Here is a 57671-nt window from a genome sequence, read left to right as displayed (position 1 = left end):
TCACCGACGGGATCGTGCCGCCGGTCGTCGCCGAGATCCACGACGTCGCCGAGGTCGCCTCCGACCGCCGGCTGATCCTGACGCTCGGGAGTTTCGAGATCGTCCGACCGGCGCGTCTCGCGACCCGACCGCCGACTTGGCGCGACTATCTCCTCGTCGACGCCTATTCGGCGCCGGCGCCGACCGCGGTCGGTCCGCGCAACGGCGCGGAGCAGTCCGCCTGGGACGAGGCCTTCGGCTCGGCCAAGGAGATCGGTATCCGCGAGGCCCGGGCGACCTTCACCGAGAACCTCGATCGGCTCGATCGTGACCTCGCCGGCATGCGCCGGTACCACGAGCTCGCCGCCCGTGGCGCGTTGAGCCTGCCGATCGTGACCACCGGCAGGACCAAGCTGAGGATCTCGAAGAACGGCCGGCGCGCCGACGTCGATGAGCGAGTCGTCGAGTTGAAGGTGACCCCGAGCTTCAAGGCGGCCTCGCCCGCCGCGTTCCGGTGAGGATCGACCGATGCCCGCCTGGACCGGCCCTCTCGACGTCTCGGACATCGTCGACCGCCCGATCGTCGGCCGCGATGACGTGACCCGTCTCTTGGTGCGCGCCGTCGCGCTCGAAGCCTCGGAGGTGATCTTCCAGACCGGGCGTCCGGTGTTGGCGCAGATCCACGGACGATTGCTCGCGCTCACCCGGCAATGGCTGCAGCCGGCGACGATCTCGCGCATCAGCGTCGATCTCACCGGCACGGACAGCATGATGTCGAAGCTCTATTCCGGGCGCGATGCCGATCGGGCGGTGCCGATCGAGGATCGCTCGGCGGTCGATGCGACCGGCGAGCCGCTGCGCCATCGCTTCCGCGTCAACCTGACGCCCAATCACTACGAGGGTGACATCGGCGTCCAACTGGTCTGCCGGCACATTCCGTTCATGCCGCCGACGGTCACCGAGATCGGCATAGAGCCGGGGATCGTCGCCGAGAGCACCCCGGCGCAAGGCGCGGTCGTCATCGCCGGGGAGACCGGATCGGGCAAGACCACCACCTTCGCCGCCCTGATCCGCCGCGTCCTCGAGGAGCCGACGCCGATCGTCGGCAACGTGCTGACCTTCGAGGCGCCGATCGAGTTCGTCTTCGAGGGGATCTCGAGCGCGACCTGCACGATCTCCCAGCACGAGATCGGCGTCCACCTCGGCTCCTTCGCCGACGGTGTGCGCGGCGCCATGCGCCGCAAGCCGGCGTTGATCGTCGTCGGCGAGGTCCGCGACAGGGAGACGATCGCGGCGATGGTCGAGGCCTCGAACACCGGCCATCCGATCTACACGACGACGCATGCCAACGACGTCGCCTCGATCATTCGCCGTCTGACGCTGAAGTTTCCCGCCGAAATGCAGTTCCAGGCCTTCCACGACGTGTTGAGCACGGTGCGCCTGCTGATCAGTCAGGTGCTGGTCCCTCGCGTCGGCGGTGGCCGGACCTGTCTCAGGGAATGGCAGGTGGTGACCGACCCGGTGCGCCGGGAGATCTCGGAGGCCGGCCCCGAGCATGCCACCGTCGTCACCCGCGACATCGTAGATCGCGACGTCGACGGTCGGTCGATGCGCTCCACCGTTCATCTCGCCCATGCCGCCGGCACCATCGATGCCGAGACCGCGCGCCGTGTCCTCTATCGCTATGGCTACCGCAATGACCCTCTCGCGGCGTGAACTCCTCACGGGGCTCCTCCCGTTCGTCGGCCTCGGCTCCTCGTCGAGCGCCGTCGCCGCGGCGATGCCGGCGCCGGCGGAAATGCCCTCCCGGCTCTGGCTGGTCCGTGAACACGACGGCACCGAGATCGTGACGGCGTTCCGCAATGGCGCCGGCTACGATCACGGTGCCATCCTCGAACTCTCCTGGCTCTGGCGGGACAACGAGGACGGTCGCGCCATCTGGATCGAGCCGCGCCTCTTCGACGCGCTCGCCGCCATTCAGACCGGGATCGGCCGCGCCAACGGCGCGCTTCTCCCTCTCGTGCTGACCAGCGGCTGTCGGTCGCCCGCCCACAATGGCGCAACGGAGGGCGCGGCGCGTCAGTCGACGCACATCGACGGGCTCGCCGGCGACATCCGGGTTTCCGGCGTCGAGCCGAAGATCGTCGCGCTGGCGGCCGCCATGTATGGCGCCGGCGGCGTCGGCCTCTATCCGAACCACGTCCACGTCGACGTCTGGCGTCGCCGCTTCTGGGTCGACCCGAAGATCGACGTCGGCGCCGCCTTGCCGGCGGCCCCCCGCCCCTCCTCCGGAAAAGGAAATCCGTCGTGACCGATCTTCAGTGGCGCTGGACCGCCCAACCCCTCCGTATCGCCGGGCTCCACGCGAGCGTTCTCGCCTTCGGCCCGCTTCTCGTGGTCACCGGCCTCTCGCGCTGGGCCTTCGTCGCACTCGCGCTCTACGTCGCCTTCCTCTGGTGGTGTCGGCGTGCCGGACGGACGCCGCTCGCGATGATCGCCAGCCTCGACACCCGCTGGGTCCGCCGTGGCCGCTGGCCCGCCTTCTGAGAGATGATGCCGATGCCTGTCCCCTCCCCTGCCCTCGCGCGGATCGCCGCCGTCGTCGCCGTGCTCGCCGCGCCGCTCCCCGCGTCGGCCGCCTCGACCTGCTCGGTCAAGGCGGCGGCCGACGCCGCCGTGCAGCGGCAGATCACCCTGATCGACGCCGCCAAGGTCAACCCGTCCGACTTCTTCGACGGGGCGAACTCCTGCATCGCCACAAACCTCCTGCAGCAGTTCGACCTCTCGAACCTCATTCCCGACCTGTCCGGGTTTCTGACCTCGGCGGCGCAGAACCTCATCACCCAGGCTCTGAACACGGCCAAGCAGCAGGTCTGCTCGATCCTCAACAGCCAGCTCCAGAACGTGATCAACCAGATCAACTCGAAACTCTATGCCTTCCGCTCGACGCTGAGCGCCGACCTCTCGAAGCTCCTGAACGGCAGCACCAGCACCATCATGCTGCCGAACGTCACCGGGATCGGCACCTACACCTTCAACGCCTCGTCCTCTTCGCTCGGGTCGGTTCTCGGCGTCGGCAGTAGCTCGACCACGACGACGACCACGACGGACACCTCGTCCGGGTCATCGGCGACGAGCTCCGGCACGACGTCGAACTACTCGACGATCTTCAACAACAACTGAGGTGCCAATGTCCCGCTCGTCGATCCTTCTCGCCGCCGCCCTGTTCGTCATGGCCGGTGATGCTTTCGCCGCTGGTCCCCTGCCGATCACCGGCACGTTCGTTCTCGCGCCCGATCCCCGGTCTCCGGCGCGACCGTTCTCCTGCGCGATCGCCACCAGGGTCGAGATCTCCGCCGACCGGATCGTCGAGCGCTGGCACGCCGCCGACTTCGGCCCCGACGCCTACATGCCCGAGGGCACCAACACCTGCCGCGTCACCGCATGGAAGAAGAAGGGCGATCGGATCGAGGGTCGCCATACGTGTTCCTGGACGGGCACGACGCCGTCACCGGCCGAGATGGGCGACGGCGACGATGCCGGCGGCGCCTCGACCTTCGTCATCCGCGTCCTTTCCGCCGACCGCATCGAATACGACGCGGCCGCGATCTTCGGGCGTTGTCCATGAAGAGCGTCTTGCCGATCAGGCTCCGCGCCATCGCCGGAGCACTTCTTCTCTTTCCGGTCGCATCATCGGCGAACGCCGGCACCTGCCTGTCGGTCGACCTGATGAACGCCTCGGGCTGGGTCGTGACCTCGCCCTACGGTGTCGATCGCACCGGACATTCCGGCGCCTCGGCCGGTTATCACCAGGGCCTCGACATGGTGAACGGCGAGGGTGCCGGCACGCCGATCTATTCCGGCTCCGGCGGCACCGTCCGTTATCGCACCTTCACCGGCGGCGCCGACGCCTCGGGTCTCGTCGCCGAGGTCACCGCGCCCTCGGGCGACACGATGTTCCGCTATCTCCACATGCGCAATCACGCGACGAACGGCGAGACGCGCGAGATCGCTGCCGGAACGCAGGTCGGCACGATGGGCTGTGCCGGCATGAAGTCCTGCAGTCCACACCTGCACCTCTATGCGATGCTGCGCGGCTCGGAACTGGCGGCGAGCGGCTACGCCGGCCGAACGTGGCACGACTTTGCCGGCAAACATGCGGCCCCCATGACCTCGGAGGCGATCCGCTCGGCGGCGCCGCGTGATTGGTACTACGTCAATCCCGAGACGTTCCTGTCGCGCCGCATTCCGATCGTCCACACCTACCCCGACATGCCGGGTGGCGTGCACACCACCACCCTCCCCCAATCCTGCACCGCCGATTCCTCCTCCGCCGTCGCCGTCAATCCGCAGAGCGCCGGCGAGACGCGTTCGCGGGAGAGCGCGGTCGCCGGTGATGCCACGATCGCCGGGACCGAGGACTACGCCTTCAAGTCGGCCGAGCAACCGATCCGCTCGCTCTGGATCAGCCTCGCCAAACAGTCGGCGACGTCTCTCGTCGCCGGCACCCTCGATCACCAATCGGCGCTGGATGCTTCGCTCGCCGAACTGGTCCTCGTCACCGCCCTCCCCTCTTCGGCCTCCGCCCCATGAAACGTGCCTCCCTTCTCCTCGCCGGAATGCTCGTCTGTCCGTCGTTGCCGGCGATCGCCCAGACCTCGCCGATCACCGCCGTCTGGTACGCCTCGCTCGTCCGGCTGCTGTCGGGATTGAGGGTCGATGCGTCGCAGGCGACGACCACGGCCGATCAGACGGCGACGGCCGTGAAATCGAGTGCGAGCGCCGCGGCTTCGACCGTCGCGGCGACCCGTCAGGGGCTCCTCGTCGCCAAGGCCCGGCACGACTATTCCTATGAGACTGGCACCGGCTATGCCGCCTGCACGGTGTCGCTCGGGCTGACCGATGAGCGGGATGCCGGCGCCTCCGCCGCCACGGTGATGGCGGCCTTCGGGACCGCCGACCGGTCCTGGCTGCAATCGGGTGGCGACGGCGCCGCCCGTCTCAGGGCCTCGCTCGATCTCAGGAAGACCCTCTATTGCTCCGAGGCGGAGCGGACGGCCGGTGTCTGTACGGGCACCGGCGGCTATGGCGCCGGCGATGCCGACGCGAGCCTCTGGCTCTATTCGCGCAACTACGGCGCCGAGGAGATCACGACCGCCGGCGACTTCCTCGACGTGGTCGCGCCGCTGCCGACCATCGAACCCGCGGCGTCGACCGCCGTCGACCAGACCCGGCTCGTCGAGAACCGCCGTGGTGGCGCCCTTCTGAGCGGTGCCCGCGCTGCCCTGATGACGGTGATCGCCGCCGGCACCGCCGGTGACGAGAGGGAGACCCACTGATGCTTCGCCGCGTTTCCGCCGTCGCCTTCGTGACCCTACTCGCTGGTACGACTTCCACCCTCGCTCAGTCCTGCGCCGGTGTCGAAGCCCGCGTCAACGTCCGCACCGGGCAATTGCAGGCCGCGGTCGAAGGCGTCATCGACACGACCGAGAGCGCGCTGATCGCCCAGGAACTCCTGCAACGCAACCAGCTCCTCTCTGCCTTCAAGGTGATCACCGCCCAGTCGGCGACGGCGAGCGATCAGGTCACGACCGCCCACAAACAGGCGGCGAGTGCCACCGCTTCGACCGCCGTCACCCAGGCGAACAATCTCGCCGTCGCCGCGGCGTCCCACCGCTACCAGTCGGTCGGCTACGATCCCTGCGGTTCGAATGCCAAGGCGGTGACCCTCTATCAGGCGATCGCCGCGGCGCCTGCCGCCCGCAAGACGATTGCGGCGAGCGTCGTCTCGCAGCCCGGAAAATACGGCGATCCCGCGTCCTGGACGGCTGCCGTTCGTTCGGGAACCGTCACCGATGGGACGTCGCTCTTCACGGGCGACACGGCGGCCGCCGCCGCCTTCATCAATGCCGTCGTCGGTCCCCCGGAGAAGCAGGACCCTACCCGACCGAGCGGAACCGCGAGAGGCGACGCCGATCGTCTCGGCAAGGCCGAGCGCGACGCGATGAAGTCGGTCGGCACGGTCGTGCTCTCCGACATCGCCGCCGACAACGCCACCGGTGGACCCGTCGAGCAGGCGAAGGCGCTCGGCAAACATTGGGTCGGCGACGACGGAGGCGAGACCTGGGCCGCCTCGATCGCCGGCGATCACCAGCGCGGCATCCTCCAGGACGCCGTCCGGATGGAAGCCGCCAACCTCTCGCTCCTCGCCCTGCAGGTGAAGAAAGGGGCCCGGACCGAGACGGCTGCGGCGACCCTTCTTCTCGCAATGATCAACGCCAAGGTCGGTGCTCGCCTGCCCTCGCCTGAAGCCGGAGGCCCGAAGTGACGAACTCTCCCCCGATGCCCCGTCTTCTGCAGGTGGGAGCTTTCGCCTTCGCGATCATCGCCGTGCCGTTGCCGGCGCATGCCTGGTGGTGTGGCGTCAACGACGCCATCTGGCGCGCCGGTCATCAGGCCGCCGAGACCGCGCTCGAGGCGCGCGTCACCCTGATGGGGACGGATCTGTCGGCTCAGCGCGCCATTACCCTCGAGATGCTGCTCTCGGCCGCCAAGGTGAACACCGCCCAGGGCGCGACCAACGGCGGCCGCGAGGCGACCATGGTGAAGTCGTCGCAGGAGGCGCTCGCCACCACTCTCGGCGAGCAGACGCGCCGCGAGGCGATCGTCGATGCTCGGGAGCAATATTCCTTCGAGACCGGCCAGGGCGTGAACACCTGTTCGTCGGTCAATCTCACGGCGACGGTCACCCAGTCGCTCTCCACCATCGGCGAGACCGGCCGCAAGCTCTATACCGACGTCGACGTCTCGCCCGGCAAGGCGACCTCGGTCGCTTCGGCGACGGCGACGAGGTTGGCGACGACTTCCCTCACCGATGCCGAGCCGCTGTTCGATCCCTCCGCCTCCGACGACGCCCGCAAGGCCGTCATCCAGCATCTCGCGGGCCTTCCCCTCCCCCTTCCGGACGCCTCGATGCCGCAGGCCTCGGCCGACCTCATGCTGATGCGCGCGCGTCGCGTCGAGGCCCTGCGCTCCCCTGCCCTCGTCTCGCTCAATGCCGTCCGGGCGATGTCGTCGTCCGCCGCCCACGAGACCGGCACCACCGATGTCGGCGCCTTCGTCGCCCTCGACCAGCTCATCGCGCAATATGGCGGCGGCGACGGCTTCGAGGCCTGGTCGGCGGGTTTGGCCGGTCAATCCGAACACGGTCTTCTCGTCGAACTGGCTCGGCTCCGTTCGATCTCCCTGACGTTGCGGCAGACGCAGACCGAGCAGCAGGCTCGCCTCGCCGCCCTCTTCGCGACCATGGTCGCCGTTCAGGCCGGAGGCGATCTCTGATGGACCGTCTCCGCCGTCTCGGCATCCTTTTCGTCCTCGCCGCCCTCCCCTCCCCCGCAGCGGCTCAGACGACCTCGAAACAGATCTTTACCCCGACCACCGACGATCTGGCGCTCGCCAATCTGAAGAAGCTGCTCGGCTGCACCGTCGATGCGCTCTGGAACTCGACGACCTGCAGTGAGACGCGGCCGCTGACGACGGCGCTGGCGTATTTCAACGTCGCTTGCCTGATCGTCGCGACGCTGGTCGCCTGCTACCTGCTCTATTCGATGGTCGCCGACACCGCCAACGACGGCCAGATCTTCGGCCGGTCGATCGAGACCCGCTACACGCTTCTCCGCGTCGGGCTCGGTGCCATCCTCGCCCTCCCCGTCTCGAGCGGCCTCTCGGTCGTCCAACTCCTCGTCATCCAGGTGGCGCTCTGGGGATCGGGTGGTGGCGACACGCTCTGGGCCAAGGTCGCTCCGACCATGCTCGCCGGTATGTATGGTTCGTCCGCTTCCGCCGCCCCCACCGGGACCTACGGCACCGACTATGCGCTGCGCGGCAAGATCGCCAAGGCTCTGCGCGCCCGCACCCTCGGCTACGTCTGCGCCAAACTGATGGACGACTACGCCAATCGTCTCTCCGGGGTGACCGGCACGGTCTCGGCGACCGGCCCGACGACGACCACCGGCGATTCCGTCTTCGCCACCGACACCATGACCGTCTACGGCTTCTCGTCCACGTCCTATTGGGGCATCGCCGAGCCCTGCGGCGTCGTTCAGTACCGCAACCTCGACATCGCCACGGTCGATGCCGATTCCTCCGGCGTGTCGGATCGGCTGATCGCCGCCGTGTCGCAGGCCGAGAACGCCGCCGTTCAGAATGCCATGTCGACGATCGATTCCACGGCTGCGGCCAACGCCGAGCGCATCGTCAATTCCGCGCGCGACGGCACCGCCATCCGCGAGAGCGTCAAGACGGCGGTCGAAAGCGCCACGGCGACCGTCTCGTCGGCGCTCGCCTCGGCTCTCCAGAGCAATGCCGCCGAGGTGCAGGCGGCCGAACGGGAATATCTCTCCAACGCCACCGACAACGGTTGGCTCGGCGCCATCCTCTGGCAACGGTCGATGGTCGCGACCTACGCCAAGCTCTCGACCATGACGGAGGCGGTCAACTTCGAGTACCGCGACCCGCCCGATCCCTCGACCAGCATCTCCTTCTTCAGTCGCTGGGGATCGGCCTACCAGGCCCTCGTCGACAAGATGCAGGACGTCTACCCCTACGCCCGCAGCTTCGACGCCTATTACGACAGCTTCGCGCAAGCCGCGCCGGTGCCGGTCGCCTCCGACGCGGCCGCCGCCGATCAGTCCTCGTCCTGGTCGGTCGCCGGCTGGGTCGCCTCCGCCTATCAGACGATCCTGCGGCAGCTCGCGACTGCGGAATCGAGCACATGGAAGGACCCGGTCGTCGAGATCCAGGCGACGGGCCATGTCTTCGCCAAGACGGCCGCCGGGTTCGGTCTCGCCAGTGCCGCGGGCAAGCTCGTCGAAACCGTGACGGGCGGTGTCGGCAGCGTCGTCGCCGGCGGCCTCTCCGCCCTCTCCTGGGCAGCCATGTGGTGCTTCATCGTTCCCGGCTTCCTGCTGTCGGGGGTCGGCCCCTTCCTGTTCGTGATCCAGTTTCTGTTCGCCGTGCTCAACTGGTTCCTGGTCATCGCCGAGGCCATGGTCGCCGTCCCCCTCTGGCTTCTCGACAAGTTCGCGCCGACGCGCTCGCCGGGTCTCTTCGCCGGGAACATGACCGGCTACATGTTCCTGCTCGGCATCCTGATCCGGCCGTTCCTGATCGTGATCGGCCTCCTCGTCTCGCTGCTCGTGCTCCGCGTCGGGCTCGACATCGCCAACCTGTTCTTCCGCGGGGCGCTGGCGGCGCTCTCGCCAGACGGCCCCGGCACCATCATCGTCGGGCTCGGCGGTCTCGTCGTCTACTCGGGGCTCCTCTTCACGCTCCTCACCTTCAGTTCGGCCTTCATCGGCCAGGTGCCGGAACTCGTCATGAGTTGGGTCGACACGCATCTCGTCCACCGACGTGACGGCGCGGCTCACGTCGCGTCCGGGTTCGGTGGTTGGCTGCCGACGCGGACGGCAGCCGTGACGGGCGCGACTGGGAGAGCAATCGAGGGGGCCGGATCCGAGATGTCGAAGCGGCGGCAGTTGCTGTCGCGGCAGAGAGGTGAGCGGCCTCCGCGGCAGGGAGGCAAACCATGACCGTCGGCGATCGCTCAGTCGTCCTGCTCGTCGGCGAGGCCTTCCACCAGTCGGAGGATCAGCGCTCGCTTGGCCGAGCTGGCGATGCGGTTGAAGGCTCGGTTGAGCTCCCACCCTTCACGGGTCTCGAGGAAGCGCCGAAGGGCTGCCTCCTCGTCATCGATTGCCGGGTCGAGGATGACGTATGCCTCCTCGTCGACGTCTGCGCAGAGCCATGCGATCGGGATCTCCAGCGCCCGGGCGAGGTTGATCAGTTTGCGCGCCGAGACCCGTGTTGTCGCGCGCTCGTAAAACGAGATGGCCCGCTCGGTATCGCCCGTGAGCGCCGCAAGGCCCCTCTGCGTGAGCCGGCGTGCTTGGCGATGGTGCCGGAGGCGGGCCGCGACGGCGCGGTCGGCGTCTGTGATGCGGTGCGGGGTGTCGGGCATGGGGCCGGGGGCTCGCGGCGGCGATGGTTCGAGACGAAGGTATCTGTGGGTGAAAGAGCGCTCTGGGCAAGGGATAGCAGTTTTGGTGGGCAATTGGGTGGGTGCGACAGTTCGACGGACCGTTCGGTTCGTGCGGAAGGCAATCCACATCTGGTGTTGTACGCGCGGGCCGTTAAGATTTTGTTTACCCTAATTTTCTTGCCAGAGGTCAAGAATCGGCATCTAAGTGCGATTAGATCTGCCGTTGGCGGTCGAAATCGCATTTTGACAAACTTGTTGAACCTGGGCGTGGTGGGAAACATGGCAATCGACGCCGTCGATCGGCTCATCATCGAACAAGCGGAAGAGCTGTCCGAACGGCTCAAACGACATCGCGTCGAGATGTTTCCCCCGACGGCTCAGAAGGGCCTACGGGAGTTCCAACTCGGCGAAGCCGCCAAGTTTCTCGGCGTGACCAGCGGCTACCTTCGTAATCTCTCGCTCGAAGGCAAGGGACCTCAGCCGCAGGTCACTCCCTCCGGGCGCCGTTCCTACACGGCGGCGCAGATCGAAGAAATGCGCCGGTTTCTCGAACAGAACGCACGGACTGGGACGCGCTACGTGCCTCATCGGCGGGCTGGAGAGCATCTTCAGATCATTGCCGTCGTCAATTTCAAAGGTGGGTCGGGAAAGACGACGACAGCGGCGCACCTTTCTCAGCATTTGGCGCTGACTGGTCACCGTGTCCTGGCAGTCGATCTCGATCCGCAGGCTTCGCTGTCGGCGATCCATGGTGTCCAACCCGAGTTCGACGTCGGTGAAAACGAAACGCTCTTCGGTGCCATTCGATACGACGACGAGCGGCGGCCTCTGCAGGAGATCATTCGGAAGACGAATTTCCCGAACCTGGATCTCGTGCCTGGAAATCTCGAGCTGATGGAGTTCGAGCACGATACGCCCAGGGTGCTCGCGCAAGGGCGGTCCGAAGAATATGGCCGGATTTTTTTCGCCCGACTGGATGATGCGTTGGTGTCGGTGGCCGATCAGTACGATGTGGTCGTCATCGATTGTCCGCCGCAGCTCGGGTTCCTGACGATGAGCGCGATTTGCGGGGCAACCGCGGTCCTCATCACGGTGCATCCGCAGATGCTCGACGTGATGTCGATGTGCCAGTTTCTGCAGATGATGGGGGAGGTGCTGAGCACTCTGAAAGAGGCCGGCGGGAACATGAATCTCGATTGGCTCCGTTACTTGATCACTCGCTATGACCCTCAGGATGGGCCTCAAACTCAGATGGTCGCCTTCATGCGATCTCTGTTCAAAAACCTCGTCCTGACCAATCCGATGGTCCGCAGCGTAGCGATCTCCGACGCCGCGATGACGAACCAGACACTCTACGAGGTCGATCGGAGCTCCTTCACCCGTAGCACCTACGATCGAGCGATGGAGGCGATGGAGGCGGTCAACGGCGAGATCGTCGATCTCATTCATGCGGCTTGGGGGCGAGGATGAGCGATCGGGCACGGTTTACCGCAGTAAACTCCGTGACGCGAAGGGTCTCATCCAGACGGGTGGGGCCGAGAGTTTACCGCGGTAAACTCTCGATGTGGACGTGGGAGGGGTGAGCCTTGGCACGCAAGAATATCTTGGCGGGGGTCATGGGCGACGCGAAGAAGGCGCTTTTGACCGACGAAGCGAGCGGTGTCGAGTCCCCCTCGCCTGCCGAAGGACACCTCCGCCACAAGGGAGCGCTCGGAGCCGTCACGCGAACGATCGATGCGTTGGCAGCAAAGGCCGCCGCCGCCAGCGAGATTGAGAAGAGGCTCGTCGAAGGGGAAGTGATCGTCGAACTCGATCCTTCGATCGTCGAGGCATCGTTCATTTCCGATCGCGTCCGTCAGGACGACGATGAGTTCTACGCCTTGTTGGAAGCAATCCGCACGCGTGGGCAAGACTCTCCGATTCTCGTCAGGCCTCACCCCGAGAAGGCGGGGATGTATCAAATCGCCTTTGGACACCGCCGCCTTCGCGTAGCCGCTCAGCTCGGACGCCCGGTGCGCGCGGTCGTCAAGGTGCTGAGTGATCGCGATCATGTCGTCGCCCAAGGACAGGAAAATGCGGCTCGGGCCGATCTGTCCTTCATCGAACGAGCGTTGTTTGCGCGGAGCATGGAGGTGCGAGGCTTCGATAGAGAAACGATCATGGCGGCACTCAATGCCGACAAGACGACCGTTTCGAAGATGTTGTCCCTCAGTGCGCGAATTCCCCCGACCGTCCTCGATACATTGAGAAACGCGCACGGTGTCGGCCGAGATCGGTGGCACGAGTTGGCCGCGCGGATGGATGATCTCTCGTTTCGGTCGGCGGCCGAGCAGTTGGTCAACGAAGACCGGTACGTGTCCGCGGATGGGGACGGGCGGTTTCAGCTGCTGGAGAAGTCGGCGGCTCCGGTCGCGACCAAAGCCGCGTCGACGGCGCCGGTTGTTCGCAACTGGCATCCGAATGGAGGTCCCAAAGCGAAAATTCGCACAGATTCGAGAGGATTCTCGTTGACGCTCCGGGCCGACAACGCCCGAGCCTTCGGCGATTTTCTCGAGCAGAATCTCGAACGCCTGTATCAGGAGTTCGAGAGCGCAAGCCACCTCAATTCCAACGGAGATTAACAGGCAAAAGAAAAAGGCCACCGAAACGTCGCCGTCGCGGAAGCCTCTCTCAAAGTCCTAGCAAGCTTGAGAATCGCACCTCCGCGAATCACCGTCAAGCGTTTTTCGCGCCGTTTCGGCGAGCAGGTTTTCTTTGCCCGAACGAAGGCAAAGACCCATGCAGCCCTATCAGTCCCGCACGCCATTCGGCGGGCGATCGCTGACGCTTGCCCATGTGGCAGCGCAGTCCAAGGCGGAGGCGCGAGCCCCCGAGAAGGTCGTCCACAAGTGGGAGGTCTTCCGTTCGATCTGTACCGCCAAAGCCAGGCTCGGGGTCTCCGAGCGGGCGCTGGCGGTGCTCGACGCGCTGCTGAGCTTCCACCCCGAGACGACGCTGTCGGGCGACAAACTCGTGGTGTGGCCGTCGAACCGGCAGTTGGCGCTCCGGGCCCACGGCATGGCGCCGGCGACCCTGCGCCGTCACATCGCCGGCCTGGTCGACGCCGGTCTCGTCGTGCGCCGCGACAGCCCCAACGGCAAGCGCTACGCCCGCAAAGGGGAGGGGGGCGAGATCGATCAGGCCTTCGGCTTCGATCTGACGCCGCTCGTCGCCCGCGCCGAAGAGATCGAGAGCCTGGCCGAGGACGTCCGCGCCGCCGATCGGGCGCTGCGGCTGGCGCGCGAGCGCATCACCATCTGCCGCCGCGACATCGCCAAGATGATCGCCACCGGTCTCGAGGAGGGTGTCGCGACGCGCCGAGAGGGCAGAGGGCCGGCCGACTGGAGCGAGGTCCACGCTCATTTCCGCTCGATCGTCGAGGGCATTCCGCGCAATGCCGGGCTCACCGAGCTCGAAGGGATCGCCGAGGATCTGTCGACGCTCGCCGACGATGTGTTCATGCTGTTGGAAATGCATGGAAAAGACGAAAATCCGAGCGCCGATGAGTCTCAAATTGAGCGCCACATACAGAATTCAAACCCACACCCCTCTACTGAACTTGAACCTCGCTTCCAAGAAGTGAGGGCGGCGAGGGCAGAGATCGAACCGCTTGCGCTCAGACCCGTGGAGGGCGCCTTCCCCTTGGGGATGGTGCTCCAGGCCTGTCCCGACATCGTCGACTATGCCCGAGACGGCATTTCCAACTGGCGTGACTTCCTTGCGACGGCGGCCGTGGTGCGGCCGATGTTGGGAATTTCGCCGAGCGCCTGGGAGGAGGCGAGGGGGATCCTCGGCGAGGTTCAGGCGGCGGTCGTCGTCGCGGCGATCCTGCAACGCCACGCGATGATCGCGTCGGCCGGCGGCTATCTGCGCAGTCTGACGCGCAAAGCGGAAGAGGGCGGCTTCAGCCTCGGCCCGATGCTGATGGCACTGATCGGCAGCAGGAAGCGCGAAAAGGCGAGGGCGTGAGGGCCGGGTGAGCTCCGATGGGAGGTTTCGATCGTCGGCCCGCCAGAGAATTCACGGTTCATCCGGTCAGGGAACTCGTGGTGTGGTTTGCTTGTTGCGGTTCTTCGCGTGGGATGCCTTGCCGATCTCGCGTCGCCGGACGAGTTTGGTCAGGCGAACGGTGATCTCCGGGTGATCGACCTCTTCGGGATCGAAGGGGCGGCCGTACCAGCGAGACAGCTCGGCATGGCGCTCGTGGGTCGGATCCCCCATGGCGGAGAGGAACTCTTCGAAACCGGGAAACCCGCCTACATCTTCCGGCGGTCCTCGTCGAGCGCCACCGACGAGACGGGGGTAACTCGTTCCTTCGACGAACGGCAGAACCTCCTCGATCTTGAGGTGAAACCGCCAATCGTCCCCGAAGTCGTAGGTGTAGGTGAACTCGATCACTCCTCGGTCGATCAAGGCTCCGATCCTGATGTTCTTGGCGTCCCGTGTGTCGTCACCCCACTCTCGGTCGGGGATGCCGTAGCGGCGGTCGCCGATCTCGAACAGGAAGAGATGACGATTGTCGAAGGGGACGACGGCCTGGATCGCGTCGTGCAGGCCACGCAGACTGACGGTCGAAGGAACCTCGATCGTTCGCCAGATCTGCGGCGTGACGTCGAGAAGCACGATCCGAATGCGCGCGATGTCATCGGCACGGGACACTGGCGTTCTCCATCGTCGTGGCGACGGCCGTTCACAGACCAGGATAGAGCTTGGGAAACCAGCGCTCCACCACGTCGATGGGAAATCCGAGCCGGACGGCCGCTCGGGGGCCGTCGGAGACCAAGAGGCCGCGAGCCAGAAGCTGCGTCAGAACGGTGCGGGACTGGCGTTCCTCGTAGCCGGTGATCAAGACGGCGCGCCCTCTGGGGAACTCGCCCATGACGACGGCTTCGCGGAGCAACGACCAGGAGCCTCGGTGAAGGGTCTTGGCGCGGATTTCCTCCTCGCACCAGATTTCCATCCGTCGCAGGAGACCGTCGAGATCCAGCAGGCCTTCCATGAAGGCGACCTGGTCGAGACTGGTCTCCAGGAAGAAGGCGCAGAATGCCTCGAGGCCCGCGAGGGTCAGATTGCCTCGTCCGTCGAGATCCCCTCGGCGGGGTTCGTCGGCTCCCATGAGCTTGGCCTTGTAGCGATCGACCTGTCGCGCCAGCCCGCGGGAAATCGACCAGAGCTCGGATCCGACGCCGAGTTCTCGGAAGTGCGCATGAGACAGAAGCCGGGTGACACGTCCATTGCCATCCAGGAACGGATGAACCCAGAGCAGCCGGTGATGCGAAGCGGCGACCGCGGTGATCCGTTGGATCTTCGACAGGCGGCCCGGGGCATAGGCATCGACGAGCCTTGCCAGAAAGGGTGCGATCTCGTCACCGCCGGGAGGGATGTGCCGGCCGACCTGAACATGGACGCGCCGAAACTCTCCCGGTACGACGGGTACGCGTTCACCGGTGTCGGGATTGTCCACCCACAGGAGATCATCGGGAAGCCGGTTGCAGAACTCCCGATGAACCCAGAGGATGAAGTCCGTCGATAGGGGAGGGGAGGGAGCTTCTCCTCGGTCGATGAGCCGCTGCACCTCGATGTGGGCGATCGCCTCGCGTTGCAGATCCCGCCGACCGGGCTCGGCCGAATAGTCACCACTCAGCGCCCGGTCGATGTCGACGGGATGGGTGTTGTGTCCTTCGATCAGGTTCGAATAGTAGCAGTTCATCGAGCGGACGAGGTCGCCGATGCTGGTGCGCAGGACCGGGTGGAGCCGACCGGCGAGACCGCTGGATTTGCCGACGAGTTCGGTCGCGAGGTCGGCCAGCACATGCCTGGCATCCTCGGGAACGAGGGGTTCGAAGAGATAGGTCGAAATCATTTTCTGCCGCTTTCGTTGCCGGAAAATCATCTTTGAAAAATGAAGCTTATGTCAACTACGAGCGCGACAATTGCCGGTATGTTTGCCGATCTGATCGAGCGAGGAAGAGGTGGTCTGGCGAACTGGGCTTGGGTCCAAAGGCGTGGAACGAAGGTGGTTCCACGCGAGATTCCGACTTCACCCCTTCCTTGCCGGGCCAGTTCCACCCGCAACGTCGAAACCGGCGAATTCGATCTAGATCCGCTACCGACGACATGGGCGAGGAGGGCGGCGGCGGGGCCTGGCCGCGCGATCTCCCGGCGGATCACCGGATGGTGGCGGTTGCCCACCCGTGACCCCGATCATCGGTTCTCGAGATCATACCATTTCCATTCATGACCGTGCTCTGTTAGCTCGGACGCTCGATCGTCGGCTCCGGCGGTCGCCACGTTTCACCAACACCCGAGGAAGCGATGTCGGCGGACGGAATTGAGGAGCGCCCCGGCGGCAGCGCCGACGTGGCGCGATTGGCGATCGCTCAGGCACTCGCCGGGGCCAATGCCGCCGTGTTCTATGCGACGGGCTCGATCGTCGGCGACGTCCTGGCGCCGAGCAAGGCGCTCTCCACCCTGCCGATCTCGGTTTTCGTCGTCGGCATGGCGGTCTGCACGCTACCGGCGGGCGCGATCGCCCGCCACCACGGCCGCCGCGCCGCCTTCCTCGTCGGAACCGGAGCGGGTGTGCTCGCCGGGCTCTTCGCCATGCTGGCGGTGCTCGAGGGCGCCTTCTGGCTCTATTGCCTGTCGGCCTTCCTCGGCGGCGGCTACGGCGCGGTCGTGCTGTCGTTCCGCTTCGCCGCCGCCGATTGCGCGCCACCGGCACGACGGGCCCGCGCCATGTCGTTGGTGATGGCCGGCGGGGTCTTCGCCGGGGTGATCGGGCCGCAGCTCGTCACCCACACGATGGACCTGTGGCCGCCCTATCTCTTCGCCGCCACCCATCTCGCCCAGGCGGGCGTCGCGGCGCTCTCGGCGCTGGTGCTCGCCGGTGTCCATATCCCGATGCCGAGCCGCGAGGAGATCGCCGGCGGCCGGCCACTCGGCGAGATCGCGCGTCAGCCGCGCTTCGTCATCGCCGTCGTCTGCGGCGTCGTCTCCTACATGGTCATGAACTTCCTGATGACCGCCGCGCCCCTGGCGATGCGGCTGTGCGGCCTGCCGCAGGAGACGGCCAATCTGGGTCTGCAATGGCACATCATCGCCATGTACGCGCCGGGCTTCGTCACCGGACGGCTGATCGGCCGCTTCGGCACGGTGCCGATCGTCGCCGTCGGCCTCGTCCTGATCGGGCTTGCGGCCGGCGCCGGGCTGATGGGCATCGAGGTCATGCATTTCTGGGGGATGCTGATCCTGCTCGGCATCGGTTGGAACTTCGGCTTCGTCGGCGCCTCGGCGCTGGTGCTCGAATGCCACCGCCCGGAGGAGCGGACGCGGGTCCAGTCGCTCAACGACTTTCTGGTCTTCGGCACCATGACCGTCGGCTCGCTGTCGTCGGGCACCCTGCTCGCGACCTCGGGCTGGACCATGGTGCTGATCACCTCCTTCGTGCCGCTGGCGCTCGCCGCCGTGGCGCTCGTCGTCCTGGGGCGGGCGCCTCGGGCGCAGGTGGGGTGACGGTCGGCGCCGAGGTGTCGAGCCGCGCGACGGGCACTTCGAGACGACGACCGCCCGCCCGAGGGTCGCTCGGGCGGGCGGCGAGGTACGGCAGCGCGGATCAGGCCGTCGCCAGCGCAGCCATCGGCACCGGGGCGGGGGCGCCGACGTCCGCGACCGGGCCACGGCCGGTCTTGGCCGCCGCGTCGAGGCCGAGCTGGAGGTCCTCGGTCGATAGGCCGAGGATCTCGGCCGGGGCGGCGCCGGTGTTGCGGCTACCCATGCGCACCAGCGCCCACAGGAAGCCGGCGAGCATCAGCACCCAGACGCCGAGCATCGCCTGCTGCGCCGCCACGTTGTCCGGGAAGGCCCACTGGTAGATCTTGTAGGTTTCGACCCAGCGGTTCTGCTCGAGGAAGGTCATGTGCCCCTTGTAGGCGAGCGTGAAGGGCAGATAGCCGACGGCAAAGCCGATCATGCCGACCCAGGTGTTGAGATAGCCGAGGCCGACGCGCATGTAGGAGCGGATCTCGCAGCCGATCAGCAGCACCGCTCCGAGGCCGATCAACAGGCCGCCGAAGACGTTGCCGAGGGTGAGCTGTTCCTTGAGGCCGCCCTCGAAGCCGGGCTTGGCGATGCCGGCGACCCACATCAGCCAGACGAAGCCGGCGACCAGAACCCACGAGGCGGTGACGCCGATGATCGGCAGATAGCCGCGCATCAGGGTGCGGGTGATGCGCGGCACGCCCATCGCCGCGAACTTGCCGTCGTTCCTGCGCATGGCGCCGGCGACTTCGAGGCTGACCAGGGCGCATTCGGTGCCGAAGCCGCTCTTCGACAGGCCGAAGCCCGCCACCACGCCGGCGATCAGCGTGATCACCGCATAGGCGAGGCCGACGTTGGCGAGCGACTTGCCGACCGAGGCGAGATTGCCCTTCTTGTCGAGGTGCTGCATCCACTCCGGATCGACCAGACCGCCCCACAGCGAGAAGCCGACGAAGGCGAGCACGAAGGTGAGGCTCAACCAGAAGATCGGCCGGCGGGTCGGACGATAGGCCGGATCGTAGCAGACGGTCTCGCCGGCGTCGCCGCGATTGGCCTCGCAATAGGAGCGCGTCTCCTGATGCTTGAAGTACTTGGCGAGCTCGAGCTTCTCCATGACGGGGAAGCCGAGCGCGCCGCCGATCGCCATGAAGAGCACGGTCACGAAGGAGTGGATGCTCATCAGGGGCATGCCGCCGAGGAGGTGGTTGAGGGTGCAACCACCGGCGAGCCGCGTGCCGTAGGAGAACAGCATGCCGCCGAAGAAGGCGACCCACAACACCCGCGCGGAGTACTTGACCCAGACCCGGCTCTCCTTCTCGAGCAGCGCGACGATCAGCCCGCCGAGGATCATGCCGAGGATCTGCCAGCCGACACCGGGCGCGAAGGCGCCGCCGGCGACCGGCTGACCGGCCGCGTTGGACAGGCCGTAGAGCTGGAAGTCGGGCAGGGCGAAGAGGTGATAGACGCCCACCTCCATCGATCGGAACATCGCGCCGAGATCGGTCGTCACCGTGATCGGCGTCAGCGTGCCGAGCTGGCCCGGCTTGGCGGAGTGGATCCACAGCGCCACCATGTAGACGATCTGCGCCACGCCGAAGGCGACGCCGGCCCAGAAGAAGGACCATTGCCGCGTCAACAAGTTTCTCATGTCACGTCCCCTGCTCGTCATTCGCGACGACACCCGCGGCGTCGTCCGTCGCAGGCAGAGGGGCAAGGCGCGTACCAGCGCGAAAAGTCCTTCGAAATCAGAGGGTGGCCGGGTGTGCCACGGGCCCGATCGGCCGCCTTCTGGCCGCTCCCGAGAGGGGCGTCGGCCAATTTCTGGCCGCCTCATACTGGGCTCACGATCTTCGGACCAGTCCGAGCATCGTGAGCATCACGGCCTGACCGGCCGACGCCGGTTCGGGGCTGCCTTCGCTGTCGAAGTTTCGAAAAGGTCGCAACTTCGACAGTTCGGTATCAGGGCTCGTCGGCGCTCGTCTCGGCGAGCTTGGCGCGCAGCGTCATGCGACTGATGTCGAGCACCTCGGCGGCGCGCGTCTTGTTGCCGCCGGCCCAGGCGACCACGGCGCGGGCATGCGCCGCTTCCGCCTCGGCGAGGCTCACCGGGGTGCCGTCGTCGCGGGTCAGCACCGTGTAGGAGGTGGTCGGCTCGACCGCGCCGGAGATCTCCGGCGGCAGCTGGCGCCGGCCGATCACCCCGTCGTCGGCGAGGATGGCGGCGCGCTCCATGACGTTGCGCAGTTCGCGGACGTTGCCGGGCCAGGCGTAGCGCTCGAGCAGGGCGTGGGTCTCGGCCCCGAGCGTCAGCCGATCGACATCCATCGCCGCCGCCACCCGCGACAGGAAGTGGCGGGCGAGCGGCAGGATGTCGGCGCGCCGCGCCCGGAGCGGCGGCACGTCGATCGCCGCGACGTTGAGCCGGTAATAGAGATCCTCGCGGAAGCGGCCGTCGCGCACCATCCGCGCGAGATCGCGATGGGTGGCGGCGACGAAGCGGACGTCGCTCGTCAGTTCCTTCTGCCCGCCGACCCGGCGGAAGGCGCCGGTCTCCAGCACCCGCAGCAGCTTGGGCTGCAACGCCGGCGAGAGGTCGCCGATCTCGTCGAGGAAGAGGACGCCGCCGTCGGCCAGTTCGATGAGGCCGCGCTTGGTCTGGCGGGCGTCGGTGAAGGCGCCGCGCTCGTGGCCGAAGAGCTCGGACTCGAGCAGGCCCTCCGGCAGCGCCGCGCAGTTGAGCGTCACCCACGGCCCCGAGGCCCGGTTCGACAGATCGTGGATCGACCGGGCGACGTACTCCTTGCCGGAGCCGGATTCGCCGCGGATCAGCACCGGCACGCGGCCGGCCGCCGCCACCCGACGGGTCATGTCGAGAAGCCCGGTGAAGGCCTCGCTGACGCCGACGACGTCGGCGGGCCGCGGCGCCGGTGCCTGGGCGCGGCGCCACGCCACCTCGTGCCGGAGCCGGCGCGTCTCGAGGGCGCGGCGCACCAATTCGGCGAGATCGTCGAGATCGAACGGCTTGGACAGCCAGTCGTAGGCGCCCGCCTGCAGGGCCGCGACGGCGGTGCGCACCTCCGGATAGGCGGTAGCTGGCCTTGCCCACCAGCGCCAACGCCTCGGCCGCAGTCGCGGCGGTGGCGACGGCATGGCCGCGATCGGTGAGGAACTCGCCGACGGTGAGGCGCAGCGTGGTGTCGTCCTCGACGATCAGGATCGGTTCGCTCATGCGGGGAAACCTGCGGCGGGCTCGGCCGAGGCGATCGGCCAGAAGAGGGTGAAGGTGGTGCCGACGCCTTCCTCGCTCGCCACCGCGATGCGGGCGCCGTGCTCGTCGACGATCTTGCGGACGATGGCGAGCCCCAGGCCGGAGCCGTCGGCGCGGGTGGTGAAGAAGGGCTCGAAGATGTGCGGCAGCACGTCGGGCGCGATGCCGCGACCGGTGTCGGCGACGTCGATACGGACGCGAGGTCCGTCGTCGGCGCCGGCGGTGATGGTCAGGCGCCCGCCCTCGGGCATGGCGCGCACCGCGTTGATCACCAGATTGAGCAGCAGTTGCTTCAACTGGTTGGGGTCGGCGTGGAGCCGCGGCAGGGTCTCGACCCCGTCGACGGCGATCGCCACGCCGTGGCTGCGCGCCTCCTTGGCGGTCCAGAACAGCACGTCCTCGAGCACGTCGGCGAGGGCGCAGGGTTCCGGCCGGCAGGTCGGCGGCGCGGCGAAGCCGTCGAAGGTGCGCAGGAAGCGGGCGAGCCGGTCGACCTCCGCCTCGAGGCGGGCGAGCACGACGCGGGCCGGCGGGGTGATGTCGCGGCGATGCTGCAAGGCCTGGGCGACCGCCTTCATGCCGGCGAGCGGGTTGCCGATCTCGTGGGCGAGGCCCATCGACAATTCGCCCAGCGTCGTCAGCTTGTCCATCTGGAACATCTGGTGGTCGAGTTCGCGCCGCTCGGCCTCGAGCCGACGTTCCTCGCCGACGTCGCGTAGCACCACGATGTAGCCGCCGTCGCCGTCGAGGGCGCGCACCGCCAGCGCGAACTGGCCGGCGCCCATGGTCATCGAGCGCCGCAACTCGCCGGTCTCGCCGGCCGCCCGCGCCGTCTCCGGCCAGCCGTGGCACCAGCGGACGATCGCCTCGCCGACCGGGTCGCCGTCGATGCCGAGGAGCTTCAGCGCCGCCGGGTTGGCGAGCGTCACCCGCCCGGCCTCGTCGATCGCCAGGATGCCGTCGGCGCTGTTCTCGATCACCGCGGCGAGGAAGGCGCGATCGTGATCGAGATCGCGGGTGCGGGCGCGGACGTCGTCCTCGAGCCGGTCGCGCTGGGCGGCGAGCGAGGCGACCATCGCCTGCAACTGCTCGGCCATGCGGTTGAACTGGGCGCCGAGCGCGGCGATCTCGTCGCGCCCGCCGATCTCGACCCGCCGAGTGAGATCGCCGCCGGCCAGCGCCTGCGCCTGTCGAGTCAGCCGGTCGAGCGGCCCGAGCAGATGGCGCGACAGGGCATAGCCGCCGGCGGCGGTGACGAGCAGCGCCGCGACCAGCACGGCATAGAGGCCGTGGAGATCGGCGACGGCGAAGAACAGGTCGCGCTCGGGCACGTCCATGGCGATCAGCCACTGGCCGTCACGGCCGGGCCCCGAGCCGCCGCCGCGCGGCGTCGCCACCGTGGCATGGGTGACGAGGCGGCCGGCGACCGAGCGGGTGCCCGACGCGCTCGCCAGGATGCTGGCGACGGTCGCCCGGTCCCAGCGCTCCGCCAGCCGATCGATCGGCAACATGTGGAAGGCGCTGCGCTCCTCGTCGGCACCGGCGGGCGCATCGCTCGAGCGGGCGAGGTAGGAGCCGGCGCGGTCGATCAGATAGGCGGTTCCGGCGCGCGCCGCCGCCATCTCCTGGAGCTGTTCGAGCAGCACCGCGGCATGGAGATTGGCGACCAGCAACCCGGCGACGCCGCCGTCGCGATCGGCGATCGGGGTGGCGAGGCGCACCACCGGATGTTCGGGCTGTTCGACCTTGCCGTATTCGATGTTGAGATCCATCGGCGAGACGTAGATCTCGCCAGGTGCGTATTTCAGCGCGTCGTGGAAGTAGTAGCGCTCGGATTTGTCCTGTAACTGATCGTGCGGTATGGAGAAGACGCTGTCACCGCGGCGCTTCACCCGCATCATCTCGCGCCCATCGAGGCCGATGAAGCGGATGTAGTAGAAGTGCGGGTAGTAGCGGGCGAGGACGGTGTAGTCCTTCTCCAATTGCAGGACGGCCTGCTCGATCTCGCCGGCGTCGCCGCGGCGGCGCGCCTCGACCAATTCGCCGAGCGAGCGCGAGGCGCCGAGATTGAGGAGCTCGGAGGCGAACTGATCGAAGAAGCGACCGACGCCGGAGGTGCGCACCGCCACCTCCTGCTCGAGATTGCGCAGCGTCTCCTGTTTCAGCGCCGACTGCGATCGCGTGATGCCGATGAGACCGGCGATCCCGGTGGGGATCACCGCCACCAGGAGGAAGACGACGTAGATGCGCCGCGACAGGCCGGCGAAGCGCGGCCGAACCGGAGCGGGAGCGTCCGAGGCGGGAGACGTCATGCCTCATGCTAGGCCGGTCGGCGCCCCCTCCGCAACCGATCCGGGCGCATTGCCAATCACGGGTCGGCGCGCCGACGCGCGACATCGGCGGCATGCGAGAAGATCAGCAGGCTGCGGCCGGCGCGGTGGCGCTCGACGGCGTCCATGACGGCGCGCGCCGTCGCCGCGTCGAGGCCCTCGGTCGGCTCGTCGAGGACGAGGACGCGGGCCTCGGCGCGCAAGAGCAGGCGGGCGAGCGCCAGCCGGCGGATCTCGCCGCCGGAGAGTTTCGCCCCGCCGGGGCCGACGAAGGTGGAAAGACCGGCCGGCATCGCCGCGATCGTCGCCGCGAGCCCGGCGTCGGCGAGGGCGGCGGCGAGGTCGGCATCGCTCGCGCCGGGCGCGACCGCCCTGAGGTTCTCGGCGATCGAGGCGGCAAAGAGATGCGGGCGCTGCGGCATCACCGCGACGACGCGGCGCAGATCCGCGAGGGCGAGATCGGCGAGGGCGACGCCGCCGAGGCGGATCTCGCCTTCGTCGGGATCGCGCGCCCGCACCAGGAGGTCGGCGAGCGTCGACTTGCCCCAACCGCTCGGCCGCGAGATCACCTCGACCGCGCCCTGCGGCAGGTGGAGATCGACCCCGGCCAGCACCGGCGCCGATCGCCCGGGGCGGCGGACGACAAGCGCCCGGGCGTCGAGATCGAAGCGTTCGGGCAAGGGTCGCGGCCTCGGCGGATCGGCGACCGGCGGCGGACGGTCGGCGAGCGCGAAGAGCCGGCGCAGGGCGGCGAGCATGCCGGGCAGCGCGGCGGCGGCGACCGCCACCGGCGTCGTCGCCTCGAAGGCGGCGGCGACGACCAGCAGCAGGGCGGTGAGATCGGGCCCGGCGAGATCGCCACGCCCGAGCGCCACCGCCGCCAGCACGACGAAGAGCCCGAGGGCGGCGTCGCGGGCGAGGCCCTGGCCGACCCGCCCGAGCGTGTCGGCGCGCGCCACCCGGCGTTCGTCGGCGAGACGGGCGTCGAGCCGCGCGACGAGGTCGGCGGCGCGGCGGCGTTCGTCGCCGGTGAGGAGCAGGGTGGCGAGCCCGTCGAGATGGTCGGAGACGCCGCGCCGGAGGACGGTCGCGGCCGCGGTCTCGCGGCGGCCGGCATCGGCGGCGGCGCGGGCGGCGAGGAAGGGCAGGGCGAGGCCGCCGAGGCCGAGGAGGGCCGCGACCGCGATCCCCGGCGCCGCCCCGGCCCACAGCGCCACCGCGACCACCACCCCGACGGCGACGATCGCGGCGACGCCGAGCGGCACGACGAGGCGCAGGAAGACGAGTTCGAGCCGGTCGACGTCGAGCTTCAGCCGGCCGGCGACCTCGGCCGAGCGCAGCTCGTCGAGCCCGGCCGGGGCGATCGCCGCGAGGCGGCGGAAGAGTTCGGTGCGGGTGAGGGCGAGGAGGCGGAAGGTCGCCTCGTGGCCGAGCACCCGGTCGGCCCAGCGCCCGCCGGTGCGCAGGATGGCGGAGAAGCGGATGATCGCCGAGGGGGTGAAGTAGTTCATCGTGGCGTGGGCGAGCCCGGCCGCCGCCATGGCGGTGACGAACCAGCCGGCGGTCGCCATCAGCGCCAGATCGGCGAGGGTGGTGATCAACGACACGGCGAAGGCGAGGGCGAGCCAGGGCGCCGCACCGCGCCACAGGCGGACGAGGCGGAGGAGATCACCCATCGTGCGCCTCCTCTCCCGTCATGGCGTCGGCGCGAAGCCGCGGCAGGATCTCCGCCGGTGGCCCGCTCGCCACGACGCGGCCGCCCTCGAGCACCACGACCCGGTCGACGGTCGCGAGCGTGTCGAGCCGGTGGGCGATGGTGAGGGCGGTGCGGCCGCGCGCCAGATCGGCGATCGCCGCGACGAGCCGTCGCTCGGTCTCGGCGTCGAGATGGGCGGTCGGTTCGTCGAAGAGGACGAGCGGGCCGGGCGCATAGGCGGCGCGCGCCAGGGCGAGGCGCTGCGCCTCGCCGCCGGAGACGTCGCGGCCACGCTCGCCGAGGGCCGTCTCGGCGCCGGCCGGCAGGCGCTCGACGAAGTCGGCCCCGGCGACGGCCAGCGCCCGGGCGACGTCCCGGGCGCGATCGCCGGAAGGCGGCGGGCGGCCCATCGCGACGGCGTCGGCGATGCTGCCCTCGAAGAAGGCCGGGGTCTGCGGCAGATGGACGAGGCCCGCGCGCCAGGTGCGCCGGTCGATCGCCGCGAGCGGCCGGCCGTCGACGAGAATGCGGCCGGCGGTCGGCTCGAGGAAGCCGGCGAGGAGGGCGAAGACGGTGCTCTTGCCCGCCCCTGAGCGCCCGACCAGGGCGACATGCTCGCCGGCGGCGACGTCGAGATCGAAGCCCTCGAGCGCGACGCGGCCGTCGGAATGGACGACGCGGACGCCCTCGAAGCGCAGCGCCAGCGGGCCGGACGGCGCCGGCTCGCTGCCGTCGGCGGCGCGGTCGCCGGCATCGGCGAGGAGATCGGCGATGGCGTCGAGGGCGGCGTGGGCCTCGATCCGGGCGTGGCGGCGCACGCCGATATCGCGCAGCGGCGCGAAGAACTCCGGGGCGAGCATCAGCACCAGGAAGCCGGTGGCGAAGTCGAGGCTGCCCCACATCAGGCGGAAGCCGACGGCGATCGCCACCCCGGCGATGGCGCCGGTGGCGACGAATTCCAGCACCAGCGCCGAGAGGAAGGCGAGGCGCAGCACCGCCATGGTCTCGCGGCCATAGGCGGTGGCGCTCGCCGCGACCGCCGCGATCGCCCGGTCGGCGGTGCCGGCGAGGCGGGTCTCGGGTAGGCCGCGGATCTGGTCGAGGAGATGGCCGCCGAGGCGGGCGAGGCTCGCCCAGGCGCGGCCGCTCGCCTCCTCGGCGCCGCGCCCGGCGAGGACGGCGAGCCAGACCAGCAGCGGCAGGGCGATGAAGAGCAGCACGGCGGCGAGCCGATCGGCGAGCGCCACGACGGCGAGCACGGCGAGCGGCACCACGACGGCGCGGGTCGCCGCCGGTTGCCACGACCGCCACAGCGGCGCGACGCCGTCGACCGCCTCGGTGAGCGTGGCGACGACCGTGCCGGGGTAGCGGTCGGCGAGGCGGACCGGGCCGAGGTCGCGGAGGCGGTCGAGGAGCCGCGCCAGGAGGTGGCGCCGCACCCGGGCGGCGGCCTCGAAGCCGAGGTGGTCGAAGGTCCAGGTCGCGCCGGCGCGGAGGCAGGCGAGGCCGGCGAGGAGACCCAGCGGCGCGGCGAGGTCGCCGACGGTGGCGCCGTGGAAGATGACGGCGTCGACGAGATGGGCGATCGCCGCGGCGAAGGCGACCGTGGCGAGGCCGGCGACGGCGGCGGCGACGCTCACCCCCGCCGCGCGCCACCCGACGACCGGGGCGAGCGAGACGAGGAGCGCCGCTCGCGCGGACGGGATCGTCGGGGCGGGTGCGGTCAAGGCGGTGTCTCGGAAGCGAGGAGACCGGAGCGGATCACGGGGCGCACGATCCGCTCCGGCGCAGGAGCCTCGGCCGCCCTTGCCGGCGGCCGAGGCGCGAACGCGTGTCAGTCGGTCGAGCCGTCGCGGTCGAGCCCATCCTGGAACTCGTACCACATCACGTTGATGACCCCGATCGCCGCGGCAGCGGTGACCCCGAGGATCCAGGCGAAGTACCACATGAGCCGTTCTCCTCGGTCAGTAGGCCGAATGGGCGCGGGTTTCGATCTCGGCGGCGGTCACCCGCCCCCACATCTGGGCGTAGCACCACACGGTGTAGCCGAGCACGATCGGCAGGAAGATCACCACGGCCCAGAACATCACCGTCAGGGTGAGGTGGCTGGAGGCGGCGTCCCACACCGTCAGGCTCGAGCGCGGATCGAGGCTCGACGGCATGACGAAGGGGAACATCGAGATCCCCGCCGTGCCGATGATGCCGACCATGCCGAGGGCGCTGGTGACGAAGGCGAGGCCGGGGCGGGCGGCACGGGCGAGGAGCGCCGTGGCGAGCGGACCGACGAGCCCGAGGGCGGGCACGAGGACGGCGATCGGCAGTCGCGCGTAGACGTCGAGCCAGGCGCCGGGGGCGCGGACCACCTCCTTGGCGAGCGGATTGGGCAGCGCCCCGTGCGACGGCTCGGCGACGATGCGATAGCCGTCGATGCCGAGCCACAGCCACACCCCGGCGAGCGCGAAGGCGAGGGTGACGATGGGCGCCGCCACCACGACGAAGCTCCGCGCCCGCGCCGCCACCGCGCCGGAGGCTCGCAGTTGCAGCCAGGTGCCGCCGTGGACGGTGAGCATCGCCAGACTGATGACGCCGGCGAGCAGCGCGAAGGGGTTGAGCAACGGCAGCAGCGCGGTCAAGAGCGAGCCCTGGTAGTGGGCCCGCAACAGCTCGTCGAGCCGGAACGGCACCCCCTGGAGCAGATTGCCGAAGGCGACGCCGAAGATCAGCGCCGGGATGGTGCCGCCGGCGAACAGACCCCAGTCCCAGGCGCTGCGCCACCTCGGGTCGGCGATCTTCGAGCGGTAGTCGAAGCCGACCGGGCGGAAGAACAGGGCGAAGAGCACCAGCAGCATCGCCATGTAGAAGCCCGAGAAGGCGGCGGCATAGACCGCCGGCCAAGCGGCGAAGATGGCGCCGCCGGCGGTGATGAACCACACCTGGTTGCCGTCCCAGTGCGGGCCGACGGTGTTGATGGCGATGCGCCGTTCGACGTCGGTCTTGCCGACGAAGGGGAGCAGGGTGCCCACCCCCATGTCCATGCCGTCGGTGATGGCGAAGCCGATCAGCAGCGCGCCGACGAGCACCCACCAGACGAGTTTCAGGGTTTCGTAGTCGAGCATGGCTCTCTCCTCGGGGTCATTCAGCCGGGGCGGCGAGGGCGCCGCGCTCGAAGTGGTAGCGGCCGGTGCCGAGCGAGCTCGGGCCGAGGCGGGCGAACTTCACCATCAGGTACACCTCGATGACCAACAGCAGCGTGTAGAAGGTCAGGAAGCCGACCAACGAGAAGATCAGATCGCCGACGGTCAGGCTCGAGGTGGCCAGGAAGGTCGGCAGCACCTCGCCGATCGCCCAGGGCTGGCGGCCGAACTCGGCGACGAACCAACCGAGTTCGCAGGCGAGCCACGGCGCCGGCAGCATCGCCACGGCGAGGCGCAGGAACCAACGGTTCTGCTCCAGCCGCTTGGTGGCGTTGAGCCAGAAGCCGGCGGCGAAGGTGAAGAGCATCAGGAAGCCGAGCGCCACCATGATGCGGAACGACCAGAACAGCGGCCACACCGTCGGGATGGTCGAGGCCGCCGCCGCCTTGATCTCGGCCTCGCCGGCCTTGGTCGGATCCTCGACGAACTGCTTGAGCAGCAGGCCGAAGCCGATGTCGCGGGCATGGGCGTCGAAAGTGGCGCGGGTCTCGGGCGACTTGTCGCCGGCGCGGATCTTCTGCAGGGCGCCGTAGGCGATCTGGCCGGAGCGGATCCGCGCCTCGTGGTTCTTCTCGAGGTCGTCGAGGCCGACGACGGGTTTGTCGAGCGAGCGGGTGGCGATGAGGCCGAGCGCCCAGGGGAGCTTGATCGCCGACGTCGTCTCGCGCGCCTCCTGATCGGGCAGGCCGAAGAGTGTGAAGGAGGCGGGCGCGATTTCCGTCTTCCACTCCGCCTCGATGGCGGCGAGCTTGACCTTCTGGACGTCGCCGAGCTCGTAGCCGCTCTCGTCGCCGAGCACGATCACCGACAGCGAGGCGGCGAGGCCGAAGCCGACGGCGACCGCGAAGGAGCGTCGGGCGAAGGCGAGGTCGCGGCCTTTCAGGATGTACCAGGACGAGATCGCCATGACGAAGACCGAGGCGGTGACGTAGCCGGCGGCGACGGTGTGGACGAACTTCACCTGGGCGACCGGATTGAGGAAGACCTCGGCGAAGGAGGTCATCTCCATGCGCATGGTCTCCGGCGAGAACACCGAGCCGATCGGGTTCTGCATCCAGCCGTTGGCGACCAGGATCCACAGCGCCGACAGATTGGAGCCGAGCGCGGTGAAGAAGGTCACGGCGAGGTGCTTGCGCTTCGACAGCTTGTCCCAGCCGAGGAAGAACAGGCCGATGAAGGTGCTCTCCAGGAAGAAGGCCATCAGGCCCTCGATGGCGAGCGGCGCGCCGAACACGTCACCGACGTAATGGGAGTAATAGGACCAGTTGGTGCCGAACTCGAACTCCATGGTGAGGCCGGTGGTGACACCGAGGGCGAAGTTGATGCCGAACAACTTGCCCCAGAACTTGGTCATGTCCTTGTAGATCTCCTTGCCCGTCATGACGTAGACGGTCTCCATGATGACCAGGAGCCAGGAGATGCCGAGGGTGAGCGGCACGAAGAGGAAATGGTAGAGCGCCGTCGCGGCGAACTGCCAGCGCGACAGTTCCACGAATGTCGGATCGATCATGACGGTCGACGTCCTTTGTCGGGAGCGGGGCCGACCGAAGCCGACTGAACGACAACGGCACCCCTCAAACATCGATAACGAATACAAGAATAAACATATATTATCGATAAAGGAATTGAAACCTTGGTCGAAACGCCCCGGCGCGGGACCGCCCATGCGCCGCGCCAATCCGGTCAAATAATTGTTTTAAAAGAGAAAAATACCAGAGACGGTACTCGCTCGCCGCCCGCCGAGACCGAACGCCGCACCTCGCCCGCCGAGACGACGGCGGCCGGCGAGGGTGTCGCCGGCCGCCGGTCGCTCCAGGATCGCGCCGCCTCAGCGGAAGGCGCGCAGGTAGTAGCCTTCGAAGAAGCGCTTCAGCCAATGGAAGACCTTCATCTTCGGGCCGACGAAGTTGAAGCGCGGATTGCGGAACACCAGCATGCCGGCGTCGAGCGTGTCGACGATGCAGATCAGCTCCGGGCGGAAGTCGGTCACGGGTTCGCGGCCGGCGAGGACGGCGGCGAGATTGGCGGAGGCCGCCGCGGCCTGGAGGTCGGCCTGATGGGCCTGCTTCGGCATCCAGTCGGGTCCGGGGAAGGAGCCGGAATCGCCGACCACCCAGGTGTTCGGCCGGCCCTCGACCCGGCATTTGGTGTCGGCGACGATCATGCCGCCGGGCGACAACGGCAGATCGGAGTTCCCCAGGAACGCCGGACCGGTCAGCCCGGGCATGAACAGGATCAGATCGGCGTCGATCTCGCCGCCCTCGGTGACGACCTTCTTCTCCTCGATCCGCACCATCTTGTGGCCGAGGTGGGTGAGGATGTCGCGCTTCTTCATCTCGGCGAGGAGGCCGTCGACCGCCTTCGGCCCCAGGCGGGCGCCGGGGCGCTCGGCGGGATTGAAGAAGACCAACGAGAACTTCTCGCGCCGGCCCTGCTGCCTGAGCAGGGTGTCGATGATGAACAGGAATTCGAACATCGGCCCGCCGCGCATGGCGCCCTGCTCGGCCGGGTTGGTGGCGAAGCCGATGGCGATGGTGCCGCCGTCGAGGGCGTCGAGGCGGCGCTCGATCTCCTCGCCGACGGCGATGCCCTCGCAAGGGATCAGGGCGTGCTCGATCCCCGGCAGCTTGCGGATGAAGCGGCCGCCGGTGGCGACGATCAGGTGATCGTTGCGGAACTCGCCGGCATCGGTCGACACGAGCCGACCGCCCTCGGCGATCCCGGTGACCGAGGCCTGGACGAAGTCGACGCGCGTTTCGGCGAAGAAGTGATCGAGCGGGATCTTCAGATCCGCTCCCTTGCGCAAATGGGTCGGGATCCAGATCGTGCTCGGCAGATAGTGCAGCTCGCGACGCGGCGAGATCATGGTGATCTTCGCCGTCACGCCCTTGCGGCGCAGCTGGCGGGCGGCGGTGAGGGCGGCGAAGCCCGACCCCAGAATGGCGATGGTGGTCACGCGACCCCTCCTCTGAAACGTTGACCGGCGGTCCATCGTCTGAACGCGGGCAGGTGACGATCGCGGGACGCCTCCATCAGCCGCATGAAGAGCGCGACGAGATCGGGCCGCTCGGCGACCGCCGGCAGCAGGCGGTCGACGTAGAGACCGACGTTGTCGATCTCCGCCTCGACCGCGATGTCGCAGGCGCAGGCGACCGAAGCCGGAACCTCGGCGCGGATCTCCGGTGAGCCGAGATGGCGGTTTTCCGGCACGGCGCGGCCGTCGGTCCGCAACACGGCGGCGAGCGCCGCGGCGTGTCGCCCCTCCGCCTCGACGATGTGGGCGAAGGGCATGGCGTCGGGGAAGCGGTCGAGCACCGCCGCATAGAAGGCGAGGGCGCGATATTCGTCGTCGAGCGCCTCGACCACGGCGACGTGCTCGGCGTTGGTCAAGGGGCGCGACGCGCCGATCGTCGGCAGGGCGCAGGTTCCGTGACCCTGGCCACGCCCCCGGCCGTGCCGACTCGGGCCGCGCCCGCAGCCGTGACCGTCTGTGACGGAGTTCGATGTGACGTACATGGTGATCCTCCAGGAACCGATGGCCTCGGGGTGGGGTGGTGCCGCGAAATCATCACTCGCCGCGTTCGAACGCCGACGAGACCCGATCGAGCGAGGCTTCGCCGGCGGTTCCGACCGAACCGGCTTGCGGCCATCGAATGACGGCTTCAGAATAGCCCTATAAGTTTTATGTGCAATATATGTTTGGGTGAGCCGATGCGTATGAATGCCGCAACCAACGGCGCCTTCCGCATTCTGATGATCTGCCGCACCAATCGCCTGGTGGCGATGCAGGAGATGGTCGAACGCCTGGGCCTGGCCGAGGCGCTGGTGCTGAAGTCGTGCTTCACCCTGATGCAGGCCGGGTTTCTCGAAGGCAAGCGCGGTCGCGGCGGCGGCTATCGGCTGGCGCGCGATCCGGCGACGATCCGTCTGACCGAGGTGGTCGACGCCTTCGAGCCCGAAGAAAACCTCTTTCCCTGTCGACTGAGGACCGATCGGGAATGCCGGATCGTCGGTCTGTGCAAGCTGCGACGGGCCTGCGAACGCGCCTACGGCGTCTTCCGCGCCGAACTCGATCGCCTGACGGTCGCCGATCTCGCGCTCGACGATTCGCCGCCGACCGCCACGCTCAGCGCCGCGCCTCCGCCTCGCGACAGCCGCTCGGCGGCGTCGGCCTGAGGTCGAGGACGTCGAGCAGATCGTCTCCGTTGTCGGAGATGTCGGCGAGCGTCATCTCGTCGAGCACCGACAGGAAGGCTTCGGTCGACTTGATGAGCGCCGGCCGCAGGCGACAGCGCGCGGTCAGCGGGCAGGCGCCCGCGTCGTCGTCGAAACACTCGGCGATGGCGAAGCCGTCCTCGGTGCGGCGGATGACCTCGCCGAGCGAGATCGTCGCGGCCGGCCGAACCAGACGAAAGCCGCCGCCGTTGCCGCGCACCGTCTCCAGAAAGCCCCACAGCCCCAACTGGTGCACGCATTTGACGAGGTGCGCCTTGGAAATCGAGAAGGCGTCGGCGACGTCCTGAATGGTGGTCAGCGCCGGGTGGCGCGCCGCGGCGATCATGAGGATGCGGAGCGTGAAGTTAGAATAGCTGGTCAGCCGCATCGCGCGATTCGTTCCGAAGTCCTTCGCCGGCGATCACCCGGGATCGAACCATGGGCGAGGACGAATAGGTCATATCAGCATCGGTGATTTCGCGGAAGGCATGCGACAGAAAGTGCACGAGAGCCCGACCCCGAACTGGGTGAGGAATCGCGCGGTTCGTTAGACCGGCGATGCCCACCTTCGTCAGGGATTCGAACCGGTGACTACCGACCCAAAGCGGGGACTTGGCTAGCGCAGGTGGACGCACGTTCGCATTTTGCTACCGACCTTGAGACCAACTCCGCAAAGAGGCGACCTCATTGGGCGGGACGCACTGTAGCCTGCCGGACGTAGCGCGGTAGGCTGGGGCATTCCGCCGCGACCTCTAATCCAATCAGGGCAACGACCGCGTCCAGAAATTCAGGTGGCACACGCATCCGTCCCTTGCATAAGGCATTGATCATCGCTTCGGCATGTGCGGCCCCGCCGAGGGCCGTAGCCCCCAAAAGCAACTGCGCAGTGCATCCTTGGGCCACATTCGGAAAATGTTGCCGGCACATGCGCCGCGCCTTCCTCTCGTCGAGGACGGCTATCCCGCCGCGCTGAACGGCAATGGCGATCGTTGCGGCTTCGCCGTCATCGAGCGTATCACCATAGGTACTGTCGATTAGCGACTCGTAGATTGACAGCGCAGTGCCTTCTAGCGTCATGCGCTCTACAAGCCCGGCTACAACCAATTCATCGAGTTTTTCGCCATCGTTGTGGCCGAACCGTGAGCCTATAGCGAGTTCGTAATAAGCATTGTCCGGCACGATAATACGAGGCTGGGTCAGCGCAATAATACGTCGCGCGTAACCGCTCGCATTGAGGCCGATCACTACACTTGCATCGACTATCAACGCTTGATTCGGATCAGCGGGAAATGCGGACAAGCTCATCAGCTTCGCTCTCCTCACGCTCCGCGCCGTCTAGTACCTCCCTTATGCCGTATAGATCGAGCTGGAGCATCCGCGCGAGCTGCCCCTCGCTGTAGAGCCCCTTCTTCCACGCTTCGCGCGCGAGAAGGGCGAGGCGCGGAGGCACTAGACCCCTAGACAGGCCCCTATATGACGGGCGTTCTGGCAGCTGGCCGAGCACCTGAGCCACATCCTTGTCGCTGATGCCGCCATTCGAGACGAACCAATCCCAGGTTCCCCGCCGTGCAAGGTCCAACTCTTCGAGGCGTCGAACTATCGCCTCGCGCGACACCCCTGATGCATGGGCAAGAAGAATGACGTGACGGCGGGTCAAGTGCGACTGTCCTGCCGTAATTTCAGCGAAGCGTTGTCTAACCTCGCGCCCGGGCGTTAGAAAGCAGCGCTGGAAAATGTTCGCGTAACGCTCTTCGCGCGATACAAAAAGCTCGTCTTCGGTCAACACCTCTGGCTGTCGCCGCGTCGATATGAAATGCGCCAATTCATGCGCGCCGCTTTGGGTTACGCGTTCGTGCGGATGGCTGGCGTTGAGCAAAATGCACGCACCCGTCCGCTCGTCATAGGCGAACAGGCCTGAGATCTTGCTGGGTAGTTGCCGGACATAAACGCGTACCCCCAGTTGGAGGTCGAGGATGGATATGATGTCCGTGACGGGGCCGGGACCAAGACCGATCCAGTCGCGCAGTTCCTGTGCGTGCTGTTCTGCCTGGGTATAGAGTTCGCCGGGGAGGATCGGACGCTCCGGAGGATAGCGGCGCTCGCGCGCGATGCCGAGTGCGTCTTCCAGTTCGACTTCCGCCCGCACAAGGTCATTCAGAAGTCGGGTGGCCTGTTCGACTTCGGCATCCTCGCTTTCCCGCAACTTGCGAAAGCGTGGTGCCATGTCGAGATGGACAGCCTCCCGACGCAAGATAGAGTTGGCTGACGTCCCGTAAGCGGCCGCAAGCTGCTGTAATTCGTTCATCTGGATGCGCCGCTTGCCTTGCTCGATCGCTACGATCGTCGTGCGGGCCGCTCCAATCAGGTTGGCGGCTGCGGCCTGCGTGATCTTGCGGCCTTCACGCGCAAAACGTAGCCGCTCACCAATCTCCGCGTCCGACAGTCGCTCGCATGGTCCCATCATGCTCATGCCCGCGTCCATTGCCTCAGGAAGGAACGCGCTCCCTTATCCTGCAAAAAGTCATTCCACTCAGCGGCATGCCGTTCGATCACGCTCATCAACTCCCTCTCCACGTCGGCAACCGGCATAGCCAGCGCCGGACCGACGAGCAAGGCATGGCGACGCAGCGCAGACCGCTGAGTTGGCAGAACAAGATCGGCCATGTGGTCGAGATGCTGCGTGCCAGCTATCGCGTATTCCCGCAGAGCGCGCCGGCCACGCATGGTGAAACCGGGCTGCACCGAATCCTCTAACGTCGCAGCGCACAGATCACCGCAGACATACTCGCTGTCATCGTCCGTCAGACCGGCCGCATGGATACTCATCCGACGGAGCATGCACGCGGCGCAGACGCCGCACTGCATCAAATGGCCATTAAGCGAGCAATGCCGGGCGCTTTGCCAACACGAGCGCGTCTCGCGCCAGTCGTCGCATCCCGGTAGCGCGGCATAGGCCTTCAGTGTTTCGCCCTTCGTGAACCAGATGCGTGGAAAGACGAAGCGAACCGGCCGTTTCAGCAGCTCGGCGAGGAACCGCTCCATGCGCTTCGTAAAAAGGGGATGACTGCGAAAATCAGGATAAGCTTGTACTGAAGAAACGACCAGAGCTGGTCCGAATATACCTTGACCGCTTTCAGGTAGAACTATCTCCGAGGCCTCGGCGAGATAGGCGGCTATCCCGCTGATGAGCGCGAACTTGAACCCACGGCTGCGGGCACTAGTTTCTCCAGCAGCCTTCACATTGTAGGGCACAGTCGCGAATGGCAGAGGGGCGCCACGCGACGGGCGCCCACCGGCCTTGGGACCGACCCTTACGCGCACGAGCTTGCGACCCGACTGAGCGACCAACCCAGCAACGGCACGCGAATCCATGCCGTCACTGTAGGCCATAACGGAGTCAGTCTTGATGTTGAAGTGAAAACAGTCCTGCGGCGGACAGGGCGTCTCGCCCGCCCTCTGTATGAATTCGAAGTCCCAGTCGTCACCAGTCAGAAAGCTGACTGCGTCCTTTAGGGCGCTATATACGGCGGAATCCAGCCACCGCTTGGGCTCCAGCACCGGAATGCGGACCGTAAACGCCCGGCCCCAGCCCAACTTAGGGCGAGCGAAGGTCCGATCGGCGTATTCCACAGACGCCGCCACAACCATCGCATCATAGATAACCGGTTCCCACAGAGCAAAAGCATAAGACTCAAGTGCGGTCGTCGAAAACTCAAAGTGCTTCGCCATGTCGAAGGACGAGCGGCCACGTCGCGCTTGTCCCGAATAAATAGCGTCTATCGCACGTACCGGCACTCTAGCTTCATAAGCGGTTACGCTCATAGCGGCGGCCCCTCATCAAGCCCGGTATGGCGGGGAACTTCGACAGAGCGGCTGGACGGCAGTCGGCCATGGGCAAGCAGTTCGCGAGCGATGGCATGGCAGTCGAGTTTGGCAGAAACTTCGTCGAGCCGAGCGCGTACCGTACGGCTCGTTCTGGCGTCAGTTTCGCGTTGATAGTGTTCGTCGATGCCTCTATTCGTGGAGTGCCTGATCTCTCCGATCGCGGCGGCGACCGCCGCCTCGGTGCCGGCCTCCCCGCCGATGCCTGCAGCTTCGACGGCGCAGTCGATCAGAGTATTGGTCGCGGCAGACCGCGGCGAGCGTGCCCTAAGCGCCTCCAACTGATCGATGCGCATTTCCTCGAACAGCATGTCGCCGTTCAAGATCTCCCGGACAGCGGCAATCGGGGCTCCGAGAATGTCCTTCTTCAAGGCGTGCGCCATAGCTTCGCAGACCTCGTCGATAGAATGGGCAAGATTCGCCGTCCGCCAGGCGGTCAGCTTCCAGTGCGGGCGCATAGGCAGGCTGCGGTGAGGACCATCACTCATGGCGACCTCCAATGTCAGAATGAATCACATAAAAATGCGACAATGTCAATTCAACCCAGCGCAGCGGAGAGGAACAGTCACATCGTGGCCGGCCCACTGTTCAACTGCATTGGTTATGGCGTTCCCCCAGAATGGCTGAAGATATCCAGCTCAAGTGGGTCTGCTCTCTGAACAAATAAGACCTCCTCAGAGTGTTCGTTGACATCCAAGAACGAAGGAAAAAGCGTCAGTATTGAGCAGGGAATGTGCAAGATGATACACAAAGCAACCCAGATTATTTATTATTCTACTAAATCAGTAGGAAATTATACATATCGGCGCTTCAAAGCGAAGGTCTAAACCGACTGTTTGGAAGACGGAGCAGACAGAAAGATCTATTGCCTGTACCCGCGACAATCGGCACACTCATTCCTTGCTGCATCGCTCTGGTGTCAACCTAGTCGATATGGTCGACTTCATTATCGCCGCCCGCCGTCGCAACCAGCCCATCTAGAACGAGGATAGCGTGTGACTCTGATCGTCCAGCCTACCGCTATGTTGCCGCAATGCCTGGGGTCGGTTTGGATGGTAGCCGACGCCGATGCTCTCGCCGAAGTCTGCGCGCAAATCCTTATAGGTCGCGCACTCCACGCCGCGCGGATCCTTGCAGGGGTCCACCCGGCCGGCACACCTCCGATCGTGAGTGCGGCATTGAAGGAAAAGCTTCGGCTGGAACTTCACCCCCAAACCGATCCAAAGATCTGGCATCGTGACGGCCTGCTGTTCGAGATCATCAGCTGGGTAGCTGCTCGCCTAACCTCGACCGTCAACGACGCCATTTCAGATCCACATCTGAAAGCAACGAATCAGGGCACTGACTGCGTGAGGGTGACGATTGATCCGGTAGCCCGCGCTATAACGCGCGCGACCGTCTATGAATATAAGTGTACAACCAACTGGCGACAGCTATTCTCTCAGGATGTACTCGCAGCCTTTCAAGAGTACGTATCGGGTGCGCGCGACAATCAGCTCGCTCAGACGGCGACCACGCTTCTGATTGGTCTTGGCTTCACCCCAGAAGAACGTGCCGCCGCTTATGACGAGCTGATCCGGGCACGGCCGCTTGCCTTTCAGGCTTCACTGACGGTAGCCCCAAGTGGATTCTCTGCTGCCCAGCGACTTGCGCTCTTCGCGGGCTATGACGCGATCGATGGTGATGTCGCGATACGGGGTGGCAATACCATGCCGCTTGACGACGTGCGCGGTTGGTTCGCGGCCTTCTCAGCCCAGGTTTGGGCAAAGATCGAGGTCTTAGATGTTCGACGCTGAAACCGCCGCGCTGATCCGATCAGCTCCGCCGTTGAAGGACGTTGATCCGCAACTCCTTCCCCAAGAGCTCACCGGCATTTACGCAGAGCTCGCCGGACTGCGCCTCCGCGCTGCCCGGCTTGCTGATGCGCCCGATTATCTTGCACAGATCGAACGCTTGACGCGCATTGCTGCGGTCTACGAAGCTCAGGTCGACGATACGCTCGATGGAATGGCTCGCCGAGCCGCAGCCTTTGTCGCCGGTACCGCTTATCAGATCCTCGGCCGGGTCATGCCCACACCGACCGATCGCACGGCATTCATGAGTGCTGCGGCGATCCATCCGAGAATCGCAGCACCGCTGCTGTTTCTCATCGCCGAACAAAGCCCGGACGCCCGCGAAGCGGCGCGCGGCCTCGCCGGCGGTCGCCTAGAAGACGTTCATCGAGGGGCCCTGCTCGAGAGTATCCAGGATTTGGCTCAAGAGCGGTTCACGGCAATCCTTGAGCGTGCGGAACGCTTGGCACGTCTGCAACCTTCGCCCGGCGATGACCTTACCGAACAAGCGATACAGGGCCTTTATGGTCTCTGCTGGGCCGGTCTCATCCATTTAGTCGCCCGCCTTCTTGCCCAAGTTCCGCCGGTTCTTGCCTATCCTTTATTGGACACGCCGCAGGCGTTGTTCGATCGCGTCACACAGTTGGCCGTTGCCAATATAGCAGTGCCCGGCCCAGGTGCTCACCTCGTCTCGGCATACGCTGGTCCGCGGCATCTTGCGCGATTACTGCGCCACGTGGCGGATGGCCTGGAAGGCGCTGGAATTGCCAACCTCCCGGTGCCGACAGGCGCGGTCGAGCCTGCTTGGCGGCGTTGGCTTCGCCATCGCGCGCAGGCCAAGCCAACGCTTTGGCCCAATCATCGCGAGGCCGTTGCGACCGGATTTCTCGACGCTGGCACTTCGGGCGTGTTGGTCCTCCCTACGGGTGCTGGTAAAACCACCCTCTCCGAGTTGAAGATCGCTGCTACACTCAGCGTGGGTAGGAAGGTGATTTTTCTAGTACCTACCTTGGCTCTGGTCGATCAGCTCCGCGACGATCTCTTGGAGAGCTTCCCAAAGAGCCTCGCCGACTACGAGATTTCCACCGATGGCGATCTCGTTGCCTTCATCTCGGGACCTGAACTCGGCGCCATCGAGGTGATGACGCCTGAGCGCCTGCTCGCGGTGTTCAGCTTTGCCGATGCCGATGTTGCTGACCTTGGTTTGATCGTCTTCGATGAATGTCACCTCCTTAGTCCGGCAGGCGGCGGGGCGCGCAGCGTCGATGCGATGCTGTGCCTCCTTCACGCACTTCAACGCGCCCCGGACGCCGACTATCTGTTGCTATCCGCTATGCTACAGAACGCGGCCGACGTAGCCGAGTGGATCGGTCAGCTTACCGGTCGCCCGTGCATCAGCTTCCTCGACCCGTGGAAGCCAAGCCGCCAAGCCCGTGGCGTCGTCACCTATGCAGATAATCAGCTCAGCTGGGCAAATCAGGTCGTTCGTGCCGCAAATTTCGCCGAGCGCAATGGTCAGCCCAGCGACCGGCCGCCGCTTGATCTGGTCCCTTTTGCTCTGTTCGGCCTTCACAATACCTGGGCGCGCAACGCGCCTGCGGATCGCCGAATTGTACGTCTTTCCGACGGCAGCGTGCGCTTGAACTATGGCGTCGGTGGAGCGACCCCCAACTCCAACGAAGTCGGCGGGTCCTTTGCCGCGAGCGCAGCGCGTGCAGGGTTGAAAACGATCGTGTTCGTCAACCAGGCGGATCATGCGCCAAGCACCGCGCGCAGGATCCGGGCAGGCCTCCCGCCTGTCGGCGCGCTCACCGAATTTGAAAACGACCTCTGGACCGACATCATCGCCGAACTCGGCGGGCCTCAGCATTCGCTGTTGGATCCGACCGCGCCCGCGCTTCCGCACAATGGCGACATGATCGCAATCGAGCGGCGCATGGCTGAATCGCTGTTTCGCCGACGGGACGGGGCAAGCATTATCGTTGCCACGCCTACGCTCGCCCAGGGGATGAACCTGCCAGCTGAGGTCGCCATCTTAGCCGGGACCATGCGCCATGACGAGGATGGCCGCGAACCGCTCAAGAGCCATGAGATCCTCAATGCTGCCGGCCGCGCCGGTCGCGCGGGTCATCTCGCCAACGGTACCGTCCTGCTTATACCCGAGCCGCCGGTCGCCTTTGCCGCGAACGGCATTCCGGCCGGCGCTGCGTTCGACATGCTCGCAAAGGTGCTGCCCGCCAACGACCAATGCGTTACGATCGACGATCCGCTGACCGCCTTGCTCGACCGCATCCAGCTCGGCGACGTTGACGGCCCAGATGTTCATTACTTCTTGAGCCGCTTACGGGCTGGAGAGGGCGAAGAGCAGGATACCAATCGCCCAATTCAGATGATGAGCCGCTCTTTCGCGGCCTTCCAGGCGCGCAAGGAGGGCAATGAGGCGGCGTTTGATGCCAAGATTGCGTTGCTGAAGGCAGCGCTGGAAGCCGATGCCCTGGCGGCCGAAGTGGTGACGGTAAAGGTCGCCGCTTTCAGTGGCATGCAGATCGAGCCACTGGCCGCGCTGACCGCGCGCATCGCTGCAGAAATCGACGGACTCCCGACCTCGGTCATCGAGTGGTGCGATTGGCTGATCGACTTTGTGATTGCCGATCGGCAAAACTACGCGCTGTTGTTCGGCAGCGACGTAGAAACCGTCAAGGCAGTGACGCGCGGTAGGAAAACCGGAGGCGATAGCACCGACGCGGAGATGGCATTGCTCAAGCCAGCTCTACGCGCTTGGTTGAGTGGTGCTCCGTTTGCTACAATCGAAGCGGCGCTCGGGGTCTTGCCTGCTAGGATCGGAACCTGCAAGAGGTCGAGAGACTTCGTTCTGAAGCTCATGAACCGCCGCTTTTACATGATCGCTAGCGCACTCACTGTCCTTGTACAACATGCCCTAGAGGAGGCCGGAAAGGTATCCGCAAATCCCGCCGTTTTGGAAATCTTGCCGATCGCCATCCGCAAAGGCCTCGATTCACCGGAAAAAGTTGCCTTCGCTCATCGTACTTCGCTGATCCGCTCGCGTGTCGTCATTCATCGTTCCTATGCTGATCAGTTTCCCGGTCGGCAGGCCCAAATGGGCGCCGATTTTCAGACGGTTCTCCGTTCGATCGATGCCCACCTTGCATTTGGCAGGTTGCAGCAGCTGTTTCCTCCTGGAGGTGCAGGATGATGCTGTTCTACGCATCGATCTACATTCGTTTATAGGTCTTGATAAACAAGGTAATAATTATCAACGAAAGTACTCGTGCTGACCGTCGTCGTTCCGTAATCGTCAGCGCAGTCTGTATGACTGCGTGTTATGCAGCTTTGGCAATCGTCAACTCGACGTGCATGCCGGCGGCTGCGAGCATGTTGACGAGCGTGTCGAGGGCGAAGCGATCGATTTTGCCCCGTACGAGATCGGAGACCCGCGGCTGTGTCACGCCGAACAACTTCGCGGCTTCCGACTGACTGAGGCCGCTCTCGTCCAGATGACGGCGCAGTTCCATCATCAGAGCCGAGCGCAACTTCATGTTTTCGGCTTCCTGGGGCGTATCGGCGATCGCATCCCAGACGCTTTCGAAACGCTTGCCGGTCATCGGTCGATCTCCTTCGAGAGTTCTCGATATCGCGCGGTGGCGAGAGCGATGTCGGTACGAGACGTCTTCTGGGTCTTCTTCTGGAAGCAGTGGAGGACCCAGACGGCATCGGCGAACTTGGCGACGTAGACGACCCGCCAAGCGCCGGACGCATCGCGGATCCTGATTTCTCGGACGCCCGGTCCGATCGACGTCATCGGCTTCCAGTCGTCCGGATCGAGCCCGTGTTGGACGCGGTCGAGCTGATGGCCGGCTTCTCGTCGGGCTTCGAGCGGAAACTCGCGCAGATCGTCGAGGGAGGATCCGAGGAACTCGACGGGCTTCGGGTCTTTGCTCATGGCATCTTATACAAAAATTTGTATGACCTGGCAAGGCCGTTCTCACCCGACCGCCCAGGCGCGGAACCGTCCGCGTCCGGTGATCTCGCGCAGGCCCAGCTCGGCCACCATGCCTGCGGCGGCGCGCGGCGTCACGCCGAGGGCGTCGGCGATGGTTTCGGTGGTGACCAGCGGTGCGGCGATCACCAACTCGACCAGTTGCGGCAGACGCGAACTCGTGCGGCGCCGGCCGACGCGGCGCAGCAGGGCGTCGCGGGCGGTCAGGCGCCGGTCGTGATCCTTGAGCCCGCGAGTGGCGCCGAGCGCCAGACCGTCGAGCACCGCCTGCAGGCGGACGAGCGGATCGTGACTGCGTCGGCGTTCCGGCGGCACGGCCCGCAGTCCCGACGACACGTCGACCAGATGCGATCGCACCTTGCCGCGGGCACGAAGCAGGTCGGCGGCGAGCAGCCGGCCGAGACCGTCTTCTTCGGGGAGGGGATCGTAGAACTCCCAGGCGACGAGGGCGCGGGCGGCGGTGAGGGTCGGCGGCCAGTCGCGGGTCGCCTCGATCTCGGCGACCCACCGAGCGAGGCGCGCGTTGCGATCGGGGCGCGCCGGCCGAACCAATCCCGTCGGCTCGTCGGAGGAGGGGAGGGTGGCGCGAGCGAGCAGTCGGTCGGTGCGGGCGAGGAGGGCGTCGACCTCGCCCAGGGTCGTGGCCCACGCGTCGTCGCCCTCGCTCTCAGCCCCGTCGGCGAGGGGAGGGGGCTCCGCCTCGGCCGACTTCGGTGCGCCGCGGCCGACGAGAGCGAGCAGACCGGCGACGTCGAGAGTTGCCCCGGGAGGGAGGGTGGCCAGGCGACGGGCGCGGCGCAGGTGGGCGTGTGCCCGGGTCAGTTCGGGCGAGGGGGCGCGAGCGTCGAGGCCGGCGTCGTGGAGAACCAGATCCTCGAGCTGGACGAGCACGCCGTCGAGGAGGAGGCTCGACACGGCTTCGGCGAAACGATTCCGCGCGCACCAGCCGTCGCGGATCGGGCTCCGCGCGATGCGTTCGTCGAGACGGGCGAGCGCGTCTTCGGCAATGGCTACCGATGTCGCTTTTAACTTCCGATTTCAAACGCCGAAACGTCATACGTCCGTTGGGCTTGGGCGGTAGAAGGGGCACGAATTTTCGCCAACGATTTCACTGGCGGCGCGATTTGCCCGATCGATTGCAAACCCGAACGACCCCTTCTGCGGCTTCGCCGCCGTCGGAGGAGGCGTGGCTCACCGCGCGCCGCGTCGCGCGCGAACTCGACCGGATCCTCGATGCGGCGGGTTCGCATCGTGCGGCGGTCGAACGGGCCGCGGCCGAGCTGGGCCTCTCGACCCGACAGATCTACAATCTGTTGGCGCGCTATCGCGTCGACCGGCGGGTGTCGTCGTTGTTGCCGCGCCGGAGCGGTGCGCGGAAGAAGCAACTCGACCCGGACGTCGAGGTCATCATCGCGACGACCCTGCGGACGCAGTGGCTGACGCTGGAGGCGCCGCCTCTCGCGCCCGTCGTGGCCGAGATCCGCGCCCGCTGCGAGGAAGCGGGCTTGGCCGCGCCGTCCTATCTCGCCGTCGCCCGCCGGATTCCGGTGCTGTTCGGTCCGGAAGAAATCGCCCAGAAGCGGTCGGCCGACCCGAAACATCTGCTGCGGCTCAAACCGAGACCGGGATACATCCGTGCGGCGAAGCCGCTCGAGGTCTGTCAGATCGATCACACGCCGACCGACATCCATTTCGTCGAGGTGGTGGAGGGCGAAGGCGTCTTCGCCGGCCGGGCGTATCTGACCCTCGTCGCCGACGTGGCGACGCGCTGCATCCTGGGCTTCTGCCTGACCCTCGAGAAGCCGTCGGCGCTGTCGGTCGCGCTGTGCCTCGCCCAGGCGATGTGCCCGAAGGAGGCCTGGTTGGCGGCGCGCGGCATCGACCAACCCTGGCCGATGTTCGGGCGCCCGCGACAGCTCGTGACCGACTCGGCGAAGGAGTTCAAGGGGCATGCGTTCCAGCGCGGTTGCGAGGACTACGGCATCCGGGTTCGTTTCCGCGATCGTGGTCGCGTCCATCACGGCGGGGTGGTCGAGCGGCTGCTCGGTAAGCTCAACGGCGTTCTTGCGATGCATCCGGGATCGGCGGGCCGATCTGTGGCGGACCGCGACGGCTATCCGGCGCAGCAGCGCGCACGCCTGAGCTTCGCCGACCTCGAGCGCTGCGTCGCACTGGCCGCGATCGATCACAATCTGCAGCAGAACGAGAAGACGCTGCGGGTGCCGGCGACGGAATGGGCGGGCAGCAGCCTCGATCTGCCGTGTTTCGAGGACGATCCGGCGCGGGTCCTGCTCGCCTTCCTGCCCGGGGTGGAACGACGCCTGTCGCCGCAGGGCGTCGGCATGTTTGCGCTGGACTACTATTCGCCGTGGCTGGGTCGCCTGGTGCCTCTGCGGGACCGGTTGGGCCGGCTCGAGGTGCGATACGACCCCCGCGACATCAGCCGCATCTATGTCCGGGATCCGGAGACGCGGGAGTTTCGCCCCGTCGCCCGGCGTGATGGCCGGCTCGCGCCGATGACGCTGTGGGAACACCGCGACGAACGAGCGCGTCGCCGTGCCGCCAACGCGCGATCGGAGACGGAGAAGGTGGCGTTGCAGCGTCGGATCGCCGAGATCGTCGGTGGATCGAAGCCGGCGAAGGCCGTGCTGCGCGACGCCGTGCGCCGGACCCACGCGGCGGAGGCCGGCAAACCCCACGAGGCCCTGCGCCCGTCGGAGCCCGACGCCCCGGCCGCGTCCCCGGTCCGTGAGAGGCGCCGGCTGCCGGTCGAGGATTGGTGAGATGGCCGACCATCTGCTCGATCACGTTCGCCCCTGGCTCGACCGTAGCCCGGAGGACCGGATCGCCTACATCCGGGCTCCGCGTTGGATCGGACATCACGGTGCCGGGCGGGCGCTCGAACGGCTGAACGAATTGCTCCTGCGACCGCCGGCGCTGCGCACCCGCGGTCTGATGCTGGTGGGGCCCTACGCCAACGGCAAGACGATGATCGCCGAGCGGTTCGCCGTGGCGCATTTGAGATCCGCCGAGGCACAGCGGGTGTGGGTGGTCCAGACGCGCGAGGGCGCCGGGCTCGCCCATTTCTACGCCGGCATCCTCGGCGCATTGCACGCGCCGACGGGAAGCGGCCGGGACGTCGGCCGCAAGGCCGAGCAGGTCGATCGGCTGCTCGACGGCCTCAAACCCAGAGTCCTGATCTTCGACGAGTTCCACAACGCGCTGCGCGGCCGCTCGCGCGACGTGGAAGCGGTCCTGGGGTTCCTACGCCGGATCGGCCGCGAGTTCGACATATCGCCGGTTCTGATCGGCGAGGTCGCGGTCTACGACTTCATCAACGCGACCGACGAAATGGCGAGCCGGTTCGAACTCATCGCGGTGCCGCGCTGGCGCTACGATGAGGAGTACCTCACGCTCCTCGACAGTCTCGAAGGCGCCCTGCCGTTGGCGCGCCGGTCCGATCTCGCCGAGGAAGGCACGGCGCGTGAGATCTTCCGGCTTTCGGAGGGCCTGATCGGTGAAATCGTGACGATCGTCACGGCGGCGGCGGTCGCGGCGGTGCGATCCGGCGCCGAGCGGATCACCCGGACCTCGATCGACGCGCTGGACTACGTCCCGGTGTCGCGACGCCGCACGGCGCCCCAACGGGACGGTCTTCTGTGAGCGGCGCGGCCGGCTTCGCCATCGAGGTCCGCGAACGATACCGGGATGTCGTCGCGGATCGGTGGCCGGTCGTCGCCGACCCCGAGCCCGACGAATTGCCGTCGAGCTGGCTTCATCGTCTGGCGATCGCCAACGGCATCGCGCCACGGGCTTTCGCCGACGTGCTCGGGCTGGGCGACGGGATGTGGTCGCCCCGTCTCGACGGGCATCTCCCCGACGCGCTCGCGGCGCGGCTCGGTGCTCGCACGGGTGTGGCGCGTGGGACGATCTCGGCGCTGGCGACGACGGACGGCGCGCCGGCGTCGCTCCTGTTGCCTTTGCGCGCGGCCGCCCGCCGAAACAGGTCGACCTGGATCCAGTATTGCACCTCGTGTTTTGCCGAGGATAGGGCACCGTATTTTCGGCGGTCGTGGCGGTTGGCGTCGCGGATCTCCTGTTTCAGGCATGGTTGCGGCCTGCGTGATCGCTGCCCCGCCTGCCGCGGCGCCTTGGCTCCCTTCGCTCAGACGGATCTGATCCCACAACATGTCTGCGCGCACTGCGGCTTCGATCTGCGCGACGCCGCGAGGGTGCCGGTGGCGGTGGCGGCGCGGCGATTGGAACGTTCGATCGACGACGTCTGGAAGGTGAGGGCACCCGAGGAGTCGTCGCGGACCGAGGTGCTGGTCGCACGCCTCCTCCACCTGCCCGTCGTCGCCGGCGGCGGCTCCAGCCGGCTGCTCACCAATCTGTCGGCATCGGCGCGCATCCGTTGCTTCGAGCGACTGGCGCAGAGAGCTGGTGAGGAGCCGATCGCTCGGTTCGTGGATTTTCGCGGCGAGGGTCGGAGACCGTCGCCGAGCTCGCAGGCGCATCCACGTGGCGCCGAGCTCGTGGATCTGGTGGCGGCCTATGCTCGAGTCGCCGCCGGCGGGTCGCGTTTGAAGGAGGGTCACGGTGATCGCGATGCGGTCACAGGACGCTCCACGCCCGAAACCTTCCGCGGCCCGTCGTCTCACGCAGGTCGAGCTCCGCCACCAGATTGAGTGCGGCGCGGGGCGTGACGGCGAGCGCCTCGGCGATCATGCCGGCCGAGACCAGCGGCCTCGAGATCACCAAGTCGACCAGCTCCGGCAGCCGGGACGTGGAGCGGCGACCGGCGAGCTTGCGCATCAGCAGCGTGCGGGCGGTGAGCCAGCGGTTGTGCTGCTTCATCCCCTCCTCTGCGGCGGCGGTGATGGCGTCGAGCTCGGCGACGAGACGCACAGACGCGTCGCGATGCCGGCGCCGTTCGCGCGGCACCGCCTTGGCGCCCTCGGCGAGGCAGGGCAGATGGGCGCGCGCTTTGCCGCGCTCCCGCAGAAGGGCGGCGGCGAGCAGGCGGCCGAGGCCGGGCGCGCGTTGCAACGGCTCGATCGCCCCCCATGCCGTGTGGGCGATCGCGGCGGCGAGGGTCGGCGGCAGATCGCGGGTTCGATCGACGACCCTGCGCCACTCGGCCAGACGCGCCTCTTCGTCCCAGTCGAGGTCGTAGACGAGCGAGTCACGATCTCGGCGCGGCGGCGGCGGGCGCGACGCCTCACCGGCGAGGGCGCGGTTCGAGCGGGCGATCGCCGCATCGACCGCGGCGAAGGCGTCGGCCAGGGTCCGGTCGCCGCCGCTCGCGTCGACCCCCTCGGCATCCGGCGCGTCCTCATCGCCCTCGTCCTCGAAGGCGAGGCCCGTTTCATGCCCGGCCTCTCGGGGAAGCCCCTCGTCTCCGGCGTTCCGTCCGCGTAAAATCGCGAGCCCGGTGTCCGACAGTGCCCAACCGGGATCGGCGCCGGCGATGCGGCGGCGCTCCCTCAGCACGGCGTGCGCCCGGGTGAGTTCGTGGGTGGGGGCGCGCGCATCGAGACGGGCGTCGTGCAGCACCAGGTCTTCGAGGGCGACGAGCTCGCCGTCGAGCCAGAGCGCGGCGGCGGCGTCGCCGAAATGGGTCCTGGCGATCCAGCCGTCGCGGATCGGGCTGGTTCGCAATCGCTCGTCGAGCCGTGCCAGCGCGTCTTCGGCGCTTGCCAGCGGCCGCGCCAGCAGAGCCCAAGGGAGCGGATCGGGAAGGCCGGGGCGCGGAGAGGTCATCGGGAGGCCTGCGAGGGGAGGGGAGGATGGTTTGTGACGGCTGCCGCGAACTTTTCGAGTTCCCAGACAGAAATCCCTGTCTGGATAGAGGGATGGCGGCGGCCGACTGAAATCGAAGAGCGAAAATCGCGTGCTGGTTTTTCTCTAAGCGTTGCAAATTGAAATCGTTGAGTGAAAGCGACAGCGACGGCGCAAGACGGGCCCAGGGGAAGGCATCGAGGCGGGTGGGGAGCGATCGCATCATGTTGACCAACATGGTGAACGATCAGTTAACGGAAGTGAAGGAGGACTTTACTTCCGGCACTCGGGCATGCGTCGGCGGGTGTGTCTAGCCATCGATAAGTACCTCCTATCGATTCCAGATCCGCTTTCCGCTACGTCACTCAGCGGCGAGTTTGCCGTCGGTGAAGCTCTCTATGCCGGCCATCGCTTCGAACTCACTCAGGTATTCCGGGTGGTGTTGGGTGAGCCAGCGCACGACCCGTGAATTGGCGAGAAGCTTTTTCACATAGCCGATCGCCAAGATCAGCTGAAGGTTGTCCGCTCCATAACTTTCCTCGACAGATTTTACTTGCATCTGGAGATTGAATAGCTCTCGTTCCATGCGCGCGAGCTGGTCGGAGGTGATCGATGCACCATCGTCCTTCTTCTTCCGCAGTGTCACGCGCAGTTTGTCGGGCGTTGCGGCCAGAAGTACGCGCGCAAAGACGGCAGTGAAGTTGTTCTGTCCGACCATGATCTCTGCTGCCTCGATCTGCCGGATCGGCGCCATCTGTCGGAGCAGAGAGAACACGCCAATGGGGCAGGGACTGTCCTTCAGGATGTCGATGGCATCCCGGCATATCCCGTTCAACATGCGAACCCGGCTCTGAATCGATTTCGGATCGAGCCCGAGCGCTTCGGCGATCTGCGCCTCTGGAACACCCCGTTCGATCGCCCGCAGGATCATGCCGTGCTCCTGAACGGCGGACAGGCGATTGACCCGCTTGTTGTAGGTGTAGGTCTCGTCGTCGGTCGAGACGATGCACTCGACCTCGCTCACGCCGATGTCCTTCAGGGCTTCGATCCGAAGGTGGCCGTCGAGCAGGAAATAGCGATCGGGATGTTTGGGGTCTCGGGCGACGACGGGAGCTTCGACCAAGCCGACCGCTTTGATGGAACTGAGAATCTGCGTGTACTTGGAGCTTTCCTTCAGACCTGGGCGGAAGGTCTTCAGTGGGACCAGCTGGGCTATGGCAACGGTGATGCTTACCGCCTCGAACGAGAGCCTGATCGGTCGCTCGCTGCCGTTGTCGTCATGATCTCTCATTGCACGGCCTCCCCTGCAATTCGCGCGCTCAGAATGCGAGGTAGAGATTCGAGCCCCTCGGCGCGCAACAATGTTCGGTAACCTTCGTCGTTCAGAAGATCCTTCAGTGCTTCGATCATGAAGAGCAGCCGACTCTGGACAAAATTGGACTTCACCACGAGGAGGCGCTGCTTGTCGCTCTCGCGTTGGTATATCCGCATGAGCTCGGCCGATGTCAGGTGTTTCGGGGTGTTTTTGCGGCCGAGCCCTCCGTCGAAGATCGCCTTCTGATGACGCATGCGCTGATCGATCAATTTACGAACTGCCGTGAGTTTCTTGCCCTTGAGCTTTCCTGCCGCGTAAGCCTCCATGAGGATCTGTTGCGCTTCGCTCGTCTCAGCCCGTGCAATTTCGATGGCGAAGGAGATGGGGATCAGGCCGCTTTCGACGGCGGCGACCAATCGCTCCTCGCCGCGTTCGAGCAACGTGACGATCATGTTGACCCAACTCGCCGTACAGCCGATCTTCTCGGCAATCCCGCCATCGCTGTAGCCGCGGGAATGTAGGGCGCCGATTTCCTGCATGATGTCGATGGGTCGATGCTGCCGGCGGGCGATGTTTTCGACGAGGCTCATGACCAAGCCTTCGGCTTCCGTCGCCTCCACGATGACGGCCGGAATCTCGATTGCTCCGAGCATCCGAAACGCCTCCAGCCTGCCCTCACCGCAGACGAGGTCGTAGCCGGCGTCCTCCTTGCTGCCACGTCGGATGACCGTGACGGGACGCTTCAGTCCGATGGCGCCGATGTTGTCGACGATCTCCCGGTGCTGCTTCTTGTTGCGCGACCGTGGATTCAGCACATGGATCCGCGCGATCGGAATCATCTCGATCACCTGAGGACGCGATTTCGAGGTCATGCCACCTCCGTGAGCCGGGTCGGCGTCGCCAGATCGTAGAGAATGTCGAGGGAATCGAAGCGGTAGCCGTCGAGGCCGAGGCCGTTGTCCTCGGCGAGATTCAGCTGGAGCGCTGCCACATCGATCCTGGGCAACAGATAGAAATCGACCGGATGGCGGTTTTGCGCGTCGAGGCGGACGGCCACGGTGATGTCCGGGCGGCGGCCGGTATCCAGTCGCAAGCGCCACCGGAGTGTCCCGGAAGGCAACTGTCGGCACCGACCGATCACCACCGAAGCCGAGAATTCGCCGTTCACGGTGATCATGTCGGTTTCGACGTTCTGGGCGACGACCGCGCCGACCGATGTGAGCCCATTCACGATGTCGGCGACGATCGTCGGATGGAGACGCCGCAGTGCGCGATTGATCTCGATGTAGCGGTAGTCGCGACGTGGACTGTAGCCGACGAGCCCATAAGCGCGCAGAAGGCTCCCAAACCGGGAGCGGTAGGAGCTGCTGGAGGGTAGCCCCTCCGCCTCATCGATGACGATCCCCGACAACGTGCCGCACGCTTCGAAGAGCCCCCGTAGTCCAGCGAGCATCTCTTCGTCGGACAGTCTGAATGAACGAGCCTGAATGATGGACTGCGCGGCGTCGTAGAGATTCCGGTCGATGATGCCGGGAAAGGCGCCGTCGGCGCGGATCCACGCCGACGGTTCGTTACGGATCCGCTTTTGCTTCAGCTTGAAGGACATCCGGTTCCAGACGTTGTTTCCGATGTACTTCTCGTTGATCAGAACCTGATGAACAGTTCCCCGCGTCCATGGCCGGCCCAGGTCTGTGGGGATCGCTTGGGCATTCAGCTCGTCGGCGATCTGGCGTTCCGTTTTCCCCGTCGCAACAAAGGTCCGGTAGATCTGCGCGATGACGGCAATTTCGGGCTCCGGGCCAGGGCGAAGCACCACACGATCGGTGTGGATGCTCTTCTGTTCGCCCCTGTTCAGCTCTCCCTTGATGGATCCGGCCTGATCGATCAACACGCGCCGAAGTCCGAACCCTGCGGGGCCGCCCTGCCGGTATCCGTGCTCGATCAGTCGGCGTTGACCGGCGAACACCTTGGTGGAGAGCTCGCGGCTGTACTCGCCGGCCATGGCTCTCTTCAGGCCCTTCATGACCGTCGACATCGGACTGCCGTCGTTCGGGAACTGTTCGGCGCAATAGAGGATGGCAATCCCGGCTCGGCGGCAGATGTACTCGTAGTAGGCGCTCTCGTCCGCGTCTTGGAACCGCCCCCAACGGCTTACGTCGTAGACGAGGACGGTCTCGAAGTCGGCGCGCCCCGTGACGATGTCATCGAGAAGAAGCTTGAGCCCGTTGCGACCCTCGATGCGAAGGCCGCTTTTACCTTCATCTGCGTAAGTTTTCACGATGTCGATGGCATGCGCCGCAGCGTATCGACGAATGGCGTCGGCCTGATTTTCGGTCGAGTACTGCTGGTGTTCGGTGGACATCCGCACGTACTCGGCTGCGCGGATGCGCTTCGCTCGTTCGGTATTTCCCTCCGTTGGTCGACCCCATTCCGCCACGACAGTCGTCTCCGCCGGCTCCGGCTCGCGCGAGATCCGTCGTGCTCGGGGCAAGAAGCCCTGGCCCGGACTCCGCCGTCTGCGCTGCGAAACAAGTCTAGACGTTCGGGGGCCGGAACATGTTTCCGAAAAAGGGCAATGACTTTCCGAGCCGATCATCCGCCGATCGATCACCTGTCGCATTCGCGCGGGCGATTTCCAATGCCCTTCGAGCTGAGCTCGGGGACACACATCGGGCGATCAAGATCATCATGCTCTGGACCGGCGCCAGCGAGAAAACGGCCAAGAACTGGCTGGAGGGAAGAGCCGGACCGCGTGGGCACTATCTCATTCGCCTCATTCGAGAATCGAGCACTGTTCTGGATCTGGTCGTTGCGGCTGCGCGAGCACCGGCCTCTGGCGAAGTGGGCGACGCCGAAGGTGGAAAGCAACCCCGTGAGGTCATGAAGTCCACGTGGTCTCAGCAAGGTGCGCACCTCGCTTCCGTTAGGTCATCCAACTACCTTCACCAGGCGAATTCCTCGCCTTGTGTCCCTGCAAATGTCCCCAGGACTGTCCCCATAAATGTCCCCATGGCGATTTCTAGCTTGCCAGATCTGAACAACAGACAGAGATGGTTTCTCGCGGAAATGACGAACAAGACGCGAGTACGGCATACCGACATAGCGTCGTGTTGGAGCGTTTCCACCAAGACCGCCAAGCGCGATATCGCCGTCCTTCGGTCTAGAGATTTGATCGCATTCGTGGGGTCGAAGAAGACAGGCAGATATGTTCTACGCTTGCTGCTCGAGGTTGATGGAGCATGATGGCGCTCTCGGGGAGGGTCGACCAACTCGGAAACCGGCACGGCTTCTGCGCCCAAGTCCGCTCGGATCGCCTGTCGCCGTCCACGCGCTACGCACCGCGAGAACTGGCCGGGACATCGAAGAGCTCTCGACAAGGTGTGCTGTCTCCGCATCATGGCGATGCGTCGATGGGAGGGTGGAGTTCGGATGAGGGGACGAGCGATGACCGACCAACACGAGACCTGGGCTCGACCGTTGTCCAAGGAGGACAAGGCGAGGCTCGCCGCACGATGCGAAGACTTCATCGCAGGGGTTCTGGTGCCGCGCTTCCTGCCCCAAATCCGGCCGACGGCATTCAACTATCCCATTGCGTTGACCGGGCGGTGGCGTGGCAGCCGCTACAGTTTCATTCAGCGATACCGTTCGGGCTTTTCGGAGAACGCCGGCGAGGAGTTCGATATCGGCTTCGCTCGCCTCGACCACGCGACCGGTGAGCGCTTCGATCTGATGTGGCATCGCCACACCGGGCAGTGGCTGTGCCTCCATCCGAGGCTCACCTTGGACGAAGCGTTGCGGGCCATCGAAACCGAGGAGCTGGTCCAGCCGCGATGAGGCCAGGTCGCGAGATCGATGCGATCCGTCACTTGACTGGTAAAGGGGTGCGATCACGCTGTCCTGATTGAACGGGGAGAGATGCATCTCGATCCGCAAACAGACCGGATGATGTCATTGTCGAGTGTCGATTATCACTATAAGGTCGCGGTGCTTGGATTTGAATGGATCGATCGGCGATGCATCCAGGATCAGCAATTCGGCAGGAATGTTTGGAAAAGCACGGGTTGAGCGTGACAGAAGCCGCTCGAGTACTCGGCGTAGATAGGCAGACCCTCAGCAACTTGCTGAATTCACGGTCAGGGATTTCACCGGAGATGGCCGTGCGGCTGGAGAAGGCGTTCGGCACTTCGGCCCGCGAATGGCTGCTCCGGCAGCTCGACTACGAGCTGGCCGTGGTCATGCGCCGGGCCAACGAGATCAACGTCGAACCTTTCCACGCGCGGGCTGCGGAAGGTGGAGAGAACGAATGAACGCGGTCGAAATCGAGGAAGCCATCTCGGCGCTGGCGGAGCGGCCTTTCGATCCTCAAGAGTTCCCTTATGCGTTTCTCGAAGCCTTCGGGAACAAGGAAACGACGCTGAAGCGCTTGCGCAAGGGCGAGTCCAACAAGTCCGACTTTGACGGCCCTTGGGGCGGCGTTCTTCAGACGAACAACATCCATATTGCCGTGTGCAAGCCGGGCGATGTTACACGCACCCTCGCCGCGCTGAAGGCGAGCCCGGCCACGGCGCGGGCGAAGGCGCGTTTCGTGCTGGCGACGGATGGCGACCTGTTCGAAGCCGAAGACCTCACGACCGACGATGCGCCGGTCTCCTGCACCTTCGCGGATTTCCCGAACCACTTCGGCTTCTTCCTGCCATTGGCCGGCATCACCACGGTCAAGCAGGTCCGCGAAAGCTCGTTCGACATCCGGGCGACCAGCCGCCTGAACCGACTCTATGTCGAACTGCTGAAAGACAACCCCGGATGGGGCACGGCCCAGCGTCGGCATGACATGAACCACTTCATGGCGCGGCTGATTTTCTGCTTCTTTGCCGAAGATACCGAAATTTTCGACGGCGAGGCTGCATTCACCTCGGCGATCGAGACGATGAGCGCCAAGGATTCGTCGAACACCCACGAGGTGATCAGCGAACTGTTCCGCGTCATGAACACCAAGGCGGAAGCGCATGCCGCCGCCGGGGTTCCGCGCTGGGCGAGCCGCTTCCCCTATGTGAATGGCGGTCTGTTTTCCGGCAGCACAGATGTCCCGCGCTTCAGCCGCATCGCTCGGTCTTACCTGCTGCATATAGGGCGCCTCGACTGGAAGAAGATCAACCCGGATATTTTCGGGTCGATGATCCAGGCGGTGGCGGATGATGATGAGCGCGGTGCGCTCGGCATGCACTACACCAGCGTGCCCAACATCCTGAAGGTGCTGAACCCACTCTTCCTCGACGATCTGCGCGAGAAGCTGGAAGAGGCTGGCGACAACGGGCGCATGTTGCTCAACTTGCGCAAGCGCCTGTCGAAGATCCGCGTGTTCGATCCGGCTTGCGGTTCGGGCAATTTCCTCGTCATCGCCTACAAGGAGATGCGGGCCATCGAGGCGGAGATCAACAAGCGTCGCGGCGAGGCCGACCGGCGCACGGACATCCCGCTGACGAATTTTCGCGGCATTGAACTGCGCGACTTCCCGGCCGAGATCGCCCGCCTGGCGCTCATCATCGCTGAATATCAATGTGACGTGCTCTATCGCGGCCAGAAGGAGGCGCTGCGCGACTTCCTGCCGCTTGACGCGCAGAACTGGATCACCTGCGGTAACGCTCTGCGCCTCGACTGGCTCAGCATCTGCCCACCGACCGGAACGGGTGTGAAACTGCACGGTGATGATCTGTTCAACACCCCGCTCGATCAGGCGAAGATTGATTTCGAAAACGAAGGAGGCGAGACGTACATTTGTGGCAATCCGCCATACGTCGGAAGCTCGAAGCAGTCAAAAGAGCAAAAGCTTGACATACAAAGGCTTTTCGAGCCATTTAATGTTAAATATAAAAATCTGGATTATATCTCGGGATGGTTTTGGCTATCTGGCAAATTCTGCCGAATGATGACTGGCGCTGCCGCATTCGTTACTACGAACTCGATCTGCCAAGGAGAGCAGGTATACCTGCTTTGGCCGAAATTGCTGTCGAGCGGGCTGGAAATATTCTTCGCCCAGTCTGCTTTCAAGTGGAGTAATCTCGCAAAGAATAATGCGGGCGTGACCTGCGTTGTCGTTGGCATTCGAGAGGTTAGTGGAGGGCGGAAATTCATTTTTTCCGACAACTCGAAAAGAGATGTCGCACGTATAAATCCATATTTGCTCGATTTTTCAGACGTTTTTATTCCGCGACACGGCGAGTCAATCTCAAATTTCCCCCGGATGCTCAAAGGCAACCAACCTACAGATGGCGGGAATTTGATATTATCAGCAAGCGAAAGACGCGATATTTTGCAAGAAAATCCCAATGCAGCAGGCTTTATTCGTAAATTGTATGGCTCGAAAGAGCTGATAGACGGCATTGACCGCTACTGCCTATGGATTGAAGACGACGAAAAAGATCAAGCTGCATCTATAAGCTCAATTGCGAAACGCATTGATGCAGTGCGCGAAGCGCGCCTTCAGAGCCCAGCAGAGTCGACACGTAAGCGCGCATTTGATTCACATCGATTTATTCAAATCCAAGATTATGGAAAAGCCGCTGTTGTTGTCCCGGAGGTTTCATCGGAGAAGCGTGACTACATTCCTTGTGGAATTATAGATGAATACAGCATCGCAACGAATAAACTATTCACAATTTACGGAGCAGACCTATTCGTCTTCGCGATATGTTCGTCAAGAATGCACAGAGTATGGGCAGAAACGGTCTGCGGCAAACTTGAGGAAAGGATAAGCTATTCGAACGTCCTCGGATACAACACATTTGTGGTGCCACCTCTGACCGAAAAAAACAGAGCCGACCTCATGCGATGTGGTCAGGATATTCTCCTCGCCCGAGAGTCCCACTTTCCTTTGGCAATCTCCGATCTCTATGAAGTAAAAGACGGCGTTTCGAAGATGCCTGATGATCTCCGCGCGGCCCATGAACGCAACGATGAGGTGCTGGAGCGCATCTATATCGGCCGTCGGTTCAAGAACGACACCGAGCGGCTGGAAAAACTGTTCGAGCTTTACACCAAGATGAGCGCCGGAGCTGGCCCCGGCAAGAAGCGAAAAGTGGGTGCGGCATGAACGCAGCGATCATCGGGCTTCTTGGCGTCATTCTTGGCAGCTTATTGACCAGCTTCAAGGATTTGGTGGCGCACTTCTTCAACCGGAGAGGCAATGGCCGATACGCGGCTGTTCGGCTTATCGCCGTCCTTGATGAATTTGCGCAAGGGTGTGTCTCTGTCGTCTCCGACGATGGAACATGCGAGGGTCGCCCAGCCGGAAGGACCGAACAAGGCGAGGAATATTATGACCCGCAGGCTGCTACGCCGGAGGCACCGACCTTCCCAGACGACATAGATTGGCGAAGTATCAGCTTCGTACTGATGTACCGCATCTTGTCCTTGCCAAACAACGCACGCGAAACTGACCGATATATATCTGCGTCGGCTGAACACTCGTTTCCGCCCGATTACGATGAAATGTTTTCAGCTAGGCAGGAAGGTTATGCGCACCTTGGCCTAGAATCAGTGAATCTGGTAAAAGACCTACGGCGCGAATTTCGATTGCCCGATACCCCCAAGAAGTTCTGGGACTGGGGCTGGGATATAGAGAAATTCTTCCAAGACAAATTAGCTGAATTTCAAAAACGCCGTCAGGCAAGTGGCAAGAATGGGGGGCTTGAACTATGACGGGCGAAAAGAAAGTCCCTTCTGTTTCGGTGCGATACGGCACGAACGGCAGCTCGACCAAGGCCAACGAGTTCGGCATGCGGCCGATGCAGGAGCGCGCCTTCGAGAAACGGGGCGAGCAATATCTGCTGATCAAGTCGCCGCCGGCCTCGGGCAAAAGCCGCGCGCTGATGTTCATCGCGCTCGACAAGCTGGCCAATCAGGGCGTGAAGCAGGCCATCATCGTCGTGCCGGAAAAGTCCATCGGCTCCAGCTTTCATGACGAGCCGCTGAGCAAGCACGGTTTCTGGGCCGACTGGCACGTCGAACCGAAGTGGAACCTGTGCGATGCGCCGGGCAACGACAATGGTGGCAAGGTCAATACGCTCGGCGCCTTCCTCGAAAGCGGCGACAAGGTGCTGGTATGCACTCATGCTACCTTCCGCTTCGCCGTGGACAAGTTCGGGATCGAGGCCTTCGATGACCGGCTGATCGCGGTGGACGAATTCCACCATGTCTCGGCAAATCCCGACAACAAGCTCGGGCTGCATCTGGGCGAGTTTATCGCGCGCGACCGAGTTCATGTCATCGCGATGACCGGCTCCTATTTCAGGGGCGACGCCGAGGCCGTGCTCGCGCCGCAGGACGAAGGCAAGTTCGAGAGCGTCACCTACACCTATTACGAGCAGCTCAACGGCTATCAGTATCTGAAGCAGCTCGACATCGGCTATTTCTTCTACTCGGACTCCTATGCCGACGACATCTTGAAGGTGCTGAATCCGGCCGAGAAGACGATCATCCACATCCCGAACGTCAATTCGCGCGAGAGCACGAAAGACAAGATCAAGGAAGTCGAGCACATCATCG

51 protein-coding genes (1 of these 51 running past the window's edge) are annotated in these 57671 nt (G+C 65.5%); 26 read left to right on the top strand and 25 right to left on the bottom strand.

Going from position 1 to position 57671, the window contains the following annotated elements:
• The 11 genes in view from V7Q42_RS05660 to V7Q42_RS05610 are tightly spaced (at most 14 nt apart) and all read left to right on the top strand, a layout consistent with a single transcriptional unit that may run on beyond the window.
• On the top strand, positions 1-497 hold the 3' portion of the coding sequence (locus V7Q42_RS05660; protein ID WP_333822980.1) for a type IV secretory system conjugative DNA transfer family protein. 517 nt of this gene lie to the left of the window's left edge; the window shows 497 of its 1014 coding nt (coding positions 518-1014); the start codon falls outside the window, past its left edge; it ends in the stop codon at positions 495-497.
• Between the two features lie 10 nt (positions 498-507).
• On the top strand, positions 508-1695 hold the full coding sequence (locus V7Q42_RS05655) for a type IV pilus twitching motility protein PilT (protein WP_333822979.1): 1188 nt from the start codon (positions 508-510) through the stop codon (positions 1693-1695).
• Entirely contained in the window at positions 1676-2290 is a 615-nt protein-coding gene (locus V7Q42_RS05650; protein WP_333822977.1) for a YcbK family protein, read from the top strand. Before V7Q42_RS05655 ends, V7Q42_RS05650 begins: the two co-directional genes overlap by 20 nt.
• A complete protein-coding gene (locus V7Q42_RS05645; RefSeq protein WP_333822976.1) occupies positions 2287-2526 on the top strand; it encodes a hypothetical protein in 240 nt (79 codons plus the stop codon). Before V7Q42_RS05650 ends, V7Q42_RS05645 begins: the two co-directional genes overlap by 4 nt.
• A 12-nt stretch (positions 2527-2538) precedes the next feature.
• Positions 2539-3162 carry a hypothetical protein gene (locus V7Q42_RS05640; protein ID WP_333822975.1) on the top strand — a complete coding sequence of 208 codons (624 nt, stop codon included), beginning with the start codon at positions 2539-2541 and terminating at the stop codon, positions 3160-3162.
• Between the two features lie 7 nt (positions 3163-3169).
• On the top strand, positions 3170-3607 hold the full coding sequence (locus V7Q42_RS05635) for a hypothetical protein (RefSeq protein WP_333822974.1): 438 nt from the start codon (positions 3170-3172) through the stop codon (positions 3605-3607).
• Positions 3608-3615: 8 nt separating this feature from the next.
• Positions 3616-4572, top strand: coding sequence for a M23 family metallopeptidase (locus V7Q42_RS05630; protein ID WP_333822973.1), 957 nt, complete (start codon positions 3616-3618; stop codon positions 4570-4572).
• On the top strand, positions 4569-5318 hold the full coding sequence (locus tag V7Q42_RS05625) for a hypothetical protein (RefSeq protein ID WP_333822972.1): 750 nt from the start codon (positions 4569-4571) through the stop codon (positions 5316-5318). Before V7Q42_RS05630 ends, V7Q42_RS05625 begins: the two co-directional genes overlap by 4 nt.
• On the top strand, positions 5318-6307 hold the full coding sequence (locus V7Q42_RS05620; protein ID WP_333822971.1) for a hypothetical protein: 990 nt from the start codon (positions 5318-5320) through the stop codon (positions 6305-6307). The genes V7Q42_RS05625 and V7Q42_RS05620 overlap by 1 nt, the downstream gene beginning before the upstream one ends.
• 14 nt (positions 6308-6321) lie before the next feature.
• Complete coding sequence (locus tag V7Q42_RS05615) at positions 6322-7317, top strand: hypothetical protein (RefSeq protein ID WP_333822969.1); 996 nt, start codon at positions 6322-6324, stop codon at positions 7315-7317.
• Positions 7317-9569 (top strand): DotA/TraY family protein, encoded by a 2253-nt coding sequence (locus tag V7Q42_RS05610; RefSeq protein WP_333822968.1) that lies wholly within the window; start codon positions 7317-7319, stop codon positions 9567-9569. Before V7Q42_RS05615 ends, V7Q42_RS05610 begins: the two co-directional genes overlap by 1 nt.
• 14 nt (positions 9570-9583) lie before the next feature.
• Here the strand turns inward: V7Q42_RS05610 and V7Q42_RS05605 are convergent, their stop codons facing one another.
• Positions 9584-9997, bottom strand: coding sequence for a helix-turn-helix domain-containing protein (locus tag V7Q42_RS05605; RefSeq protein ID WP_333822967.1), 414 nt, complete (start codon positions 9995-9997; stop codon positions 9584-9586).
• 300 nt (positions 9998-10297) lie between these two features.
• Between V7Q42_RS05605 and repA the strand changes: the two genes are divergently transcribed.
• The 3 genes from repA (at position 10298) to repC (ending at position 14026) form a co-directional block, all read left to right on the top strand.
• Entirely contained in the window at positions 10298-11488 is a 1191-nt protein-coding gene (repA, locus tag V7Q42_RS05600; protein WP_333822966.1) for a plasmid partitioning protein RepA, read from the top strand.
• A gap of 116 nt (positions 11489-11604) precedes the next feature.
• Positions 11605-12639 (top strand): plasmid partitioning protein RepB, encoded by a 1035-nt coding sequence (repB, locus tag V7Q42_RS05595; protein ID WP_333822965.1) that lies wholly within the window; start codon positions 11605-11607, stop codon positions 12637-12639.
• A 157-nt stretch (positions 12640-12796) separates the two neighbouring features.
• The gene (gene repC, locus V7Q42_RS05590; protein ID WP_333822964.1) at positions 12797-14026 is read left to right on the top strand and encodes a plasmid replication protein RepC; all 1230 of its coding nucleotides are present in this window, start codon (positions 12797-12799) and stop codon (positions 14024-14026) included.
• 66 nt (positions 14027-14092) lie between these two features.
• Here repC and V7Q42_RS05585 read toward each other — a convergent pair whose 3' ends face one another.
• Positions 14093-14716 carry a plasmid pRiA4b ORF-3 family protein gene (locus V7Q42_RS05585; RefSeq protein ID WP_333822963.1) on the bottom strand — a complete coding sequence of 208 codons (624 nt, stop codon included), beginning with the start codon at positions 14714-14716 and terminating at the stop codon, positions 14093-14095.
• A gap of 31 nt (positions 14717-14747) precedes the next feature.
• Positions 14748-15869, bottom strand: coding sequence for a Fic family protein (locus tag V7Q42_RS05580; protein WP_333822962.1), 1122 nt, complete (start codon positions 15867-15869; stop codon positions 14748-14750).
• Between the two features lie 503 nt (positions 15870-16372).
• Between V7Q42_RS05580 and V7Q42_RS05575 the strand changes: the two genes are divergently transcribed.
• Positions 16373-17572, top strand: a complete 1200-nt coding sequence (locus tag V7Q42_RS05575; protein WP_333822961.1) for an MFS transporter — start codon at positions 16373-16375, stop codon at positions 17570-17572.
• 100 nt (positions 17573-17672) lie between these two features.
• Here V7Q42_RS05575 and V7Q42_RS05570 read toward each other — a convergent pair whose 3' ends face one another.
• From V7Q42_RS05570 to V7Q42_RS05525, 10 genes are all read right to left on the bottom strand, one after another.
• Positions 17673-19430, bottom strand: a complete 1758-nt coding sequence (locus V7Q42_RS05570) for a YeeE/YedE thiosulfate transporter family protein (protein ID WP_333822960.1) — start codon at positions 19428-19430, stop codon at positions 17673-17675.
• Positions 19431-19555: 125 nt separating this feature from the next.
• Complete coding sequence (locus V7Q42_RS05565) at positions 19556-20746, bottom strand: sigma-54 dependent transcriptional regulator (RefSeq protein ID WP_333822959.1); 1191 nt, start codon at positions 20744-20746, stop codon at positions 19556-19558.
• A gap of 75 nt (positions 20747-20821) precedes the next feature.
• A complete protein-coding gene (locus tag V7Q42_RS05560; protein WP_333822958.1) occupies positions 20822-23176 on the bottom strand; it encodes an ATP-binding protein in 2355 nt (784 codons plus the stop codon).
• 56 nt (positions 23177-23232) lie between these two features.
• A complete protein-coding gene (gene cydC, locus V7Q42_RS05555) occupies positions 23233-24870 on the bottom strand; it encodes a thiol reductant ABC exporter subunit CydC (RefSeq protein WP_333822957.1) in 1638 nt (545 codons plus the stop codon).
• Positions 24863-26617 (bottom strand): thiol reductant ABC exporter subunit CydD, encoded by a 1755-nt coding sequence (gene cydD, locus V7Q42_RS05550; protein ID WP_333822956.1) that lies wholly within the window; start codon positions 26615-26617, stop codon positions 24863-24865. The genes cydC and cydD overlap by 8 nt, the downstream gene beginning before the upstream one ends.
• 107 nt (positions 26618-26724) lie before the next feature.
• A complete protein-coding gene (cydX, locus tag V7Q42_RS05545) occupies positions 26725-26838 on the bottom strand; it encodes a cytochrome bd-I oxidase subunit CydX (RefSeq protein WP_333822955.1) in 114 nt (37 codons plus the stop codon).
• A gap of 16 nt (positions 26839-26854) precedes the next feature.
• Positions 26855-28006, bottom strand: a complete 1152-nt coding sequence (cydB, locus tag V7Q42_RS05540; protein WP_333822954.1) for a cytochrome d ubiquinol oxidase subunit II — start codon at positions 28004-28006, stop codon at positions 26855-26857.
• A 16-nt stretch (positions 28007-28022) separates the two neighbouring features.
• Positions 28023-29591: a cytochrome ubiquinol oxidase subunit I gene (locus V7Q42_RS05535; protein ID WP_442958166.1), complete on the bottom strand. Its 1569-nt coding sequence runs from the start codon at positions 29589-29591 to the stop codon at positions 28023-28025.
• Positions 29592-29912: 321 nt separating this feature from the next.
• Positions 29913-31040, bottom strand: coding sequence for an NAD(P)/FAD-dependent oxidoreductase (locus tag V7Q42_RS05530; protein WP_333822952.1), 1128 nt, complete (start codon positions 31038-31040; stop codon positions 29913-29915).
• Entirely contained in the window at positions 31037-31600 is a 564-nt protein-coding gene (locus tag V7Q42_RS05525) for a ferritin-like domain-containing protein (protein ID WP_333822951.1), read from the bottom strand. Before V7Q42_RS05525 ends, V7Q42_RS05530 begins: the two co-directional genes overlap by 4 nt.
• A 195-nt stretch (positions 31601-31795) precedes the next feature.
• Between V7Q42_RS05525 and V7Q42_RS05520 the strand changes: the two genes are divergently transcribed.
• Positions 31796-32260, top strand: a complete 465-nt coding sequence (locus tag V7Q42_RS05520; protein WP_333822950.1) for an Rrf2 family transcriptional regulator — start codon at positions 31796-31798, stop codon at positions 32258-32260.
• On the opposite strand, the gene V7Q42_RS05515 is transcribed toward V7Q42_RS05520, so the two are convergent.
• From V7Q42_RS05515 to V7Q42_RS05495, 5 genes are all read right to left on the bottom strand, one after another.
• Positions 32211-32687 (bottom strand): Rrf2 family transcriptional regulator, encoded by a 477-nt coding sequence (locus tag V7Q42_RS05515; RefSeq protein ID WP_333822949.1) that lies wholly within the window; start codon positions 32685-32687, stop codon positions 32211-32213. The genes V7Q42_RS05520 and V7Q42_RS05515 overlap by 50 nt on opposite strands.
• Before the next feature lie 296 nt (positions 32688-32983).
• A complete protein-coding gene (locus V7Q42_RS05510; protein ID WP_333822948.1) occupies positions 32984-33604 on the bottom strand; it encodes a hypothetical protein in 621 nt (206 codons plus the stop codon).
• Entirely contained in the window at positions 33579-34769 is a 1191-nt protein-coding gene (locus tag V7Q42_RS05505) for a helix-turn-helix domain-containing protein (protein WP_333822947.1), read from the bottom strand. The genes V7Q42_RS05510 and V7Q42_RS05505 overlap by 26 nt, the downstream gene beginning before the upstream one ends.
• Complete coding sequence (locus tag V7Q42_RS05500; RefSeq protein WP_333822946.1) at positions 34766-36121, bottom strand: 7-cyano-7-deazaguanine synthase; 1356 nt, start codon at positions 36119-36121, stop codon at positions 34766-34768. Before V7Q42_RS05500 ends, V7Q42_RS05505 begins: the two co-directional genes overlap by 4 nt.
• A complete protein-coding gene (locus tag V7Q42_RS05495) occupies positions 36118-36669 on the bottom strand; it encodes a hypothetical protein (RefSeq protein ID WP_333822945.1) in 552 nt (183 codons plus the stop codon). Before V7Q42_RS05495 ends, V7Q42_RS05500 begins: the two co-directional genes overlap by 4 nt.
• Positions 36670-37176: 507 nt before the next feature.
• Here V7Q42_RS05495 and V7Q42_RS05490 point away from each other — a divergent pair.
• Both V7Q42_RS05490 and V7Q42_RS05485 read left to right on the top strand, forming a co-directional pair.
• Positions 37177-37977, top strand: a complete 801-nt coding sequence (locus V7Q42_RS05490) for a hypothetical protein (RefSeq protein ID WP_333822944.1) — start codon at positions 37177-37179, stop codon at positions 37975-37977.
• Positions 37964-41227, top strand: coding sequence for a DEAD/DEAH box helicase (locus tag V7Q42_RS05485; RefSeq protein ID WP_333822943.1), 3264 nt, complete (start codon positions 37964-37966; stop codon positions 41225-41227). The genes V7Q42_RS05490 and V7Q42_RS05485 overlap by 14 nt, the downstream gene beginning before the upstream one ends.
• A gap of 127 nt (positions 41228-41354) precedes the next feature.
• Here V7Q42_RS05485 and V7Q42_RS05480 read toward each other — a convergent pair whose 3' ends face one another.
• The 3 genes from V7Q42_RS05480 to V7Q42_RS05470 are packed head-to-tail and all read right to left on the bottom strand — an operon-like array spanning position 41355 to position 43039.
• Positions 41355-41636, bottom strand: coding sequence for a helix-turn-helix domain-containing protein (locus V7Q42_RS05480; RefSeq protein ID WP_333822942.1), 282 nt, complete (start codon positions 41634-41636; stop codon positions 41355-41357).
• Positions 41633-41974: a type II toxin-antitoxin system RelE/ParE family toxin gene (locus V7Q42_RS05475; protein ID WP_333822941.1), complete on the bottom strand. Its 342-nt coding sequence runs from the start codon at positions 41972-41974 to the stop codon at positions 41633-41635. Before V7Q42_RS05475 ends, V7Q42_RS05480 begins: the two co-directional genes overlap by 4 nt.
• Before the next feature lie 42 nt (positions 41975-42016).
• Positions 42017-43039 carry an RHE_PE00001 family protein gene (locus V7Q42_RS05470; protein ID WP_333823026.1) on the bottom strand — a complete coding sequence of 341 codons (1023 nt, stop codon included), beginning with the start codon at positions 43037-43039 and terminating at the stop codon, positions 42017-42019.
• A gap of 128 nt (positions 43040-43167) precedes the next feature.
• Between V7Q42_RS05470 and V7Q42_RS05465 the strand changes: the two genes are divergently transcribed.
• The 3 genes from V7Q42_RS05465 to V7Q42_RS05455 are packed head-to-tail and all read left to right on the top strand — an operon-like array spanning position 43168 to position 46719.
• A complete protein-coding gene (locus tag V7Q42_RS05465; protein WP_333822940.1) occupies positions 43168-44814 on the top strand; it encodes a transposase family protein in 1647 nt (548 codons plus the stop codon).
• Between the two features lies 1 nt (position 44815).
• Positions 44816-45694: a TniB family NTP-binding protein gene (locus V7Q42_RS05460; protein ID WP_333822939.1), complete on the top strand. Its 879-nt coding sequence runs from the start codon at positions 44816-44818 to the stop codon at positions 45692-45694.
• Positions 45691-46719, top strand: a complete 1029-nt coding sequence (locus V7Q42_RS05455) for a TniQ family protein (RefSeq protein ID WP_333822938.1) — start codon at positions 45691-45693, stop codon at positions 46717-46719. Before V7Q42_RS05460 ends, V7Q42_RS05455 begins: the two co-directional genes overlap by 4 nt.
• On the opposite strand, the gene V7Q42_RS05450 is transcribed toward V7Q42_RS05455, so the two are convergent.
• From V7Q42_RS05450 to V7Q42_RS05435, 4 genes are all read right to left on the bottom strand, one after another.
• Positions 46646-47794: an RHE_PE00001 family protein gene (locus V7Q42_RS05450; RefSeq protein WP_333822937.1), complete on the bottom strand. Its 1149-nt coding sequence runs from the start codon at positions 47792-47794 to the stop codon at positions 46646-46648. The two genes, V7Q42_RS05455 and V7Q42_RS05450, sit on opposite strands and share 74 nt — an antisense overlap.
• Positions 47795-48173: 379 nt before the next feature.
• Positions 48174-49103 carry a plasmid partitioning protein RepB C-terminal domain-containing protein gene (locus V7Q42_RS05445; RefSeq protein ID WP_333822936.1) on the bottom strand — a complete coding sequence of 310 codons (930 nt, stop codon included), beginning with the start codon at positions 49101-49103 and terminating at the stop codon, positions 48174-48176.
• On the bottom strand, positions 49100-49999 hold the full coding sequence (locus V7Q42_RS05440; protein WP_333822935.1) for a plasmid partitioning protein RepB C-terminal domain-containing protein: 900 nt from the start codon (positions 49997-49999) through the stop codon (positions 49100-49102). Before V7Q42_RS05440 ends, V7Q42_RS05445 begins: the two co-directional genes overlap by 4 nt.
• Entirely contained in the window at positions 49996-51564 is a 1569-nt protein-coding gene (locus V7Q42_RS05435; RefSeq protein ID WP_442958164.1) for a recombinase family protein, read from the bottom strand. Before V7Q42_RS05435 ends, V7Q42_RS05440 begins: the two co-directional genes overlap by 4 nt.
• Before the next feature lie 1007 nt (positions 51565-52571).
• Here V7Q42_RS05435 and V7Q42_RS05430 point away from each other — a divergent pair.
• The 5 genes from V7Q42_RS05430 to V7Q42_RS05410 form a co-directional block, all read left to right on the top strand.
• A complete protein-coding gene (locus V7Q42_RS05430; protein WP_333822934.1) occupies positions 52572-52961 on the top strand; it encodes a DUF3024 domain-containing protein in 390 nt (129 codons plus the stop codon).
• A gap of 164 nt (positions 52962-53125) precedes the next feature.
• Positions 53126-53434: a HigA family addiction module antitoxin gene (locus tag V7Q42_RS05425; RefSeq protein ID WP_333822933.1), complete on the top strand. Its 309-nt coding sequence runs from the start codon at positions 53126-53128 to the stop codon at positions 53432-53434.
• On the top strand, positions 53431-56217 hold the full coding sequence (locus V7Q42_RS05420) for a class I SAM-dependent DNA methyltransferase (RefSeq protein ID WP_333822932.1): 2787 nt from the start codon (positions 53431-53433) through the stop codon (positions 56215-56217). Before V7Q42_RS05425 ends, V7Q42_RS05420 begins: the two co-directional genes overlap by 4 nt.
• Positions 56214-56825: a hypothetical protein gene (locus V7Q42_RS05415; protein ID WP_333822931.1), complete on the top strand. Its 612-nt coding sequence runs from the start codon at positions 56214-56216 to the stop codon at positions 56823-56825. Before V7Q42_RS05420 ends, V7Q42_RS05415 begins: the two co-directional genes overlap by 4 nt.
• On the top strand, positions 56822-57671 hold an 850-nt coding region (locus V7Q42_RS05410; RefSeq protein ID WP_333822930.1), incomplete at its 3' end, for a DEAD/DEAH box helicase. The genes V7Q42_RS05415 and V7Q42_RS05410, both read left to right, overlap by 4 nt.

The organism is Pinisolibacter sp. (genome assembly GCF_036782435.1).
Taxonomy (GTDB): Bacteria; Pseudomonadota; Alphaproteobacteria; order Rhizobiales; family Ancalomicrobiaceae; genus CALBKH01.
Note: the sequence above shows the minus strand (reverse complement) of the source record. Positions and strands in the feature narration are given on the sequence as shown.

What these genes read in the sequence shown, in the direction of transcription:
- V7Q42_RS05655 (WP_333822979.1), top strand. Translation starts at nt 508, where the DNA reads ATGCCCGCCTGGACCGGCCCTCTCGACGTCTCGGACATCGTCGACCGC.
- V7Q42_RS05650 (WP_333822977.1), top strand. Translation starts at nt 1,676, where the DNA reads ATGACCCTCTCGCGGCGTGAACTCCTCACGGGGCTCCTCCCGTTCGTC.
- V7Q42_RS05640 (WP_333822975.1), top strand. Translation starts at nt 2,539, where the DNA reads ATGCCTGTCCCCTCCCCTGCCCTCGCGCGGATCGCCGCCGTCGTCGCC.
- V7Q42_RS05635 (WP_333822974.1), top strand. Translation starts at nt 3,170, where the DNA reads ATGTCCCGCTCGTCGATCCTTCTCGCCGCCGCCCTGTTCGTCATGGCC.
- V7Q42_RS05625 (WP_333822972.1), top strand. Translation starts at nt 4,569, where the DNA reads ATGAAACGTGCCTCCCTTCTCCTCGCCGGAATGCTCGTCTGTCCGTCG.
- V7Q42_RS05620 (WP_333822971.1), top strand. Translation starts at nt 5,318, where the DNA reads ATGCTTCGCCGCGTTTCCGCCGTCGCCTTCGTGACCCTACTCGCTGGT.
- V7Q42_RS05615 (WP_333822969.1), top strand. Translation starts at nt 6,322, where the DNA reads ATGCCCCGTCTTCTGCAGGTGGGAGCTTTCGCCTTCGCGATCATCGCC.
- V7Q42_RS05610 (WP_333822968.1), top strand. Translation starts at nt 7,317, where the DNA reads ATGGACCGTCTCCGCCGTCTCGGCATCCTTTTCGTCCTCGCCGCCCTC.
- V7Q42_RS05605 (WP_333822967.1), bottom strand. Translation starts at nt 9,997, where the DNA reads ATGCCCGACACCCCGCACCGCATCACAGACGCCGACCGCGCCGTCGCG.
- repA (WP_333822966.1), top strand. Translation starts at nt 10,298, where the DNA reads ATGGCAATCGACGCCGTCGATCGGCTCATCATCGAACAAGCGGAAGAG.
- repC (WP_333822964.1), top strand. Translation starts at nt 12,797, where the DNA reads ATGCAGCCCTATCAGTCCCGCACGCCATTCGGCGGGCGATCGCTGACG.
- V7Q42_RS05575 (WP_333822961.1), top strand. Translation starts at nt 16,373, where the DNA reads ATGTCGGCGGACGGAATTGAGGAGCGCCCCGGCGGCAGCGCCGACGTG.
- V7Q42_RS05570 (WP_333822960.1), bottom strand. Translation starts at nt 19,430, where the DNA reads ATGAGGCGGCCAGAAATTGGCCGACGCCCCTCTCGGGAGCGGCCAGAA.
- V7Q42_RS05565 (WP_333822959.1), bottom strand. Translation starts at nt 20,746, where the DNA reads ATGCCGTCGCCACCGCCGCGACTGCGGCCGAGGCGTTGGCGCTGGTGG.
- V7Q42_RS05560 (WP_333822958.1), bottom strand. Translation starts at nt 23,176, where the DNA reads ATGACGTCTCCCGCCTCGGACGCTCCCGCTCCGGTTCGGCCGCGCTTC.
- cydC (WP_333822957.1), bottom strand. Translation starts at nt 24,870, where the DNA reads ATGGGTGATCTCCTCCGCCTCGTCCGCCTGTGGCGCGGTGCGGCGCCC.
- cydX (WP_333822955.1), bottom strand. Translation starts at nt 26,838, where the DNA reads ATGTGGTACTTCGCCTGGATCCTCGGGGTCACCGCTGCCGCGGCGATC.
- cydB (WP_333822954.1), bottom strand. Translation starts at nt 28,006, where the DNA reads ATGCTCGACTACGAAACCCTGAAACTCGTCTGGTGGGTGCTCGTCGGC.
- V7Q42_RS05525 (WP_333822951.1), bottom strand. Translation starts at nt 31,600, where the DNA reads ATGTACGTCACATCGAACTCCGTCACAGACGGTCACGGCTGCGGGCGC.
- V7Q42_RS05520 (WP_333822950.1), top strand. Translation starts at nt 31,796, where the DNA reads ATGCGTATGAATGCCGCAACCAACGGCGCCTTCCGCATTCTGATGATC.
- V7Q42_RS05515 (WP_333822949.1), bottom strand. Translation starts at nt 32,687, where the DNA reads ATGCGGCTGACCAGCTATTCTAACTTCACGCTCCGCATCCTCATGATC.
- V7Q42_RS05510 (WP_333822948.1), bottom strand. Translation starts at nt 33,604, where the DNA reads ATGAGCTTGTCCGCATTTCCCGCTGATCCGAATCAAGCGTTGATAGTC.
- V7Q42_RS05505 (WP_333822947.1), bottom strand. Translation starts at nt 34,769, where the DNA reads ATGAGCATGATGGGACCATGCGAGCGACTGTCGGACGCGGAGATTGGT.
- V7Q42_RS05500 (WP_333822946.1), bottom strand. Translation starts at nt 36,121, where the DNA reads ATGAGCGTAACCGCTTATGAAGCTAGAGTGCCGGTACGTGCGATAGAC.
- V7Q42_RS05495 (WP_333822945.1), bottom strand. Translation starts at nt 36,669, where the DNA reads ATGAGTGATGGTCCTCACCGCAGCCTGCCTATGCGCCCGCACTGGAAG.
- V7Q42_RS05485 (WP_333822943.1), top strand. Translation starts at nt 37,964, where the DNA reads ATGTTCGACGCTGAAACCGCCGCGCTGATCCGATCAGCTCCGCCGTTG.
- V7Q42_RS05480 (WP_333822942.1), bottom strand. Translation starts at nt 41,636, where the DNA reads ATGACCGGCAAGCGTTTCGAAAGCGTCTGGGATGCGATCGCCGATACG.
- V7Q42_RS05475 (WP_333822941.1), bottom strand. Translation starts at nt 41,974, where the DNA reads ATGAGCAAAGACCCGAAGCCCGTCGAGTTCCTCGGATCCTCCCTCGAC.
- V7Q42_RS05460 (WP_333822939.1), top strand. Translation starts at nt 44,816, where the DNA reads ATGGCCGACCATCTGCTCGATCACGTTCGCCCCTGGCTCGACCGTAGC.
- V7Q42_RS05450 (WP_333822937.1), bottom strand. Translation starts at nt 47,794, where the DNA reads ATGACCTCTCCGCGCCCCGGCCTTCCCGATCCGCTCCCTTGGGCTCTG.
- V7Q42_RS05445 (WP_333822936.1), bottom strand. Translation starts at nt 49,103, where the DNA reads ATGAGAGATCATGACGACAACGGCAGCGAGCGACCGATCAGGCTCTCG.
- V7Q42_RS05440 (WP_333822935.1), bottom strand. Translation starts at nt 49,999, where the DNA reads ATGACCTCGAAATCGCGTCCTCAGGTGATCGAGATGATTCCGATCGCG.
- V7Q42_RS05430 (WP_333822934.1), top strand. Translation starts at nt 52,572, where the DNA reads ATGACCGACCAACACGAGACCTGGGCTCGACCGTTGTCCAAGGAGGAC.
- V7Q42_RS05425 (WP_333822933.1), top strand. Translation starts at nt 53,126, where the DNA reads ATGGATCGATCGGCGATGCATCCAGGATCAGCAATTCGGCAGGAATGT.
- V7Q42_RS05420 (WP_333822932.1), top strand. Translation starts at nt 53,431, where the DNA reads ATGAACGCGGTCGAAATCGAGGAAGCCATCTCGGCGCTGGCGGAGCGG.
- V7Q42_RS05415 (WP_333822931.1), top strand. Translation starts at nt 56,214, where the DNA reads ATGAACGCAGCGATCATCGGGCTTCTTGGCGTCATTCTTGGCAGCTTA.